The 54,194-nt window shown below is 64.0% G+C and carries 60 protein-coding genes and 2 pseudogenes (2 of these 62 only partly in view); 30 read left to right on the plus strand and 32 right to left on the minus strand.

The annotated features are described in order from the left end of the window. A protein-coding gene (locus OVA00_RS26405; RefSeq protein ID WP_268089894.1) for an NAD(P)/FAD-dependent oxidoreductase crosses the window boundary here: on the plus strand, positions 1–159 show its final stretch. 1,110 nt of this gene lie to the left of the window's left edge; only the last 159 of its 1,269 coding nucleotides appear in the window; its start codon lies beyond the left edge, outside the window; its stop codon occupies positions 157–159. Between the two features lie 38 nt (positions 160–197). On the opposite strand, the gene OVA00_RS26410 is transcribed toward OVA00_RS26405, so the two are convergent. Then, positions 198–923: a class I SAM-dependent methyltransferase gene (locus tag OVA00_RS26410; RefSeq protein WP_218685284.1), complete on the minus strand. Its 726-nt coding sequence runs from the start codon at positions 921–923 to the stop codon at positions 198–200. A gap of 286 nt (positions 924–1,209) precedes the next feature. On the opposite strand from OVA00_RS26410, the gene OVA00_RS26415 reads away from it, so the two are divergent. Further along, positions 1,210–1,683: a hypothetical protein gene (locus tag OVA00_RS26415; RefSeq protein WP_051659258.1), complete on the plus strand. Its 474-nt coding sequence runs from the start codon at positions 1,210–1,212 to the stop codon at positions 1,681–1,683. A gap of 3 nt (positions 1,684–1,686) precedes the next feature. Beyond that, complete coding sequence (locus OVA00_RS26420; RefSeq protein WP_034792791.1) at positions 1,687–2,919, plus strand: HlyD family secretion protein; 1,233 nt, start codon at positions 1,687–1,689, stop codon at positions 2,917–2,919. A gap of 732 nt (positions 2,920–3,651) precedes the next feature. Here OVA00_RS26420 and OVA00_RS26425 read toward each other — a convergent pair. Both OVA00_RS26425 and OVA00_RS26430 read right to left on the minus strand, forming a co-directional pair. After that, complete coding sequence (locus OVA00_RS26425) at positions 3,652–4,128, minus strand: GNAT family N-acetyltransferase (RefSeq protein ID WP_268089895.1); 477 nt, start codon at positions 4,126–4,128, stop codon at positions 3,652–3,654. A 188-nt stretch (positions 4,129–4,316) separates the two neighbouring features. Continuing rightward, positions 4,317–4,748: a rhodanese-like domain-containing protein gene (locus OVA00_RS26430; RefSeq protein ID WP_060582746.1), complete on the minus strand. Its 432-nt coding sequence runs from the start codon at positions 4,746–4,748 to the stop codon at positions 4,317–4,319. A gap of 86 nt (positions 4,749–4,834) precedes the next feature. Here OVA00_RS26430 and ftrA point away from each other — a divergent pair, with 86 nt between their 5' ends. After that, entirely contained in the window at positions 4,835–5,872 is a 1,038-nt protein-coding gene (gene ftrA / locus OVA00_RS26435; protein ID WP_268089897.1) for a transcriptional regulator FtrA, read from the plus strand. A gap of 100 nt (positions 5,873–5,972) precedes the next feature. Here ftrA and OVA00_RS26440 read toward each other — a convergent pair whose 3' ends face one another. Together OVA00_RS26440 and OVA00_RS26445 are read right to left on the minus strand one after the other, a co-directional pair. Continuing rightward, entirely contained in the window at positions 5,973–7,595 is a 1,623-nt protein-coding gene (locus tag OVA00_RS26440; protein WP_268089898.1) for an arylsulfatase, read from the minus strand. Positions 7,596–7,966: 371 nt separating this feature from the next. Continuing rightward, positions 7,967–8,962, minus strand: coding sequence for a nucleoside recognition domain-containing protein (locus tag OVA00_RS26445; RefSeq protein ID WP_268089899.1), 996 nt, complete (start codon positions 8,960–8,962; stop codon positions 7,967–7,969). 119 nt (positions 8,963–9,081) lie between these two features. Between OVA00_RS26445 and OVA00_RS26450 the strand changes: the two genes are divergently transcribed. Beyond that, positions 9,082–9,534 (plus strand): Lrp/AsnC family transcriptional regulator, encoded by a 453-nt coding sequence (locus OVA00_RS26450; protein WP_034792802.1) that lies wholly within the window; start codon positions 9,082–9,084, stop codon positions 9,532–9,534. Between the two features lie 111 nt (positions 9,535–9,645). On the opposite strand, the gene OVA00_RS26455 is transcribed toward OVA00_RS26450, so the two are convergent. Together OVA00_RS26455 and OVA00_RS26460 are read right to left on the minus strand one after the other, a co-directional pair. Then, positions 9,646–10,026 (minus strand): NUDIX hydrolase, encoded by a 381-nt coding sequence (locus OVA00_RS26455; RefSeq protein ID WP_268089900.1) that lies wholly within the window; start codon positions 10,024–10,026, stop codon positions 9,646–9,648. Positions 10,027–10,260: 234 nt separating this feature from the next. Further along, positions 10,261–11,010, minus strand: a complete 750-nt coding sequence (locus tag OVA00_RS26460; protein WP_034792821.1) for an SDR family oxidoreductase — start codon at positions 11,008–11,010, stop codon at positions 10,261–10,263. 251 nt (positions 11,011–11,261) lie between these two features. On the opposite strand from OVA00_RS26460, the gene OVA00_RS26465 reads away from it, so the two are divergent. Next, positions 11,262–11,537, plus strand: a complete 276-nt coding sequence (locus OVA00_RS26465) for a hypothetical protein (protein WP_268089902.1) — start codon at positions 11,262–11,264, stop codon at positions 11,535–11,537. Here the strand turns inward: OVA00_RS26465 and OVA00_RS26470 are convergent. Beyond that, the gene (locus tag OVA00_RS26470) at positions 11,534–11,725 is read right to left on the minus strand and encodes a hypothetical protein (RefSeq protein ID WP_060582751.1); all 192 of its coding nucleotides are present in this window, start codon (positions 11,723–11,725) and stop codon (positions 11,534–11,536) included. The two genes, OVA00_RS26465 and OVA00_RS26470, sit on opposite strands and share 4 nt — an antisense overlap. 33 nt (positions 11,726–11,758) lie before the next feature. Here OVA00_RS26470 and OVA00_RS26475 point away from each other — a divergent pair. Continuing rightward, positions 11,759–11,848, plus strand: a pseudogene (locus OVA00_RS26475) (DUF2280 domain-containing protein); the annotation flags it as partial. A 3-nt stretch (positions 11,849–11,851) separates the two neighbouring features. Here OVA00_RS26475 and OVA00_RS26480 read toward each other — a convergent pair. Further along, entirely contained in the window at positions 11,852–12,769 is a 918-nt protein-coding gene (locus tag OVA00_RS26480; RefSeq protein ID WP_268089904.1) for a LysR family transcriptional regulator, read from the minus strand. Positions 12,770–12,882: 113 nt separating this feature from the next. Between OVA00_RS26480 and OVA00_RS26485 the strand changes: the two genes are divergently transcribed. After that, positions 12,883–13,107, plus strand: a complete 225-nt coding sequence (locus tag OVA00_RS26485; protein WP_060582753.1) for a DUF1127 domain-containing protein — start codon at positions 12,883–12,885, stop codon at positions 13,105–13,107. 65 nt (positions 13,108–13,172) lie between these two features. Here the strand turns inward: OVA00_RS26485 and OVA00_RS26490 are convergent, their stop codons facing one another. The 8 genes from OVA00_RS26490 to OVA00_RS26525 form a co-directional block, all read right to left on the minus strand. Continuing rightward, positions 13,173–13,745, minus strand: coding sequence for a nucleotidyltransferase family protein (locus tag OVA00_RS26490; RefSeq protein WP_268089905.1), 573 nt, complete (start codon positions 13,743–13,745; stop codon positions 13,173–13,175). After that, positions 13,745–14,443 carry a Type 1 glutamine amidotransferase-like domain-containing protein gene (locus OVA00_RS26495; RefSeq protein ID WP_268089906.1) on the minus strand — a complete coding sequence of 233 codons (699 nt, stop codon included), beginning with the start codon at positions 14,441–14,443 and terminating at the stop codon, positions 13,745–13,747. Before OVA00_RS26495 ends, OVA00_RS26490 begins: the two co-directional genes overlap by 1 nt. A 44-nt stretch (positions 14,444–14,487) precedes the next feature. Continuing rightward, entirely contained in the window at positions 14,488–14,886 is a 399-nt protein-coding gene (locus OVA00_RS26500) for a hypothetical protein (RefSeq protein ID WP_034792862.1), read from the minus strand. Between the two features lie 166 nt (positions 14,887–15,052). Then, positions 15,053–15,478 (minus strand): hypothetical protein, encoded by a 426-nt coding sequence (locus tag OVA00_RS26505; protein ID WP_112974886.1) that lies wholly within the window; start codon positions 15,476–15,478, stop codon positions 15,053–15,055. A gap of 39 nt (positions 15,479–15,517) precedes the next feature. Next, a complete protein-coding gene (locus OVA00_RS26510) occupies positions 15,518–16,006 on the minus strand; it encodes a hypothetical protein (RefSeq protein WP_268089907.1) in 489 nt (162 codons plus the stop codon). Between the two features lie 92 nt (positions 16,007–16,098). Then, positions 16,099–18,042, minus strand: coding sequence for a MacB family efflux pump subunit (locus OVA00_RS26515; protein ID WP_060605348.1), 1,944 nt, complete (start codon positions 18,040–18,042; stop codon positions 16,099–16,101). A 19-nt stretch (positions 18,043–18,061) separates the two neighbouring features. Beyond that, on the minus strand, positions 18,062–19,399 hold the full coding sequence (locus OVA00_RS26520) for an efflux RND transporter periplasmic adaptor subunit (RefSeq protein ID WP_268089908.1): 1,338 nt from the start codon (positions 19,397–19,399) through the stop codon (positions 18,062–18,064). Positions 19,400–19,575: 176 nt separating this feature from the next. Further along, entirely contained in the window at positions 19,576–20,184 is a 609-nt protein-coding gene (locus tag OVA00_RS26525) for a cysteine hydrolase family protein (protein ID WP_060516024.1), read from the minus strand. A gap of 179 nt (positions 20,185–20,363) precedes the next feature. Here OVA00_RS26525 and OVA00_RS26530 point away from each other — a divergent pair, with 179 nt between their 5' ends. Further along, the gene (locus OVA00_RS26530) at positions 20,364–21,212 is read left to right on the plus strand and encodes a LysR family transcriptional regulator (protein WP_134886375.1); all 849 of its coding nucleotides are present in this window, start codon (positions 20,364–20,366) and stop codon (positions 21,210–21,212) included. Positions 21,213–21,598: 386 nt separating this feature from the next. Continuing rightward, entirely contained in the window at positions 21,599–23,302 is a 1,704-nt protein-coding gene (gene argS / locus OVA00_RS26535; RefSeq protein ID WP_268089910.1) for an arginine--tRNA ligase, read from the plus strand. 24 nt (positions 23,303–23,326) lie between these two features. Here argS and OVA00_RS26540 read toward each other — a convergent pair whose 3' ends face one another. Then, entirely contained in the window at positions 23,327–23,905 is a 579-nt protein-coding gene (locus tag OVA00_RS26540) for an AAA family ATPase (protein WP_268089911.1), read from the minus strand. Between the two features lie 230 nt (positions 23,906–24,135). Between OVA00_RS26540 and OVA00_RS26545 the strand changes: the two genes are divergently transcribed. The 4 genes from OVA00_RS26545 (at position 24,136) to OVA00_RS26560 (ending at position 27,541) form a co-directional block, all read left to right on the plus strand. Next, the gene (locus OVA00_RS26545; protein ID WP_034792897.1) at positions 24,136–24,783 is read left to right on the plus strand and encodes a TetR/AcrR family transcriptional regulator C-terminal domain-containing protein; all 648 of its coding nucleotides are present in this window, start codon (positions 24,136–24,138) and stop codon (positions 24,781–24,783) included. Between the two features lie 179 nt (positions 24,784–24,962). Further along, a complete protein-coding gene (gene ilvC / locus OVA00_RS26550; protein WP_034792899.1) occupies positions 24,963–25,982 on the plus strand; it encodes a ketol-acid reductoisomerase in 1,020 nt (339 codons plus the stop codon). A 284-nt stretch (positions 25,983–26,266) separates the two neighbouring features. Next, positions 26,267–26,875, plus strand: coding sequence for a hypothetical protein (locus OVA00_RS26555; protein WP_127889175.1), 609 nt, complete (start codon positions 26,267–26,269; stop codon positions 26,873–26,875). A gap of 75 nt (positions 26,876–26,950) precedes the next feature. Further along, positions 26,951–27,541, plus strand: coding sequence for a hypothetical protein (locus OVA00_RS26560; RefSeq protein ID WP_143556316.1), 591 nt, complete (start codon positions 26,951–26,953; stop codon positions 27,539–27,541). A 51-nt stretch (positions 27,542–27,592) separates the two neighbouring features. On the opposite strand, the gene OVA00_RS26565 is transcribed toward OVA00_RS26560, so the two are convergent. The 11 genes from OVA00_RS26565 to OVA00_RS26615 all read right to left on the minus strand — a co-directional run bounded on the left by OVA00_RS26565 (position 27,593) and on the right by OVA00_RS26615 (position 35,007). After that, positions 27,593–28,507 carry a pyridoxal-phosphate dependent enzyme gene (locus OVA00_RS26565; protein WP_268089912.1) on the minus strand — a complete coding sequence of 305 codons (915 nt, stop codon included), beginning with the start codon at positions 28,505–28,507 and terminating at the stop codon, positions 27,593–27,595. Between the two features lie 170 nt (positions 28,508–28,677). Then, a complete protein-coding gene (locus OVA00_RS26570) occupies positions 28,678–28,800 on the minus strand; it encodes a hypothetical protein (protein ID WP_255380515.1) in 123 nt (40 codons plus the stop codon). 304 nt (positions 28,801–29,104) lie between these two features. Beyond that, on the minus strand, positions 29,105–29,488 hold the full coding sequence (locus OVA00_RS26575) for a hypothetical protein (protein ID WP_060516030.1): 384 nt from the start codon (positions 29,486–29,488) through the stop codon (positions 29,105–29,107). Between the two features lie 177 nt (positions 29,489–29,665). Continuing rightward, positions 29,666–29,887 (minus strand): hypothetical protein, encoded by a 222-nt coding sequence (locus OVA00_RS26580; RefSeq protein WP_060516031.1) that lies wholly within the window; start codon positions 29,885–29,887, stop codon positions 29,666–29,668. 43 nt (positions 29,888–29,930) lie between these two features. Beyond that, positions 29,931–30,167 (minus strand): 30S ribosomal protein S21, encoded by a 237-nt coding sequence (rpsU, locus tag OVA00_RS26585; RefSeq protein WP_034792958.1) that lies wholly within the window; start codon positions 30,165–30,167, stop codon positions 29,931–29,933. 47 nt (positions 30,168–30,214) lie between these two features. Beyond that, on the minus strand, positions 30,215–30,490 hold the full coding sequence (locus OVA00_RS26590; protein WP_060605329.1) for a hypothetical protein: 276 nt from the start codon (positions 30,488–30,490) through the stop codon (positions 30,215–30,217). 126 nt (positions 30,491–30,616) lie between these two features. Then, on the minus strand, positions 30,617–30,826 hold the full coding sequence (locus tag OVA00_RS26595; protein ID WP_034792962.1) for a cold-shock protein: 210 nt from the start codon (positions 30,824–30,826) through the stop codon (positions 30,617–30,619). A gap of 546 nt (positions 30,827–31,372) precedes the next feature. Continuing rightward, positions 31,373–31,609, minus strand: a complete 237-nt coding sequence (locus OVA00_RS26600) for a helix-turn-helix domain-containing protein (RefSeq protein WP_034792964.1) — start codon at positions 31,607–31,609, stop codon at positions 31,373–31,375. Between the two features lie 284 nt (positions 31,610–31,893). Further along, on the minus strand, positions 31,894–33,480 hold the full coding sequence (locus OVA00_RS26605; protein WP_112974877.1) for an acetolactate synthase large subunit: 1,587 nt from the start codon (positions 33,478–33,480) through the stop codon (positions 31,894–31,896). A gap of 139 nt (positions 33,481–33,619) precedes the next feature. Further along, on the minus strand, positions 33,620–34,252 hold the full coding sequence (locus tag OVA00_RS26610) for a LysE family translocator (RefSeq protein ID WP_113294004.1): 633 nt from the start codon (positions 34,250–34,252) through the stop codon (positions 33,620–33,622). A 131-nt stretch (positions 34,253–34,383) separates the two neighbouring features. Next, positions 34,384–35,007 carry an FMN-binding negative transcriptional regulator gene (locus OVA00_RS26615; RefSeq protein ID WP_089043521.1) on the minus strand — a complete coding sequence of 208 codons (624 nt, stop codon included), beginning with the start codon at positions 35,005–35,007 and terminating at the stop codon, positions 34,384–34,386. Positions 35,008–35,082: 75 nt separating this feature from the next. Between OVA00_RS26615 and pdxR the strand changes: the two genes are divergently transcribed. From pdxR to OVA00_RS26675, 12 genes and pseudogenes are all read left to right on the plus strand, one after another. Continuing rightward, positions 35,083–36,612, plus strand: a complete 1,530-nt coding sequence (gene pdxR, locus OVA00_RS26620; RefSeq protein WP_326494140.1) for a MocR-like pyridoxine biosynthesis transcription factor PdxR — start codon at positions 35,083–35,085, stop codon at positions 36,610–36,612. A gap of 128 nt (positions 36,613–36,740) precedes the next feature. Beyond that, positions 36,741–37,328, plus strand: coding sequence for a hypothetical protein (locus tag OVA00_RS26625; protein WP_113294005.1), 588 nt, complete (start codon positions 36,741–36,743; stop codon positions 37,326–37,328). A 63-nt stretch (positions 37,329–37,391) separates the two neighbouring features. Continuing rightward, a complete protein-coding gene (locus OVA00_RS26630; protein ID WP_268089913.1) occupies positions 37,392–38,381 on the plus strand; it encodes a threo-3-hydroxy-L-aspartate ammonia-lyase in 990 nt (329 codons plus the stop codon). A gap of 115 nt (positions 38,382–38,496) precedes the next feature. Continuing rightward, positions 38,497–39,055, plus strand: a pseudogene (locus tag OVA00_RS26635) (DsbA family protein). A gap of 361 nt (positions 39,056–39,416) precedes the next feature. Further along, positions 39,417–40,079 (plus strand): peroxiredoxin, encoded by a 663-nt coding sequence (locus OVA00_RS26640; protein WP_034793680.1) that lies wholly within the window; start codon positions 39,417–39,419, stop codon positions 40,077–40,079. A gap of 407 nt (positions 40,080–40,486) precedes the next feature. Next, the gene (gene ubiA / locus OVA00_RS26645; RefSeq protein ID WP_268090373.1) at positions 40,487–41,401 is read left to right on the plus strand and encodes a 4-hydroxybenzoate octaprenyltransferase; all 915 of its coding nucleotides are present in this window, start codon (positions 40,487–40,489) and stop codon (positions 41,399–41,401) included. Between the two features lie 139 nt (positions 41,402–41,540). Continuing rightward, positions 41,541–41,756 (plus strand): hypothetical protein, encoded by a 216-nt coding sequence (locus OVA00_RS26650; protein WP_060516039.1) that lies wholly within the window; start codon positions 41,541–41,543, stop codon positions 41,754–41,756. Between the two features lie 129 nt (positions 41,757–41,885). Then, positions 41,886–42,389, plus strand: a complete 504-nt coding sequence (locus OVA00_RS26655; protein ID WP_268089914.1) for a metal-dependent hydrolase — start codon at positions 41,886–41,888, stop codon at positions 42,387–42,389. A gap of 160 nt (positions 42,390–42,549) precedes the next feature. Next, positions 42,550–44,241 carry a methyl-accepting chemotaxis protein gene (locus tag OVA00_RS26660; protein ID WP_268089916.1) on the plus strand — a complete coding sequence of 564 codons (1,692 nt, stop codon included), beginning with the start codon at positions 42,550–42,552 and terminating at the stop codon, positions 44,239–44,241. A gap of 544 nt (positions 44,242–44,785) precedes the next feature. Beyond that, positions 44,786–45,700: an ABC transporter substrate-binding protein gene (locus OVA00_RS26665; protein ID WP_268090374.1), complete on the plus strand. Its 915-nt coding sequence runs from the start codon at positions 44,786–44,788 to the stop codon at positions 45,698–45,700. 44 nt (positions 45,701–45,744) lie between these two features. Beyond that, the gene (locus OVA00_RS26670; RefSeq protein WP_060605718.1) at positions 45,745–46,404 is read left to right on the plus strand and encodes a L,D-transpeptidase; all 660 of its coding nucleotides are present in this window, start codon (positions 45,745–45,747) and stop codon (positions 46,402–46,404) included. 170 nt (positions 46,405–46,574) lie between these two features. Further along, a complete protein-coding gene (locus tag OVA00_RS26675) occupies positions 46,575–46,868 on the plus strand; it encodes a hypothetical protein (RefSeq protein WP_226020593.1) in 294 nt (97 codons plus the stop codon). A gap of 33 nt (positions 46,869–46,901) precedes the next feature. Here the strand turns inward: OVA00_RS26675 and OVA00_RS26680 are convergent, their stop codons facing one another. Continuing rightward, a complete protein-coding gene (locus tag OVA00_RS26680; RefSeq protein WP_268089917.1) occupies positions 46,902–48,422 on the minus strand; it encodes an arylsulfatase B in 1,521 nt (506 codons plus the stop codon). Positions 48,423–49,009: 587 nt separating this feature from the next. Beyond that, positions 49,010–49,609, minus strand: a complete 600-nt coding sequence (locus tag OVA00_RS26685) for a class I SAM-dependent methyltransferase (RefSeq protein WP_090294452.1) — start codon at positions 49,607–49,609, stop codon at positions 49,010–49,012. Positions 49,610–49,848: 239 nt separating this feature from the next. On the opposite strand from OVA00_RS26685, the gene OVA00_RS26690 reads away from it, so the two are divergent. After that, on the plus strand, positions 49,849–50,511 hold the full coding sequence (locus OVA00_RS26690) for a LysE family translocator (protein WP_268089919.1): 663 nt from the start codon (positions 49,849–49,851) through the stop codon (positions 50,509–50,511). A 122-nt stretch (positions 50,512–50,633) separates the two neighbouring features. Here the strand turns inward: OVA00_RS26690 and OVA00_RS26695 are convergent, their stop codons facing one another. After that, the gene (locus OVA00_RS26695; protein WP_268089922.1) at positions 50,634–51,083 is read right to left on the minus strand and encodes a hypothetical protein; all 450 of its coding nucleotides are present in this window, start codon (positions 51,081–51,083) and stop codon (positions 50,634–50,636) included. Positions 51,084–51,580: 497 nt separating this feature from the next. On the opposite strand from OVA00_RS26695, the gene OVA00_RS26700 reads away from it, so the two are divergent. From OVA00_RS26700 to recX, 3 genes are all read left to right on the plus strand, one after another. After that, positions 51,581–52,810, plus strand: coding sequence for an aminotransferase-like domain-containing protein (locus OVA00_RS26700; RefSeq protein ID WP_268089923.1), 1,230 nt, complete (start codon positions 51,581–51,583; stop codon positions 52,808–52,810). A gap of 271 nt (positions 52,811–53,081) precedes the next feature. Beyond that, the gene (locus OVA00_RS26705) at positions 53,082–53,852 is read left to right on the plus strand and encodes a siderophore-interacting protein (protein ID WP_268089924.1); all 771 of its coding nucleotides are present in this window, start codon (positions 53,082–53,084) and stop codon (positions 53,850–53,852) included. Between the two features lie 260 nt (positions 53,853–54,112). Continuing rightward, positions 54,113–54,194, plus strand: the beginning of a protein-coding gene (gene recX, locus OVA00_RS26710) for a recombination regulator RecX (RefSeq protein WP_113189696.1). Its footprint extends 506 nt past the window's final position; only the first 82 of its 588 coding nucleotides appear in the window; its start codon is at positions 54,113–54,115; its stop codon lies beyond the right edge, outside the window.

Here is a 54,194-nt window from a genome sequence, read left to right on the forward strand (position 1 = left end):
GCGCTTGCCTGGTGGATCTGGGGCATCGCCCACATCTACTTCCTGATCGGCACGCGCAGCCGCTTCGCCGTCGCCTGGAGCTGGTTCTGGACGTATCTGAGCGGACAGCACAGTGCCCGGCTGATCACCCAGAAGGAGACGCTGAAGGAGAAGGGGTAAGGGCGAGAGGCGGCCAATGTAACGGCCGTCGTCGTCGCTTACTTCTGCACCTTCACGATCAGGATCATCGGCCGGTCCATCTCTTCGGCCAGAGCCGGGATCTCGGCGATCTGCTCTTGCGTCGGCCGCCATTCCTCGACGTGGCGGATGGCGAAGCCTGCGCCAATCAGCGTGTTCAGCGTCGTGCCGATGGTGCGGTGGTGCTTGATCACGCCCTTGGCCAGCCAGTTCGTCGTGCGCGGGCCTTCGGCTGAGTAGTGATCAACGGGCCAGGTGCGCTCGCCATCGGTGATGCGCCAGCCGGGATTGTGCGAGGCCATGTAGATCGGGTGCTCGATGGTGAACACGAAATGGGCGCCGGGTACCAGCGCCTTGTGGATGGTCGCGACCAGCCGGCCGAAATCCTCGATATAGTGGAAGGCCAGCGAGCTGTAGGCGAAGTCGAAGCTCGTTTCGGGCAGGTCGAGCTGGTCGAGATCGGCAATCTTGTAGTCGATTGCTGGATCTGATGTGTCGGCCTTGGCGCGGGCGATCATCTTCTCGGAGAGATCGAGCCCGAGCACATGGGCGGCACCGGCCGCGCGGGCGTGGCGCGAAAACCACCCATAGCCGCAGCCGAGATCGACGACGCGGCTTCCGGAAAGATCCGGTAGGAGCGCGCGAATCGCCGGCCATTCCGCGGCCCCGGCAAGACCATGCACCGAGCGCCCGAGCTGGCTGTAGCCCTCGAAAAACTCCTGACGATCATAGATGTTCTGGGCCATGGCGGTCTCTCCTTCTGGCTGTGCTTGTGCCGGCACGCGCCGCGCGAGAGGCGCGGGCGTCTGCGCGCGTTAGGGCGAGTGGGCATCCGGTGCCGTTACCGCGGGAACAGCATGTGCCTTTCGATCCTGCTCGAAACCGGCGGCGCTCGAAGTGCCGGCGCGTCGATTGATAGGGCGCGTGGCGCCGCAAGGTCAAGTTGCGGCTGAAGTGCAAGCTTCTATTTCGTTTTTTTTGAGGGGTGCTAATGTTCGATTCTCGTGGTCCAGTCCGATTTGCGGAGGCGTAATGTCCGAAGCCATCCATCCTGCAGCCATCCATCACCTGCCGGGCTTTATTACAGCCCCGGGCCAGTCCGACTGGCTTTTGAACGCGGTTGCCGTTTTCCTGATCGTGGCGATTTTCGCGCTCGGTACACTCTATCTCAGGCTGCATTCGCTGCCGGAGGTCATGGCGCACAAGACCAACAAGATCCAGCTGGAGCTGGTGGCGGTCCTGGCGCTCCTGTCGCTGCTCACCCACAACAACCTCCTGTGGGGCGCAGCTCTGCTTTTGGCCCTGATCGACCTTCCCGATTTCTCCTCGCCGCTTTCATCGATCGCCGGTTCGCTGGAGCGGATTGCCGGTAAGGTGGACCAGCCGACCGTGCCGGAGGCGAGGGACGTGGAGGCCGAGCCTGCAGCAAGCCACCCACAACCGCACGCGTTGCCCGGCCACGGCCACGCATCGCCCGCTCAGCCATCGACGGAAGGGAAGGCATAAGCCATGTTCGAGTTTATCCTTTGCTCGATGCTGACCATCCTGCCCGACTATCTCTTCCGCCGTTACGGCCAGGGAAAACGCATAGGGCGCGAGATCACCATCTATTCGGTCTGGTTCGAACTGCGCTGGGGCATCACCGCCTGCATCGTGCTGACGATCTCGCTGATCACGCTGATCTTCTACTTCCATCCGTCGACGAAGAACGTGACGGCCGCGTTCCGCACCGTGGCCGTGCTGCCGGAGACCAATGGGCGCGTCACGGAGATTTATGCCACGCGCTTTGAGAAGGTGAAGGCCGGCCAGCCGCTGTTCAAGCTCGACAGTTCGGAGGAGGAAGCGGCCGCCGAAGTCGCCCGCCGCCAGATCGCCGAGGTTGACGCCGAATTGGCTGTCGGTCGCACCGAGCTTGTTGCCGCTGATGGCGCGATCGTCCAGGCACAGGCCGACGTGAAGCAGGCCGAGGACGAATACAACACACAGGTGGAGCTTAACCGGCTCAACCCGAACGTCGTTGCCCGCCGCGAAATCGAGCGCAAGCAGGTGCTTCTCGAAGGGCGCAAGGGCGCGCTGACCGCTGTACTTTCCAACAAGCAGACGCTGGAGACGAAGCTGCAATCGCTGCTGCCGTCGCAGAAGGCCAGCGCCGAAGCGGCGCTGAAGCAGGCGGAGGTCGATATTACCAAGACCACCGTGCGCGCCGGCGTGTCCGGCACGCTGCAGCAGTTCACGCTTCGGGTCGGCGAAATCGTCAACCCGCTGCTGAGGCCAGCGGGCGTGCTCGTGCCGGAAGACGCGGGCCGGGCGCGGCTGGTGGCCGGCTTCGGGCAGATCGAGGCTCAGGTGATGAAGCCCGGCATGATCGGCGAGGCGACCTGCGTCGGCAAGCCGTTCACCATCATTCCGCTCGTCGTCACAGAGGTGCAGGACGTGATTGCCTCCGGCCAAGTGCGCGCCAGCGACCAGCTGATCGACGTTACGCAGATCTCGCAACCCGGCACGCTGACCGTGGTCATGGAGCCGCTTTATCCCGGCGTGCTCGACGACGTTCCGCCCGGCAGCAGTTGCATCGCCAATGCCTACACCAGCAACCACGACGAACTGGACAAGCCGGGGATCAGCACGCTGCAGTGGGCCTATCTGCACGGTGTCGATGCCGTTGGCCTCGTGCATGCGGCGATCCTGCGCATTCAGGCGCTGATGCTGCCGGTGCAGACGCTGGTGCTCGGCGGGCATTAAGCACGAAGACATGCGGCCGGGGTTTCCGATCCCGGCCGGCGCCTGCCGCCTGCAGATATTCCCCTTCAGGCGGGCCACCGCTTCCTTCAGCCTCGTCCGATCGGCCTGCAAACGTTGAACGCCCTCCTTGCAGGCGGGTCCCATCTTCCAGCGCCAAAGCCCGCGCGGGGTCCTCGCGGTTGAAGCGGTCGCGTGTGCCGTCGAATTGCGATGCGAGACAGCGCATCTTCGCCCGGCAAGATCGCCTCGGCTGCATCGTCGATCTTGCCGGGATCGATGGTTTCAAGGGCGTGGAATTCAACGGACAGCTTCCCACCTGAAAGGCCGCAATGTTTGCGGGAGCGATCTATGCGGCGCTATCTTCCGTTGCGTCTATGCCTTGCCTCCATCTCTGAAAGGTCCCGAGAGCGCCGGGCCGTCACGGAGGGAAAAGGGGTGTCCAAAAATGATTGAGCCCCCGTGGGGACGGAGGCTCAAGCGCGCAATAAAATTAATAAAGCAACTGCACTGCAATATAACCACAAGCATGCATACTCTTCCGGGGATTGCATACTTCTGGGGCGCAATCGCAAGTACAGTGTGGCAAAAGCGTGATCTGAAAGCAATGGATTTTAAGGGGATTTTAATAGTCAATTTGGGTTACGGGAAAATCCCCAGCTTTTTCACCCAATCGGGTCAGGATTTTCCTGACGGTAGCCCGCATGGACAAAGACAAATCCCCCACACTCCCTTTTAGGTCTCGTCGGTCCCGATCGGCAGCGTCCAGGGCTCCCATATCGCATCGTGTATCGCGCCCTGGCGCAGGTAGAAGCGCTTGGCATTTTCGTTGCTCGCAAGCACCGACCATTCGATGCGCGGTGCGCCGATCGCTGCGGCATGACGTTTCAAGGCGTCGATCAGCGCCGCGCCGGCCCCCAGGGAACGTGCTGTTTCATCGACGAAAAGTTCCTTCAGCACCAGCGTCGGGTTCAGATCGTAGGTCCAGGGGATGACGTAATGCACAGCGATGCCGATGACACGGCCGCCAAACTCCGCGACCAGCACGCCAAAGCGTGGGTTGTCGCCAAGCCCATGCTCGATCAGATCGCTCTCGGTCACGCGGAACGCGTCAATATAAGCTTCGAAGACTGCAAGGCCGCGCATCAGCCGCAGCACGCAGGCGACGTCATCTCGTTTAAATGGGCGGACGATAACGGGTGACGCGGGCATCGCGATATCTCGTGCAAAGGGGTTAGCTGTCCGGGGCGGGTTACCGAGGGCCGGTGGAAGGCCGAACTTGCGGCATCATTTGCCGCAATCGCGATCGATTTCAGGCTGAAATCGATCGCGATCCAAAATGCTGCAGTGCCGCGCATCCGGCAAGGCGTGCGGCGCTGCAAAGGGCGTTTGGCGCCGGCTTAAGCGGCGAGCAGAGCCTGCGCTTCGCCGGGGGTAGCGCCGGTCGCAAAGGCGAGGCCTTCGTCTTCCCAGCCGGTGATGCCGCCGATCATGATCTTCACCGGCCGGCCGAGCCTGGCGAGCTTGAGTGCGGCCTGGTCGGCGCCGTTGCAATGGGGGCCGGCGCAATAGGCGACGAAGAGGGTATCGGCCGGCCACTCGGCCAAACGCTCCGCAGTGATCTGCCGGTGGGGCAGGTGGATCGCGCCCGGCACGTGGCGGCGCGCATAGGCCGCATCCGAGCCGACGACGTGCAGCAGCACGAAGTCCTGCTCGCCGCTCTTCAGCGCCTGGGCGACGTCGGAGCAATCGGTCTCGACGCTGAGCCGCCCGGCAAAATGGGCAATGGCGATCTCAGGCGATGCGGCGGGAATTTCGGTGACGGTGCTCATCGGGGTTCTCCTTGGCTCGGTGCGCGTTGACGAGGATATGTGTAGCAGCGCTGGATCAGGGCTGGCAGTTGGCAACATTGCCATATATGCTCAAGATCATGCCAAAGTCGTTTTCCGTTGCCGCACCACTCACAAACCCGCTCGTCGTGGCGCTCGCCTATGACGGGCTCTGTACCTTCGAGTTCGGCGTCGCCGTCGAGATGTTCGGCCTGCCGCGGCCGGAAATGGGCGAGGGCTGGTACCGTTTTGCCGTCGCCTCGGTCGATCCGGGTGAGCTTAGGGCGACCGGCGGCGTTCGCTTTGTCGCCGACGGCGGCATCGAGCTTTTGGGCCACGCCGGCACGATCATCGTGCCCGGCTGGCGCGGCGCCGATCAGCCCGTGCCGGAGGCGGTGTGCCAGGCGCTGAGGGACGCCTGCGCGCGGGGCGCGCGCGTGCTTTCCATCTGCTCCGGCGTCTTCGTGCTGGCGGCTGCCGGGCTGCTATCGGGCCGGCGGGCGACGACCCACTGGCGCTATACCGACAAGCTGAAAGCGCTTTATCCAGACATCGAGGTGGTGCCGGATGTGCTCTATGTCGATGGCGGCGAGGTTCTGACCTCGGCTGGCAGTGCGGCCGGCATCGATCTCTGCCTGCACCTGATCCGCCGCGATTTCGGCAGCGAGGCGGCCAACCGCGTCGCCCGCCGTCTCGTCGTGCCGCCGCATCGCGATGGCGGCCAGGCGCAGTTCATCGAGCGGGCGGTGCCCGACGTGCATGAGAGCGCCCGGCTCGGGCCGCTGCTTGACCGTATGCGCGAACGGCTCGGTGAGGACTTTTCGATTGCGGCGCTGGCAAAGGCTGCGGGCATGAGCGAGCGCACCTTCCTGCGCCGCTTCGAGGCGGCGACCGGCACGACGCCGGCGCGCTGGCTTTTGTCCGAGCGGCTGTCGCGCGCCCGGCAATTGCTGGAGGAGACCGCGCTCGGCATGGAGCAGGTGGCGGAAGCCTCCGGCTTCGGCTCCACCCAGACGCTGCGTCATCACTTCCGCCAGCAGCTTTCGACGACACCCGCCGCCTACCGTGCCGCCTTCGGACGGATGGCGATTTCTGAAGGCGGGCTTGGGCGGGTCGCTGCGGAATAGGCCGCATCGTCGGTGCCGCATCCCACCTCAAACAACGGCCCCCACCGATTTCGATGGGGGCCGCCAGTCACGGTCTAGAATGTCAGCCGGGTATGCTAGCCTACTTGGGATCGCCGCCGCCGCCGATCCCGAGGCCGATGTCCTTCTTCGGATATTTGACGAAGGTCGCTGCGTGCTGGGTCTGCAGCTGCAGGATGGGGCCGTAGAGCCATTCATAGTCGCCATTGCTGCGGGTGATGCGCTCCTTGGGATCACGATAGATATCGAAGATCCAGGGGGCGACGCCGACCGGCGAGAATGTCGACATGCTGATGTTGGAAAATGGCTGGTCGTACTGCATGACCTTGAAATAGCCCTTGAAGTTTTCCCAGCGGATGGCCGAGAACTCGGCCTGGTTATAGGAGAAGACCGCCTGGCGGGACGTCTGACCGTCGTCGGCCAGCAGGAAGCTGCTCTGGTCGACACCGTCGATATAGCGCTCGGTCGGGATCTTGTCCTTGATGCCGGCAAGCGCCAGCGACGTGTTGAACAGGTCCATGAGGTCAAACAGGCCGTCGCTGATGCGCCCCGCCTTGATCATGCCGGGCCAGTAGGCGATGCCCGGCACGCGCACGCCACCTTCCCAGGTCGTGCCCTTGCCGGAGCGGAACGGGGTGAAGCCGGAGTCCGGGTAGCTGTCTTCCTCCGGGCCGTTGTCGGAGGTGAAGAACACGAAGGTGTTGTCGGCCTGGCCGGCGTCTTGAAGGGTCTTCGTCAGCCGCCCGACGATGTCGTCGACCTCGACCACGGCGTCGCGGTAGGGCAGCTTGGCGGGGCTGCGCCCCTCGTAGCCATCAGCGGCATAGTTGTCGAAATGGACCTTGGCAAAGGCGTGGATCAGGTAGAACGGCTTGTTGTCCTTGGCCGCGCGCTTGATGAAATCCACCGACCAGTTGGCAAAATCCTGGTCGACATTTCCCATCTGCTTCTGCGTCTCCAGCGGATAGACGATCTTCAGGTCGCCGCCCTTCTTGCCTTCGACCACGCCGTTATACTCGCTGAGGCTCTTGAACGTCTCCAGCCGCTGCGGATCGAGCATAAGCTGCGAATATTTCCGGCTGTCCATGTACTGCGTGTATTCGCTGACGACCGACAGGAAACCATGGAATTCGTCATAGCCGACGTCCTGGGGCTGCATGCCCTTGGCTTCGCCGATGTGCCACTTGCCCGAGAGGCCGGTGACATAGCCGTTGTCGCTCAGGAGCTTTGCCGCCGAGACCTCGTCGGCCCAGGGGTTCTTGGTGGGGTGGTCGCTCGCAAGCAGGGGACGCGTAAGGCCGCTTCGCGCCGGAATACGACCCGTCATCAGGGCCGCGCGCGAGGGCGTGCACACCGGCGTCGCATAGGCCGATGTCAGCTTCAGGCCCTCGGTTGCCAGCTTGTCGATGTTCGGTGTCGGAGCCCCGAGCATCGCGCCGCCGCCGAACGCACCCAGGTCGCCATATCCAAGGTCATCGACGAGCAGGATCAGGATGTTGGGTTTGCGACCGGTCCTCGTCTCAAACTCGCGAAGCCGGTCCGCGGCCGTCTGCTCCTGAGCGGGGCGCGGAATGGCCGGCTCCAGATAGTCCGCGGTTCTGACCGTACGGTCCCACCCCTTTGCCTCCTGGGCGTGCGACGTGGTGGCGAGCAACGTGAACGAAGCTGCAAGGGAACAAGAGAGAAGATAGTTGAAGGCCTCCATCAATCGCACTCCTCATTGGGGTATGGGATTGTCGATGATCTTTCAGTCGGTCTGGATCCGTCTCTGGCTCCAGCCACGTGCAGTCCTGAAAGCAATGGCCGAACTGGTGCGCACCTGCCGGTCCTTGCGACCGGACTTGGCGGCTCTGGTTTCAGGCATGGCCGAACTGCATTTCCGACACTGCGTTGTGCGTGCCGGAGCAAGACAGAAAAGCGGCAAGCCCGTAAGTACGTAACAGTTAAAAAATCCAGGGGCATGCTAGAACGATGGGTGCTCGCCCCAAGGCGTGCGCCCGGTAGCGCACGCCCAATTTCGTCGGGTGAACCAGGGCTACAATGTGACAGGGCGGCGTTCACCGCCCTGTCACACGGTCATCCGTTGAGCTCGGCCTGAGGGGACGCAAGGTTGAAGTCGTCCTTGCGGAAGAACGACCGGAAGAACACGGCGTCGGGCGCGGAGGCGACAATCCGGGCGACGATGGCCGTGGCGACGATGGCAAAGACCAGCCGGCCGAAGAAGACGCTGGTGAAATCCGCCCCCAGCGCCACGACCACCAGCGTGTCCTCGATGAGGCTATGGCCAAAGCCCATGAAGACGCAGGCGAGGAACACCTGGCGCGGCTCGACCTTGGCCTCGCGCGCCTCGCGGATCAGAAGCGCGCCACCATAGGAAATGCCAAGCAGCACGCCGACGGCGGCAAAGGGCACGGTCTCGGTCTTGACGCCCGCAAGGCGAAAGAGCGGCGCCATGCCCCGGTTCAGCCATGCGAGGATGCCGACGAGCTTGAGGATCTCGATCGTCCAACTGAGCACGAGCAGCACGACGAGCATGGTCAGAAGCGTCTTCAGCGTGCCGAAGGCGAAGGCGACCCAGCCGGAGCCCTCGTTGGCCGGGATCCAGGTGGGGGCGAGCGGGGTTGCAAGCCATCCGGTGACGGCGAAGAGCTGATGCAGGAGGGCTGCGAAGATGAGGCCGCCGCCGATCCTTATCGCGGCGGTGACGAGGAAGTTTGGGCCCGCCTTCTGGATGATGCGCTGTTCGATCGGGATGGCATGGGCCACCAGCATCAGCGCCGAAAACACCGTCATGTCGGCAGTCGTCAGTTCCGAGACCGGCACCAGCGCGAAGACCACAACGACGGCGCCCCAGATGCCGACGAGCAGGCCGGTGAGCCACGCGAAGGCAAACTCGGGCGGCAGGCCGATCACCGTCATTACCGGCTCGAAGGCGGGTGCGACCGCGCGGATCACGCCGAGTTCCTGCAGCACATGGGTGACGATGGTGACGGGCACGATGATGCGCACCAGATCGAAGTAGACTTCGAGGGTAGCAAGGGTCTTGCGGTAGAGGATGATCAGGACGGTCATGGCTGTCTCTCCTTGGGATGTTGTCCAAGGACTAACGCCAGGCCGTTCGCAGTTGTGGTCAAAATATGCACCTTTGTGCAATAAAATTGCAAATGACCGCAACAGGGGGACGGACGGGGATGGACAAGATCGACAGCAAGCTCTTGAGGCTCTTGCAGGTGGATGCCTCGCGCACCAATGCCGAGCTTGCGGAAGAGGTCGGCCTTTCGCCATCGAGCTGCCTGCGCCGCATCAGGCGGCTACACGAGACCGGCGTCATCGACCGGATCGTCGCGGTGCTTAATCCCGCAAAGGCTGGTCGCACCATGAAGGCGATCATCACAGTCGAGCTCGAGCGCCACGGCGAGCAATATATCCGCCGCTTCCTCGACATGGCGGAAAAGGAGCCGGCAGTGATCCAGGCCTACAGCGTCAGCGGCGAGACCGACGCCATTTTGATGCTGCGGCTGAAAGACATGGACGAGCTCGACGCGCTGACCGAGCGGCTGTTTCGCGAGGAAACCAATGTCGCGCGCTACTACACCGCCTTCGTGATCCGTACCGGCAAGGAGACGACGGAGATACCGGTGTGAGAAGACGCCGAACCACGGGGGACGACCCGAAACGACAGGCGCTGGCGGGCCGGCGGTCCCGACGGGATCCCGATCAAGTGTTTTCGACGAGATAATCGCGCAATCTGCTCTTCAAACTCTCGACGACTTCAGGGTGGTTAGGAAGTCAGCGATCGATGTCATTGCCCACTGCTGGCCTTCGTCGCCAAACCTTACGGGCCCGAAACCCTCTTCGAGCTTGCCAACAAGGAAGTAACTTCCGGGGGCGGTCGTATTCTGTGCCGGATAATACCGCGTCCACACGATCCACGCCGGATCGACTGCCATATCGAACTCCTCGCGGGTCTCCCTGATTGCGCACTCGACCGGGCTCTCATCATCCTCTCGTCCGCCCCCCGGAAGATCCCACATGCCGGGGAAGGGGATTTCCGGCTTTTGATCACGCTGGTAGGCAATCAAAAGCCCCTGAAAGAGCAATGCGATTTTTGCGCCCTTGAAGGGGATGAAGGCCATTTGCGAAACCCTGCGCTTGCTGAGCGAAGCTCAACTCTCGTCTTCGATGAATCCCGATTTTTTGCAAAGCCGAAGATCTTGCAATTTGGCAACGCTCGCAATGATTGTTTCTGGTGTGACACAACCCGGCGTTTTCGGGTTATACCATCCTGACAGGCGTCGTCTTATCTGGACCGGAAAAGCCGGTTGACCGGGAGCATGACTGGAAATCTGCCCCCGGCGCTTGAGCTGCCGTTACTTCACCGCAGCGTTCCCTCCATCGGCAAAGAGCGCCGCACCGGAGACGAAGCTTGCCATCGGGCCTGAGAGGAAGAGGGCGGCCTGCGCGATTTCTTCCGGCTGGGCGATGCGCTTCATGGCGTGCAGGCCGGCCGCCCATTCCTTGTTTTCCTTGCTGCCGGCCGCCGGCGTGTCGACGCCGCCGGGCAGGAGCGCATTGGCGCGGATGCCCTTTGCGCCATAGTCGGCAGTGATGCCCTTGACGAGGCCCATCAGGCCGGCCTTTGCCGCGCCATAGGCGGCCATGCCGGGAATACCGACGCTGGTGCCGACGAAGGTGGAGGTGAAGACCAGCGAGCCGCCGTCACGCGCGAGCATTGCCGGGATCTGGTGGCGGGCGCCGAGGAAGGCGGAGGTGAGGTTGGTGGCAAGCGATTGCTGCCATTCCTTGAACGTGATCTCGGCGACCGGCTTCATGACGTTGACCGCGCCGGCGTTGTTGACGGCGATGTCGAGGCCGCCGAAATGCTTGAGCGCCGCTTCCACCAGCCGGATATGGGTTTCTTCCGCGGTGACGTCGCCGCCAACCGCGATCGCTTCGCCGCCGTCCTCGCGGATCGCTTCGACGACGGCGTCGAGCTGCTCTTCGCCGCGGGCGTTGGCGACGATCTTCGCACCCTCGGCGGCAAAGAGCCTGGCGACCGCACGGCCGATGCCGGAGGAGGCGCCGGTGACGATCACGATCTTGTCTTGCAGCATGGTCATGGACTTTTCCCTTCTCTTGATTGAGGCGCCCTGACTACTGCCGGCGGGCATCAGCGCCCACCCGATTTCCGATCGGTGATTGTGACGGCGCAGATTCTCAATCGCCCCGGTGGCATAGTCCGGGCCGACAACGAGGGCAGGGAAGAAGGGATGCTGAAGACCTATGGCGGCAGCCGCCATTGCGGCGCGGCGCGGATCGAGGCGGACCTCGACATCAGCGCCGGCACGGAGAATGCAACTGCACGGCCTGCATGAAGAGGCGGCTCTGGTCGATGGTGGCGAAGCCTGACGCCTTCCGGCTGATCGCCGCGGAGGCGGCACTGACCGACTATCGCGGCCGCAACCCGGCCGCCCAGTCTTCGTCATCCGTGCACACGACGTCCGAGGCGTTCGCCGGCGTGGTCAGACATAATGGTGCAGATGCTGCCGGCGTCCGGGCCTTGGTCGATACAGCCAACCAGAAACCCGAGATCGCCAGAGTGCAGATCGCCCATGCCTGCGGCACCTGCCAGCTTCTATTCGCTTAGTCTTTATCCGGCGCAGTTGACATATCGCGCAACACTGCCTCAGCCGCGACTTCGGCATTGCGTCTTGAGCCCGAGATGGTTCCGGATTTTATGAGCTGCTTGCCATCAAGCAGTAGCTGCCAGTTCCATGTGTTCAGGCCGCGTCCCTGGATGCGGAGTTTCAATCTGTCGGGATCGTACTTCGTCACTGCTTGCTCCTTTGACTGCACTTTGACAGATCAATGGCCAAACCAAAACTAAGCGATGAGGTCAAGACCTACATCCTAAAGGCTCTGGCATGCTTCGACAGCCCGCCCGTCGTCGCTGCGGCGCCTTTAGCGGCCCTGCGTCCGGCCCTCGGGCGTATCTAGTCCAGTCGCCGTTGTCTTCAGCGCAGCGAGCGTTTTGCGCAGCGCCCGGTCCAGCCGCTTGTCGCTTCGAAGCACCAGGGCGAAGCGGCGGAAGAGCGTTGGGGTGACGGGCCGCACCACCAGCCGCTCCCGGTCGCCGGGGCGAAGGGCGATTTCCGGAACGAGGGCTGAGCCGAGGCCGACGGCGACCATCTCCTTGATCGCGTCGACGCTGCCGAGCGCCATCACCGGCTTGACGGTCGTGCCTGTGGTGGCCAGCCATTCGTCGGTGATCCTTCGCGTGTTGGCGCCGGGCTCGTAGAGGATCAGCGGCCGTTCAGCCAGGATCGCGGGCGTGACGGTATCGGGCAGGGCGGTCCCGAGCGGCGCAATCGCCACGAAGCGCTCGTCGAAGAGCGGCGTGATATCGAAGATGCGGCCGGAAACGGGCAGGCTGACGAGGCCGATGTCGATGAGGTTCTCGTCGACCGCGCGGACGATGTCGGCGCTGTTGCCGGTTGTCACGGTGATGTCGAGATCGGGAAAGCGGCGCTTGAGGTCGGCCAGAAGCGGCGGCAGCAGGAAGGCGCACGGGGTGGCGCCGGTGCCGAGCCGGACGCGCCCGAGAACGCCTTTGGCGTGGCGGGCGACGGCCTCGATCGCCCGGCTGGTGGCAGCCTCGATGCTGCCGGCATGGGCCAGCAGCTCCTCGCCGGCCGCACTCGGCCGCGCCCTGCGGCCGACCCGCTCGACCAGGCGCACGCCGAGCTGCTTCTCCAGCACCCGCACCTGCAGGCTGACCGCCGGCTGGGTCAGGCCCAGGCGCTCGGCGGCGGCCGAGAAGCTGCCGAGTTCGGCGACCAGCGCGAAGGTTTTGAGATAATCGAGGTCAAGCGCACTCATGCCCAGGTATCTCTTATTTCCAAAGTTTCTCTTATGCGTGGAATAGGAATGCTAAGCTTCTTTTAGGAGATGTCGAGGCGCAGACTGTGTCCATGGTTGGAAAAGAAACATGGATGTTCGACATGATCCGGGAACTCGGTCTTTATCTCGTCGCTTCGCCGCGCTCGCGGTACTGGCAATTGCAGCAACTGCGCGAACTGGATGCTGAGCATCTGGCCGATATCGGCCTGACGGAGGCGGAAGCTCAGCTTGGAAGGCGCAAGGTTGCGCCGGTTCCGGCGCGCGAAGGGGCCGTCGTCGTTCGGCATGCGGAGGCCGCACGGGCGGGCGCGATGTGATGTTTCAGCGCGCGTGCCGTTCCCGACCACAACTGGTGGGGCGGCAGTGACAGGAGCGTCTCGTCTCAAGCCGGCCTCACGTCCCAGCTTTCAATCGCAAGGCTCGGCCAAAGGGCGCGCCACCGTTCCACTTTGCGCTCGTAGATGGCGCGGGTGATCTGGCTCTTGTTGGCGCGCACGATCGGTGCGAGCAGGTCCTCAAGGCCGAAAGGGGCGCAGGTCTCCAGTCCGCCCCGGGACGGGCGAAGTCCGACGGCGGTTGCAGTCGTCGGAAATGTCGCGATCGCGTCTCGCGTCGATAGATAGGGCCTGATCGGCGTGCCGAACTTGTCCTCGTACCAGAGGTGAACGCGCGCCTCGTTCTTGACGTCGATCCGCACGGGCAGATCCGCAAACAGGCCTTCGATCCGCTTCGCATGCGTGGCCTCCGCCTCTTGCGAGAGGTCGTCACCGTCGAAATAGACGATGTCGATATCGCTGATGCCGTGCGTCGGCGGCAGATCGAAGGCATGGTTCCAGACGGTCTGCGCTATCGCGCCGGCTGCCAGCCAGCCATCGGGCAGGGCAATCCGGTCCCAGCGATCGAGGATCGGAGCCAAGAGCGGGCTCTTCAGGATGATAGTCTGCAGGTCCGTCATCAAATCTGCATCGGCATGAAGCCTTGAAGCATGCTTTCCGCCGGTGCTCGCGCGGCTCCCGCCGAGATCCATAGAGGATCTCCAAGACACTCGATCCGCCCGTCTGCAACGACGATGCCGTCGCCGTCGTTGCAGGCAAGGATCGGTCGCGGCGTCGACAGGCTGTAGCGCAACAGCGCGGGCAGGTAGCTGTCGTCGTCACCGAGATGCGGGAAGAACTCGAAGGGCGTGAGATCGAGTGCAGCGCCGTCCTCGATGTCCTCGGGCCGCTCACCGATGAAGAGCGCATCGGTCGCGATCGTCGGCGCCATGAGAATGGCGCCGGCGCTGACGCCGATGAGGATACCGCCGGACTGTGCCCAGTCGCGAAGCGGCCCGAGCATGCCGCTTCGCTTCAGCCGTTCGAGAAAGCCGCCGGTGTGACCGCCTGCAAGGTGAATGGCGTCTGAGGCGAAGAGCGCTGCAATGTCGTCTGCCGAATGCGGTTCGTCGAGATCGAAGAACAGCGCGAGATCGAGACCCAGCCTGCCGTAATAGGCCTGCCCGGCAAGGAAGAAGCCGCGGTCCCGTTCCGGACCGGAGGCGACATAGGCGATGCGTTTTCCAGCGCCGCCTGCCGCCAACATCTCCACAAGCCTGAGGTCGATCGCCGAGCAGGCGGAGACGATCTGGTCGCTGTAGAGGACGAGGTTGAGCATGTCTTTCCTGTCGTGACGAAGGGCTATAGCCCGGTTCGCTCGGGCTAGCCCGCGATCGCCTTCACCCGGCGGCCGTAACGCCAGATCCCGAGCCAGCTGAAATAGTTGACGAGAAGCGACAGGCAAAGCCAGAGCAGAGTGGTGAGGTCGTCACCGCCTTCGAACTGACCGGCAAATCGCACGACGCTGATCAGCGACAGGCCGCCGAGAAGGATGCCGAGCAGCCAGCTGTAGGGCCGCCAGAACCCGAACGGCGGGACCTGCAGATTAAAGGCGTAAGCGACGAGACCGATCGCCGTTGCCAGCGCCATGACCAGGCTGACGCCGCCGAGGATCTTGATCCCGTATGCCATCTCGTCCCAAAAGCTCAGGAGCAGCGTCGCTCCTATGACCAGGCCGAAAGCAAGGCTGAGCACGTAGAAAATTGCAAATGCCTTCCACATCGCGAATCATCCTGTATCTGCGTTGGTGGCAGCTTCGGCGGTGATGGGCGCCTTGTCTATCGTTCGGCGGGCGAGGTTGTCGCAAGGCCTTACGCCTCAAACGGCCTGCATGCCGCCCGCTCTCTCATTCTTTCACCGGAGTGCTTGGCGCGCTGACGTTCCGCTGTCAGCCCATGGCGGCCGGCTGCTGCTCTATGCGGCGGCCATAGCGCCAGACGCCGAGCCAGCCGAAATAGCTGAGAAGGAGCAGGAACAGCAAACCGAGGGAGGCCGACAGCAGGCCTTCGTCTCCGGGCTGGGGGCTGGAAATGAGCGTGACGAGATCCCAGGCATCGGCCATCAACGTATAGAGACACCAGCAGGCGAGAACCCAGCTGAATGGCCGCCAAAATGGCAAGGGCGGGACCCTCAGGCCGAAGGCATAGGCAAAGACGCCTATCATGGCAGCAAATTCCACGGCCAGGCCCGCATAGAACAGGGCTCGGTCGGCGGACGACAGCTGCACCGCGATTTCAGGGGGTAGCGTGACGAAAGCCGATGACAGCATGAAAATGAAAAGCAGCCCATAGAGAACTGCAAACGCCTTCCACATCGCGACGCCTATCTCCCAACCAGAATGCTTCGTCCGTCCTCAGAAGGAACGGGGTTTTGCCGCAGGATCCGCACCAGCCTGGAATAGATCCTGCAACGCTTGCCTCCACCGCGCTTGCGCCGGTTGCTGCGCCATGCGCCGTCCATAGCGCCAGACGCCGAGCCAGCTGAAATAGTTGAGAGCCAGGCCGAGCACCAGCCAGATGAGGTTCGTGACGCCCACGTCGCTTCCGGCCGGGATGGTGGCGAACATCTGTGCGAACCGCACGACGCTGAGCAGCGACACCAGCAACTGATAGACGCCGATGAGCCAGCTCAGCGGCCGCCAGAGCCCATAGGGTGGGGCATTCAGGTTGAAGGCGTAGGCGACGAGCCCGACGGGGGTCAAAAACGCCATCACGAAGGCCACGGAAGCCAGGCCAAGGCCGATAGTCGACATCGGCACTGACCGGCCCGCCATGATGTAGCCGCCAAGCAGGACGCCGAACGTCGCCAACAGGCAGTAAAAAACAGCAAACGCCTTCCACATCGCGAATTATCCCCCAAGCATGCAATGCCTGCCATCTTGGGTCGTGTCGCGACACTTGTCTATCGTCTGGCGGGCAGGAGCGTGGCTTTTGCCTAATCCGCGCTCAGCGCCACCGCCGGCTGCAGGCGCGAGGCGTTGCGGGCGGGCAGGAAGCCGAAGACGAGGCCGGTCAGGAAGGCGCAGGCAAAGGCGAGCGCCACCGGGCCGAGGGTGAAGGAAACGGGCATGCCGAACTGGCCGGCAAGCGCGCCGGTGCCGAGCCCGAGCGCCACACCGAGCGTGCCGCCGATCAAGGAGACGACCAGCGCCTCGATGATGAACTGCAGCAGGATATCGCGCTGGCGGGCGCCGGTCGCCATGCGCACGCCGATTTCGCGGGTGCGCTCGCTGACCGAGACGAGCATGATGTTCATGACCCCGATGCCGCCGACGAGCAGCGAGATCGCGGCCACCGAGGCGAGGAACAGCTTCAATGTGTTCGAGGTCTCGGTGAAGGCTTCGCGCACGGAGGACATGTTGGTGATCTGCGTGTCCTGGCGCTTGTGGCGCTGGTCGAGCAGCGCCTGGATCGTCTGCTGCGTGATGTCGATCGCCGAACCGTCCTTCACCTGAACGGTGATGGTGCGGATGTTGCGTTGGCCGAAGAGGCGGATGCTGCCGGTCGAAAGCGGCACCAGCACCACGTCGTCCTGGTCGTTGCCGAAGGAGGTGGCGCCCATTTCCGCCATCACGCCGATCACCTGGAAGGGGATCTTGTTGACCAGCACATACTGCCCGATCGGGTTGTCGCCGTCTGGAAAGAGCGTTTTCACGACCGTCTGGCCGAGTACGGCCACAGGTGCGTAGGTGTCCATGTCGTTCTGGTTGATGAACTCGCCCTTGGCCATCTTCCAGGATTTGGCGGTGGTAAACTGCGGTACGGTGCCGTTGGCGGTGGTCTGATAGTCGACATTGCCGCGGCGAAGCGTGACGGAGCTGGTCATCTCCGGCACGGCGAAGGCGACATTCGGCACCTCCAGGATCGCGTCCGCATCCGCGGGCACCAGCGTCACGTTGCTGCCGCCCGCGCTGCCGCGGAAATTCGCCATGCTCGGCCGCACCACCAGCAGGTCCGAGCCCATCGACGAGATGCGGCTCAGAACAGAATCCTGCGCGCCGGTGCCGATCGCGAGCATCGCGACCACCGAGCCGACGCCGATGACGATGCCGAGCAGGGTCAGGATGGTGCGGAACAGATTGGCCTTCAGCGCCCGGAACGCCATCTTGACGGCTTCGGTGACATCGGCGATCGCGGCCGAGCCTTCGCTGACATGGCGGGCGAGGGCGGCCGCCCCTTCGGCGTTGACGCGGGCTTTCTTGGCGCGGTCGGCGACGATGCGGCCGTCATGGATCTCGATCAGCCGGTCGGCCTGTTCGGCGACCTCGCGCGAATGGGTGATGACGATGACCGTATGGCCCTGCTCGTTCATGTCGCGCAACAGCGCCATCACGTCGGAGCCGCTCTGGCTGTCGAGCGCGCCGGTCGGCTCGTCGGCCAGGATCACCCGGCCGCCGTTCATCAGCGCGCGGGCGATGGAGACGCGTTGCTGCTGGCCGCCCGACAGCTGGCCCGGCCGGTGGTCGAGGCGCTCGCCGAGCTTCAGCGCTTCAAGCAGCGCCTCGGCGCGGTCGTGCCGGTCGCGGGCGGACATGCCGGCGTAGACGGCCGGTACCTCGACATTTTCCTTGGCGCTTGCTGTCGGGATGAGGTTGTAGCTTTGGAAGACGAAGCCGAAGGTGCGGCGGCGAAGGGCCGCGAGCTCGTCACTGTCGAGGGTAGCGACGCTCTCGCCATCGATCAGGTAGTCGCCGCCGGTCGGCTGGTCGAGGCAGCCGAGTATGTTCATCAGCGTCGACTTGCCGGAACCCGACTGGCCGACGATCGCCACGAACTCGCCCGCCTCGATATCGAGCGACAGGCCGTGCAGGACCTCGACGGCGAGGTCGCCGTTGAAATAGGTCTTGCTGACGTGCCTGAGTGAGAGAAGCGGGGTCATGGCCACTATCGAGCTTGGATCAGAACATCGGCGGCATGCGCATGCCGCGCTGGTTTCGGTTGTCGCGGGCGTTGCCGCTCGCTGTCGATCCGGTGCTGACGACCACCTTCTCGCCCTCCTGGAGGCCGCTTCTGATCTCGGCGCTGACGCGGTTGCGAATGCCGACTTCGACGTCGCGGGTTTCGAGCGCGCCGGAAGCCGCAACCACGGTCACCTGCGCCTTGTGGGGCCCGCTTCCGGTTCCGTTTCTCTGGCCGTCGCGCCGGCCGTTACCTTGGCCGGCGGCATCGCCGCTGCCCTTACCCGGATGGCTCAAGGCGCCGCTCGGCACGATCAGTACATTCTTGGCGGCGGCTTGCACGAAGAACACCTGGGCGCTCATCGACATCATCAGTTCGCCTTCGGGATTGGGCACGTCAAACAGTGCGTAATAGAGCACGACGTTGTTGGCCGTGTCCGGCATCGGCTGGATCTGACGAAGCTTGCCGGCAAAATGTTTGCCGGGCTGGCCGAGCAGGGTGAAATAGGCATCCATGCCGACCTTCAGCCGGGTGACGTCTGCTTCCGACACCTGCGCCTTGACGGTCATGGTCGAGAGGTCAGCGATGGTGACGATGGTCGGCGTCGTCTGGTTGGCGTTCAGCGTCTGGCCGGCCTTGGCCGGGTTGGCGACGATGGTGCCCGAGATCGGCGCGTAGATCTTGGTGTAGCCGAGATCGACCTTGTCGCCGGCAAGGGTCGCCTGCTGCTTGCGGATCTGCGCCTCGATGGCGTTGACGTCGGCCTCGGCGGCGGCGAGATCGGCAATCGCCTGGTCGAGCGTCGATTGCGCCACGCTCCGGGTTTCGACGAGATTGCGCTGGCGGTCGATATTGGCCTGCTTGAGGACGAGCTGCGCCCTCTTGGAAATGAGCTGGGCCTGAAGGTTGGCAAGCTCCGCCTGGTCGATCTCTATGCGGTTCTCGATGGTGGCCGGATCGATCTCGGCGACGAGCTGGTCTTGCGTGACCGTGTCGCCGATCGCCACATGCAGCGCCTTCAACTGGCCAGAGACCTGGGCGCCGGCATCGACGGAATTGACCGCGTCGAGCGTACCGACGGCGGTCACGCTGTTTTCGATGTCGCCGCGGGTCACCACCTCGGTCACCATTGCGGTCGAGGCCGGGTTCTCTCCATAGCGCGTCCAGCCGTAATAGCCGGCGCCGGCGACGGCGAGGATGACCGGCAGCCACAGCCAGGCTCGCGAGCGGCGCCTGCGCTTCACCGTCTTCACCGCACCGGGAATGAAGGTGACGTTGGGCGCCGCATCGTCTCGGGGCGTGGTGTCGGCTCGCGCCGTCTTGGCTGTCTTGTTCATCGCTTGCGCCTAACCGGCATCGCCGATGCCAAAATGGATAGGTTCAAAAATAGAAGCGAATGGACCCGGCGAAAAGCATTGAGATCATTATATTTTCGTAATCTTCGCCATCTGCATGGCAAGAGAAAGGCGCCCGCAGCTGCGGACGCCCGTTTTCGAAGGGAACGACGGGTCTCTCAGCTGCGTGCCGCAATCAGCGCGGCGACATTGACGACCGCGCCGTGGTGGTCTGCAAGGCCGGCAAGTTCGGCCTCATGCAGGGCACGGGCGGAGATGGTGCCGCTTGCCGATGGCAGGTCGCGTGTGGTGCAGGCATCGGCTGCGATGGTGATGCCGTAGCCGAGGTCCTTGGCCGCGCGGGCCGTCGACGACACGCAATTGTGGGTCATGAAGCCGGCGAAGATCACCGGCGTGCCGGCCGGCCCAATGATTTCGGCAAGGTTGGTGTCCGAAAAGCCGTTGGGCCGGATCTTCTCGACCACCGCTTCGCCCGCGATTGGCGTCAGCGCATCGACGATCGCGCCGCGGTGCGCCCCCCGGTCGAACATGCCGCCGGCGGCCCCCTTATGAGCGACGTGGATGATCTTCGCGCCGGCGGCGCGAGCGGCGACCAGCAACTGCCGCGCCTTTTCGATCGCCGCTTCCGGCTCGACCAGGCGCACGGGGCCGGCCAGATATTCGTTCTGGTAGTCGATCAGCACCAGCGTCGCTTCGCCAAGCGGCGGCGGGGCGAGCGTGACGCCGGCAAGTGTGAAAAGGGTTGCTGCGGGCGCGGAATCGGACATGGGAAGGCTCCTTGTTTGTGCGGACGGTGCAGGGTGTTTGGTGGAAGGCAGCCCTGGCCGGGCGGTGGTTTTCGGGGCCGTAGCCCTGGCGTTGGTTCGTCGAAGCGGTCGGTCTATGGGCTTGATCTTAGCGGCTGCGTTGGCGCAGAGTGATCCGAATTTTTCGGAGGACTATCTGCATGAATGCAGGGGGATGGGGGGATCTCGAACTGCTCGATCATCTGGTGCGCGGTGCGACGCTCAGCCAGGCGGCGCGCTCGCTTGGTGTCGACCAGACCACGGTGTCGCGCCGGCTTGCGGCGCTGGAGCGGCGGGTGGGGGCGGCGCTCTTCGACCGCATCGACGGCCGGCTGACGCCGACGCCGGTGCTTTCCCCCGTCGTCGAGCGGCTTCGGACGATCTCGGAGGAGGCGTCGCTGTCGCTGGCGACGCTGCTGCGGCGCACGGCGGAACTGCAGGGCCAGGTACGGGTGACCAGCATCGGCTTCGTCTTGAGCGCCATCCTGGCGCCGGCGCTTGCCCGCCTCGAACAGCGCCATCCGGGCCTCACCCTCGATCTCGTTGCCGACAACCAGATGCTGAGCATCGAGCGGCGCGAGGCCGACATCGCCATCCGCATGGCCCGCACCGGCGAAGACAGTGTGCGGGTGAAGAGCCTCGGCACGCTGCGTTTCCGCCTGTTCCGGCCGAGGGGGCAGGGAGAAGGCCCATGCCCGGTCGTGCGCTACGGCCCGGCACTCGCCCATGTGCCGGAGATGCAGGCGCTTGACCGGCTCAGACCGGATGCCCGCGTGGCGCTGACGGCCGACAAGCTGGAGATCCTGATGGAGGCGGCCCTTTCGCTCGGCGCCGAACTGATGCTGCCGGAGGTTTCGGCCTCACGCGATCCGCGTTTCGAGGCGGTGGACGAACCGGGGGCGGCCGCCGAGCGCCCGGTCTATCTGATGATGCACCCGGAACGGGCGCGCGTGCCGAGCGTGGCGGCGGTCGCGGCTTTCATCGAAGAGGCGGTTCGGGGGTGGAAGTAGGTGTTGGTTGAGGCGCGGTGTTCGCGTGTCCAGAGGCATTGCCCCGCTCATCGGGTTTAACCCGAGGAATAACCCTCTCCCCGCGGGCGGGGATAGGTGACGTGCCATGCTGCCGGCACCGCGAACGGGGTCCGCGATTAGCGGGAAATCGGGCGGGCCTTGTTGGGCGAGTGGGTGCCGCCAGGCGGAAGAAGGGCCCCTTCTGAGCCACACCATCGTAGTGACGGCGCAGGCGATCATAACATTGCCAGCGGTCACCGAACGGACTATTGAAGGGCTCCAATCTCGAGGTTTGCCATGAACATGGTTCCGAAAATTGCAGAACGACGACGCTGAAGCTCTCAACGCTTTTGCGCTCCTTTTCATGCAATTTCAGGAAATGATCCATGTCCGTCAAATCGGCAGCACTCGCAGCCCTTGCTCGCGCCTATGAACTGAACGGCCTTAAAGCCGAACCCTCCATCGCCCGGTCGACACGGCCCGAGTTCGGCGATCTCCAATGCAACGACATGATGCGGTTGGCAAAATCCGCCGGCCGGAATCCGCGCGAACTTGCCGCTGAGGTTGCCGAGGCGGCGCGCGGCGAAGAATTCGCGGAGGTGTCCGTCGCCGGGCCGGGTTTCATCAACGTCCGGCTGACGGATGCGGCGGTTGCCGCGGAGGCGACGGCGATGCTGGCCGATGGGTCGCTTGCCGCCGAGAAGGTGCAGCCGCTGCGCACCATGATCGATTTCGGCGGACCCAACGTCGCCAAGGCGTTGCATGTCGGGCACCTGCGTTCCTTCGTCATCGGCGAAAGCCTGCGGCGCATCCTGCTTGAGATCGGCCACGACGTGCTGTCCGATATCCATCTCGGCGACTGGGGCCTGCAGATGGGCAAGCTTCTGTTGGGTGCGGCCCTGGCCGCCGGATGGAAAGTCGGCGATCCCGCGCCCTTCATCGATCCCCGCGCATTCGATGCCATGACCGTCGATGAACTTGGCATTCTCTACAGGTCGGGCAATGCGGCCTGCGAGGACGAAACGTCGCTTGCGCAGGCGCGGATGCTGACCACGAGACTGCAGGACGGAGATCCACTCCTGACCGCGGCCTGGGGGCGCATGCGGGCCATTTCCCTGGTCGCGATCTCGGCTACAGCACAAGTGCTAGGGGCGCATTTCGACCTGTTCAAAGGGGAAAGCGATGCGCATGCAGAAGTCGCGCCCATGCTTGCCGACCTCGTTGCCCGCAAGCTCGCTCGAGAGAGCGACGGTGCTCTTGTCATCGATGTCGCCGGTGACGGACTTCCAAACAATGCACCACCTCTGCTTCTTCAGAAGAGCGACGGCGCTGCGCTTTACGGCACGACGGATCTCGCGACGCTGCGCCAGCGGGTGCGCGATCTCGGTGCAGAGCAGATCGTCTATTGCACCGACGACCGGCAGGCGCTGCATATTGCCAGCGTGTTTTCGGCGGCGCGGACGGCAGGTTATGCCGATGGCGTCGAACTGCGGCACGCGACCTTCGGCACCGTTCGTGGCAGCGACGGCAAGCCCTTCAAGACCCGCGACGGGTCGGCCGCATCGCTCGGCGACATGATCGATCTGGCGCTTGCCAAGTCGTCGGAAAAGGTGACTGACGGCGAGGCGGCCACGGCCGTCGGTCTCGGCGCCCTGAAGTTTACCGACCTCTCCACGCCCCGAAACACAGGTTATGTTTTTGACATCGACAGGATGACCTCCTTCGAGGGGCGGACGGGTCCGTATCTTCAATATGCCTACGCCCGGATCTCATCGATCCTGGACAAGGCCGAGGAGGCGGGCATGGTTCCAGCCGAGATGGTCTCGATCAGCCATCCGTCCGAGCGGGCCGTGCTGATGGAATGTCTCTGGTATCCGCATGCGCTTTCGCAGGCGGCGCAACAGCTCGAATCCTTCGAGATCGCCGACCGGGCCTACCAGGTGGCAGATGCGTTCAGCCGCTTCTACGCGGATTGCCCGGTGCTGAAGGCAGACGATCCGTTGGGTCGGCTTGCCACATGCAGGCTGGTCGCAAGGGTCATCGGGAAATGTCTGGAGCTTCTTGGAATGGAGCCGGTGCGGCGCATGTAACGTTCGGTTGGCCGACCTCGGTGATCAGGCCGCCGAAAACTCTTTCACCAAGGCGTCGAGCGTCCCGGGCGCCGCGCCATCGATACACCGGATGTCGGCGGCTCCGGCAGCCTCCAGCATCTCTCTGTTTTCGCGGATCGAGCGCTCGATGAACTTGTCGATGATCGCGGCCTTCGTCTCGTCAGCATCTGCGCGCCGAGATTCTTCCAGCATGCGCCGGCGTAGGAAAGCGTCATCCGCGTAGAGAAACAGGGGGAGGATGTCCTCTTGTTCGAGTTGAGCCATATATTCCGGCCGGAGCGCGGCACCTTCAAGCACGAAGGGTTGAGCGTGTTCCAGGCGGCTTTCGATGATCTGGCGGATGCGCGGCCACATGTTTTCGTGGTGCACCTTCAGGAACCAATGGATGGTCTCGTCGGTCAGGCTTGCATAGTACTCGGCGACCTGAGGACGAACCGACGGCCAGGGCCTGCCGGGATGGCGGCCCAGATCGTCCGTCGAGATCAGCTCCCGCCCGAGCGAACTTGCGAGAGCCCTGGCGAGTGTCGACTTCCCGACATGCGAGCTTCCTCCAATCAGGATACCGAGGGCCGGCTGCTGCATGCGTTGGACTCCATTCCATCGATCGCGTGGTCGACCGCGCCACGATCAAACACCTGCGTCTGACGAGGGCAGGTCGACCTCCATTCCGTCGGTTCGCACCCTATGGCGCTGCTTCTGCGCCGTCACCGTCGAAATTTCGCCCCTTTGCAAGAATCGTCTTGACGCTCTGGAGAGGCTTCACTAGAAGAATGCGAACCGTACCGTACGGTACTGATCGAGGGCGAGGCAGCGTGCAGATGACTGTGGCGATGAGAGAGGCGAATGCCGGGGAGGGGCTGACGGAACGTCAGGGCGCCGTTCTCGAGCAGGCATTGCGACTTCTCGTCGACGGCGGCGAAAAGGCGCTGACGACGGCCGGCATCGCGCGTGCTGCCAATTGCTCCAAGGAAAGCCTCTACAAGTGGTTCGGCGATCGCGACGGGCTGATTTCGGCGATGATCGGCTTCCAGGCGAGCAAGGTGCGCACGCAGGACGTTGCCGCCCGCGCGCTCGATGCCGAGAGCCTGCAGCGGCATCTGATCGTTTTTGCCAAGGATCTGCTTGAGGTTCTCGCCGGTGACGTGTCGCTGGCGCTCAACCGTCTGGCGATCGGCCAGGCGAGCCGCGACGGCTCCAAGCTCGGCCACATGCTGCAGGAACGCGGGCGTCGGCAGATCGGCCGCCGGGCCGCAGCGCTGCTCGAAGCCGGCCGCAAGGCAGGCCTCTTGACGTTCGACGATGCCGACGAGGCCTATGGCGCGCTTTATGGGCTGATCGTCTCCGACTGGCATCTGAAGATGCTGCTCGGCGAAGAGGCCGGCGAGATGAGACAAAGTTTTGGCCGCAAGGCGGAGCAGGCGGTATCCGCCTTCCTTTCGCTTTACGGCACGAAAAGGTAACGGCCCGCAGCGTCGCGCTTCGAAAGAAGCGTAAAGGTCGCTGCGGCAAAGAAAAGTCACAGCGCCGCGCTTCGAAAGAAGCGCAAAGGTCGCTGCGACACCAGGAATTGCTGCAGGGCTCCGGAGCTCCCGGGTAATGCAGCGGAAGCAACTGACAAACAACGGGAAGGACCACAACAATGCGCGTCTATTACGATCGTGATGCCGATATCAACCTGATCAAGTCGAAGAAGGTCGCCATCGTCGGCTACGGCAGCCAGGGCCGCGCCCATGCGCTGAACCTCAAGGATTCCGGCGCCAAGGAAATCCGCATCGCTCTGAAGCCGGGTTCGGCAACGGCTGCCAAGGTCGAGGCCGACGGTCTCCAGGTTCTCTCGGTAGCAGAAGCCGCCAAGTGGGCCGACCTCATCATGATGGCGACCCCGGACGAACTCCAGGCCGAAATCTACAAGGCCGAAATCGCCGGCAACATCCGTGACGGCGCTGCGATCGCTTTCGCCCACGGCCTCAACGTTCACTTCGGCCTGATCGAGCCGAAGGCTTCGCTCGACGTCGTCATGATCGCGCCGAAGGGCCCCGGCCACACGGTTCGCGGCGAATACCAGAAGGGCGGCGGCGTTCCCTGCCTCGTTGCCGTTCACCAGGACGCTTCGGGCAACGCCCTTGACCTCGCTCTCTCCTACGCCTGCGGCGTCGGCGGCGGCCGTTCGGGCATCATCGAGACCAACTTCAAGGAAGAGTGCGAAACCGACCTCTTCGGTGAACAGGTCGTTCTGTGCGGCGGTCTCGTCGAGCTCATCCGCGCCGGTTTCGAAACGCTGGTCGAAGGCGGCTACGCCCCGGAAATGGCCTATTTCGAGTGCCTGCACGAAGTAAAGCTGATCGTCGACCTGATCTATGAAGGCGGCATCGCCAACATGAACTACTCGATCTCGAACACGGCCGAGTGGGGCGAATACGTCACGGGTCCGCGCATCATCACCGAAGAAACCAAGGCCGAAATGAAGCGCGTCCTCAAGGACATCCAGACCGGCAAGTTCACCTCCGAGTGGATGCAGGAATACAAGTCGGGTGCGGCTCGCTTCAAGGGCATCCGCCGCGTCAACGACAGCCACCAGATCGAAGAAGTCGGCGCCAAGCTCCGCGGCATGATGCCCTGGATCGGCAAGAACAAGCTGGTCGACAAGGCGAAGAACTAAGCCTTATCGAACGGTTGAATGAGGAAAGCCGGGGCGCAAGCTCCGGCTTTTTTCGTTTGGTGAAGCAAGGGTCCCCTCGCAGCCGACTGCGCCTCCTGGGGCAGTCGACCATGACGATCCTTGGTCCATCGACGCTACGGCCGTTCACGTGCAGGGCGCGCGCACCATGGCCCCGTTCCTGCCTGCGGCGTGCAAAATCAGCAGAAGTCAATTAGGAATTGTGAATATTCGGTAGTGCTGATATGTTGGGTGGGGTGATTTGCTACATCCTGGGGGCAGGGCAGATGCCACGCGTACCGATCAGGGAATACGCGGCAACTCGCGTTGAAGGCGAGGTCAGGGCGCTTGTTGCCAAGTACAAACTGGATGTCCAGCCGAGCGCGGCAGGCGAAACGGTTGCGGCCGACACGCTCGATCAATTGTTCGCTGCGGAAGACGAGCTGAAGCAGCTGGGCCCGCTCCGTTCCCAGCTGAGCGCCACCCAAGCCGAGCTGGCCGAGGCCAAGCCATCCATGTGGCATGTGAAGGCGGCGACCGTGACTGCCGCCATATCCGCGGTTGCCGCCTGCCTCGCGACGGGATTGACGATGTGCTCCACCAAAGTGGCAGGCGATCAACTGGATGCGAAGAACCGGTATGAGGTCCAGATTCTGGTGGCAAACAAGCTTACAGAGACCGCATCGGCGCCCGCGGGCGAAGTGACAAACAGATTGTTTGATTTCAACAGCGCATTTGTGATCGCCAACGACCTCCATGAGGACGGCGGCTTTGTGAAGGGATGGCAGGAGTTCATCGACAGATATTGCGGACCGTTGAAGGACAAGAACTTCTATAAAGGCGACGACGATCCGCTCGCGGACACACGAAGCATTTGTCAGAAAAACACCCAGTAATTCCGTCCAGCTTCTTGAGGGAGAGGAATGATGTCGAGGACTCGTAGCTCCAGAAGAGCGTGGTCGCTGTGCTGCGTGACGTTCTTGCTCTCTATGACCTTAAACGCGTTGCCGGATCCTCGGTTTGCCCTCGCACAGGAAGCCACGCAGGACGCCGCCAAAGAGGAGCCGGCGAAGGACCAGTTTGACCTGATCGGGTTCAAGCGCGAAAAGTTCCAGGAGGAAGCGCGGAAGGTCGACGAAGGAAATGAGATCGGGAAAGCGACCAGCGGCCTTGCGGAAGGCAATTGCCAGGTAGGCAAAGCACTGGTGGCGATCGTCTCGGGCGGAAACGAGCAGCTGCTTGAGGCAATGAAATCAGCGGCTTCCAGCTACAAAACCGCTATCGACTCGCTGACACTGCTGACGAAAAACAAGCGCTTTTCGAAAAAGATCAGCGCCAAGACGCTCGCCTGGCTGGTTCAAACGCAGTTGTTCACCGATCCGCTCCTCACGCAGAACGATCTTCTGGTGCAGCTACTGGCGCTCACGGTAGAGGCGAAGGAGGCTGCGGACCGCATCGCGGCCGGCAAGGGAAGCGACGCCGACTTGTCGTTCTTGATCGATGCCTCATCCAGGATTCCTCGCATGCTGATGGCATTTATCGACGCTGCCGTTACCTCTTGAGGTTGCCGCCAGCGGCTTGGTCGACGGTCTCCGCGATGGCGGCCAGGAGGTTCAAAACTCCTGCCAGGCCTGCAGCCGCTCGACTGTGGTCGTCGCGCCGCCGCAGACGATCATCAGGATGCGCTCGAAGCGCGCCAGCCGGTCGGCGTGGGCGTAGGCGACGGCGAGGGCGGCGCCGCAGGCGGGCTCGACCAGCACGCGGTGGTCGTCGAGGAAGCGGATGCAGGCTTGCGCGGCGTCCGTGTCGCTGACGACGACGCTCTCGACCGGGCGCGTCTGGCTCAGCTCGAAGGCGCGCTCGCTGACCTTGCGGGCGGCGAGCGACGTTGCGATGCCGCTGACGGAGGGGAGTTCCGTCAGCGTGCCCGCGTCCATCGAGGCGGCCAGCGAAGCGGTGCCTTCGGTCTCGACGGCAAGGATCGGCACGTGGCCAAGCCCGTTGCGCGCGAGCCCCTCGGCAACGCCGGCAAACAGTCCGCCGCCGCCGACCGACAGCACCACGGCATCGAAGGCGAGGCCGGATCGCGCGACCTCGTCGATCATCGTCGCGTGACCGGTCCACAGCAGCGGGTCGTCGAAGGGATGGATGAAGGCGGTGTCGGCATCGAGGGAGGCGAGGGCGGCTGCATTCGCCTCATCCCAGCCGGCGCCGTGCACGATGACGTCGGCGCCCTGCTGGCGGATCAGGCCCTTCGCGCGCTCGGTCGTCGTTTCGGGAACGAAGACGGATACAGGGATCGAAAGCATGCGCCCGGCATAGGCGACCGCCATGCCGGCATTGCCGCCGGAGGAGGAGACGAAGCGCCGCTTGCCGGCGCGCGCGTGGTGCTCGCAGGCAGCGCCGACGCCGCGGATCTTGAACGAACCCGGTGGCTGCAGCGCGTCCATCTTCAGAAAGATTGAGCGGCCCGAGGCAAGACCCAGCGGCAGGGATTCGATCAGCGGAGTTTCGAGGTGAAGTGGCATGAGATGTTCCGTTGCGGGCGCGATGCCGATGGGTGCCCCGGTGTGACGGAGCTCAGGGAGAATCGTGAGGCAATTTGCCCCCGATCGCCACGTCGGCGCAATATGGGGAAGCACTCCGTCGCGGATGGCTGCGTGTCATCTCACGGAACATCATGGATTTGCGGCGGCCGTCACCACAAGAGGCCGCTTAGCGTCACGAACGCGACGAAGAGCAGGGACAGGACGAGTGACGCCTTGATTGCCGCCAGGGTATAGTCGTATCGGCGAAGTCTGTGTGTCAGCGTGTGGAACATGGGTTCGTCCAATCGTGAGTAAGCGGCGGCTCGTCGCCGTTCGTTCGAGCGAAATGCGGTGCCCGCAATTCGGCAGTGACGACAATGGCTACCCAGCCCGCGAAATTGGCCAGACGGCGGCTCGCCTTGGCGCGAACGCGCGCATGCGCTGCTGTCGATAAAGGAGGATATGGCGGCTCGAGAGCCCCTCACACCGCGATAAGCCAAGTCGGCCCGTGTCGATCGTCAAACCATGCGCCTCAAAAGTGTCCGGCACAAGGAAGATCCCCTTGGCGGCACCCTTTTGCGTTCCAGCACACAAGCCTCATCCCGATTTGGGGCCTTTGCGAGCAAACGAGGCAAGGTCCCGGGGCGGCATGGCCTCCGGCCAGGGGAGGCGTCGGGCGCCGGTGTAGCGGGTAACGGCGCTGCGCCTTTGCGGCGCGCCGCCATCGTTCTCCCACTGTTCGAGATTTGCGGTTTCAATCTGACGCGGAGTGCGCTGCCCGCTCCGGCCCTGAAGCTCGCAAAGCAGGGCATCGGCGGTGATAACGCCCGCCTGGAACCTGCCGATCAGAAAGACGGCGGCAAGACGGAGGCTTTCCTGGTCATCAAGGTCGACATGTTGGTGAAAGCCCGCGCGCCGCAGCACGCCGTCGAGCATGGCAAGGTCCGAGGGAATCAGTGGATGCTGCTCTGCGGATGACATAGGCCCCTCCTGTTGATGGGAACTGTCGTTTGCGTGGCGCATGCGTGCGAGCGCGCAAGGCGCTCTTCCAGGAATTCTACCCCCGGAGCGTCTTTCCGTCTCGGGTGGACCGTGCTGGGATGACCTCAGGGTGACGCCCGTTGCCGGCGGCCAGGAGGGTGTGTGTTTCTGTGTCAGTCAGGACCGGCGCGATTTCCGGGTCGGCTTGCTTGCGGACACCTCCGCGGCCGGTTCGGCGGCGGCGCGCTCAAGGCGTTGCGCCTTGAGCTTTTCGGTCTTCTTGTCGCGGGCGATCTTTTCAGCCGCAACGATGGCTCTCGCCGTATGATCGGTTGCGGCCGCCTTGTCGCTCGCGGAGGTCTTGGCCGGCTTGAATGCTGCGTTAGCGTTGGGCGTCATGACCTGTCTCCTGAAACGGGCGGGTGCTGCCGACCCAGAGGGGTCAGCGCGTGCGCGCCGCCTTCTTGGGGCTGGGCAGCAGGCCTTCGCGCTGCAGCTTCTTGCGCGCCAGCTTGCGCTGGCGTCGGACGGCTTCCGCCTTTTCCCGCACGCGCTTTTCCGACGGCTTTTCATAGCTGCTGCGGGCCTTGAACTCGCGGAAAAGCCCTTCGCGCTGCATCTTCTTCTTCAGAATGCGCAAAGCCTGGTCGATGTTGTTGTCTCTAACGAGTACCTGCAAAACATGTTCTCCTGTTGTCGATTGCAGCGCGGGCGAGGCGCATGCGCCTATCTGCCGCGCTTGGCGCTCAGTTTCTTGAGCCAGGGGCCGGTAGCTTCCGCCTGAGCGGGGTCCGGTGTGGCGGTCTCGGCGTGTTCTATGTCGGTCGCAAGGACCGAGCGTTCAAATGTCTCACCGTCGACCCGTACGCGAAAGCGGGGCTCGCCGCGATCTTCCGTGGGCAAAAGGCCGACGATGACGCCGAAGGGGCTGATCAAGGCCGACTGTGTGGCGGATGCCCTCAGTTTGACCCTGTCGCCGATCTCGCAGGCCGTGCGGCTCATGACGAGCTCCATATCGGAAGTGAAGGGGCCAAAGATGCAAAAAGGCCGGGTTGTTCCCCGACCTCTTCCCGTCATTCAAGCCTTTCCTGCCAGTACATCCGTGGTCAGAGAAGGGCGAATGACAAATTATTCGGCGCGCAGATTGTCGGCCGAGCTCTTGCCCGACTTGCGGTCGGCGACGACGTCGAAGGTCACCTTCTGACCGTCGGCGAGCGAGCGCAGACCAGCGCGTTCTACTGCGGAGATATGGACGAACACGTCGGTGCTGCCATCATCCGGTTGAATAAAGCCGAAGCCCTTGGTGCTGTTGAACCACTTTACAGTGCCCGAAGCCATGACGATTTCCTTTCAATCGTGGAGTTTGCCAGAAAATATTTCTCTGGCGGTGATCGATATTTGAGAGGAGATCTGGCCGCGCATGAGCGCTGTGTCAAAGGTCACAAGCAATATTCGATGAGTTGATATATAGACGATACTTTTTGAAACTCAATGAAAATATTAAATTATCTATTTTCCCGTCCTTGTATAAGCCTTGTCAAAGGCCTGAAAATGCGGGTTTTCGTGCCGCTATTTTTCTTTCTATTGAACGCTCGGTCCCTGCCAATGGAGACTGAATATGGCGCATGGGTCAGCCGACAGCGCAACCGCTTTGGCGGCCGTGCATTTGTGTGATTGCTGTCGGGAGAAGTCTGGCTTGGCCTCCCGCATCGCGCCCGACAGCGCCGGGCGTCTTGTCAGACGGGCGAAGGTCGCTGCAGAACTTTGAAATCCTGCATGCTTTTGTCCTTTAATCGGCTACGGGGTAAAGGAAACACGCCAGACAGCGGTGGCAGGGGAGGTCAGGCGGCGGTACGCGTATCTGTCGCGCACCGCCCCCGCTTTTCAGGTGAAGGTCTGCGGCGAGACCTGCAGTGCGGCGGCGATGCGCTGCAGCTTGGCGGGATCGGTATCGGCGCCGAGCTCGATCTTGGATATTTCAATTTCCGTCAGGCCTGTCGTGACCGACAGATCGTCAACCGAATAACCGGCGGTTTCACGCGAACGCTTGATGGCGGCTCCGATTTTGACGCGGGACAGAGATGCGCCTGGAGCCTTGGTTAGGTCTTTCTTAAAGGACATGAAGTGTCTCCTTCGTTGGTCCACCGGCAAAGAACGCTGCCGGTTGAAGGGGGCCCAAAACTGAAATGCGACTCAAGGCAGATGAGTGCGAACCTAGGGCGTCGCTAATATAAGCGAGAAGTCCGCAGGCGCAAGTTTGCGCCCGAATCTTTGTAAAAATCATATTTATATCAATATCTTACCCTGTGATTATCGGGTGCTGGACGGTCCTTTTCCAGGCGATCTGGGGTACCGCGGCTGCTCGCCAATCGCCGTCCCAAGGACTGCGAAAACGGCGCCGAAACTCACGCCAGGCGCGCCTCGATCAGGAACGGTCCGCGCCGCGACAGCGCTGCGGAAAAGAGCGCGGCGAAGGCCTCGCAGGAAGTGGCAACGGCAGCTTCGACGCCAAGGCCGCGGGCAAGCGACACCCAGTCGAGCGCGGGGTTGTCGAGGTTCAGCATCTGCCGCGCATTGGTGCCGATCTCCCCGACGCCGACATTGCGCATCTCGGCATGCAGGATGGCATAGGTGCGGTTGGAGAAGATGACGGTGACGATGTCGAGGTTTTCGCGCGCCTGGGTCCACAAGCCTTGAATGTTGTACATTGCGCTGCCGTCGGCCTGCAGGCAGATCACTTTCCGATCGGGGCAGGCGATGGCCGCGCCGGTCGCAAGCGGGATACCGTCGCCGATCGCGCCGCCGGTTTGCATGATGAGGTCGTGCGGTGCGGAGAAGGCGGACAGGGCAAAGAAGCGCCGCGCCGAGGTGACCCCTTCGTCGCAGACGATTGCGTCCTCCGGCACCTTGTGCGCGACGATGACGGCGATCGCGTCTTCGGTGAGCGGGCCCGAGGGCTCGCCGGTGTCGGTGGGGGTGCCTGCCGTTGGCAGCGGCCCGGTCGGGCTGACGCCGAGTTCGTCACCAAGCGCCTCCAGTGTCGCCTTCAGGTCTTCGCCATGGCGGGCAAGGGTTGCGACCGTGCAGCCCTCCGGCACCAGCCGGCCCGGCATGCCGGGATAGGCGAAGAAGGCGACCGGCTCGGGCGCGCCGACAAGGATGAGAACGCGGACGTCCTTGAGCGTGGCGAGCGCCATGTCGATCGGGTAGGGGATGCGCGCCGGCGCGACCCGTCCGCGGCCGCGCTGGGTGTGGGCGACCAGAACCTCGTTGAAAAGCTGGATGCCGCACGCAGCCGCGATCCGCCCGGCAACGGCAAGGCCATCGGCCTGCGCCGCAGCGCCGCTGACGACCATGGCGACCCCTTGAGGATTCGAACGTATCAGGCGGGCCACTTCGCGCACCGTCTCGGCGCTGGCCGGCCGCGGCGCTTCGATGGGCGCCTTTTGTGGCGCGGTGGCAAGGGCAAGCGTTCCCCAGGCGGCGTCGGCGGGCAGGATCATGGTGGCGACACCCGGCGGCGTCAGCGCGGCCTGAACGGCGGCGGCAACGGTGGGGCCGACGTCAGCCGGATCCTTCACGCGCCGGACCCAGTTCGACATCGGCGCGGCCAAGCTCTCGATGTCGGTCGTCAGCGGTGCGTCGAGCGGGAGGTGATGGGAGGCGTGGTCGCCAACGATGTTGACGACAGCCGCCCGGGCGCGGCGGGCGTTGTGCAGGTTGGCAAGGCCGTTGGAAAGGCCAGGGCCGGTGTGCAGAAGGGTCGCTGCCGGGCGCCCGGCCATGCGCGCATAGCCATCGGCGGCGCCGGTCACGAGGCCTTCGCTGAGGCCGAGGATGCAGCGCAGTTCCGGCTTGCGGTCGAGTGCCGCGACGAAGTGCATTTCCGAGGTGCCGGGATTGGCGAAGCAGACGTCGACGCCGTTTGCAAGCAGCGTATCGACAAGCACATCCGCGCCGGTGGTGCGAATTCCCTGGCCGCCTTCTCCCATGCGCGTATCCCTCGATGGCCCTCAAGGGCATGATAGCGGCAACTTGCGCCGGTGCAACCGGGGCATGGCGAGCCACCCGGCGCAGCACCAGTCGGCCAGCGCCAATCGGCTGGCGCTGCGCCGGCTCAACGGACGGGCATCAGGTCCGCTGCCAGGCGAGGTGGGCGCCAAGCCCGATCAGCACTGTGCCGCCGGCGCGCTGCATCAGGCGCTGCGCCCTGCCGGAGCGGCGCATCCGTGAGACGACGGCGCCGGCGAGGAACACGCAGACGATATCGGCCGAGGAGAACATCAGATTGGCGAGGGCGCCGAGCAGCAGGAACTGCACCCAGATCGGGAAGGCGGCAGACGCATCGGTGAACTGCGGCAGGAAGGCGACGAAGAAGATCGCGGTCTTCGGGTTCAGTACTTCGACAGTGATGCTCTCGAAGAAGGCGCGGCGTGCCGATTTCGCCTCGGTCAGGGGCAGGCTGCCGTCGCCCGTCGCCTTGGTACGGATCAGCGTGAAGCCGAGCCAGACGAGATAGGCGGCCCCGGCAAGCTTCACTGCCAGATACAGCGTCGGCACCGCATGAAACAGGATCGAAAGGCCGGCAGCCGCGGCAATGACGTGCACGTAACAGCCGAGATGAATGCCAAGCGAGGCCATCATTCCGGCAGAGCGGCCGCGGGCCACGGTTTGCGCGGCGGCGTAGAGCATGGCCGGGCCCGGGATATAGGCGAAGATCGCCGTGGTGACGAAGAAGGTGAGGAGAATGTCGAGCGATGGCATGCGGTTATACCTCGTCTGCTGCTGCGTGGCCTCTTGCGGGAGTCGTTGTAAGGGCTTGCGCGGGAAAGTTGAAGGAAAATCACAAGTGCTCGGGCCGGCGGGTCAGCCGCCGGCGGTCCCTTCGTCCGTGGTCAGACCGGTATTTCCTCAGCGACGAGGCGATCCTCGCGGCGGGCGCTGGCGGCAAGCCCTGCCGCGACGCCGGTGCGGTCCTCGGCGCTGCGGTTCTGGCTCATCTTGCGCTTGCCGTCGAGACGCTCGATCGGCAGCCTGAGGCCGATGATGCCGCGAAGCTGCGCCTTGACGAAGGCGGCGGGCGCGTCGCTGACCTGCCAGGGCTCGGCTCGTCCGGCCTCATGCCGGTTGGTCAGCCGCGTGACGATGTCGAGCAGCCGGTCCTCGTCGGTGAAGAATTCGGCCGCGCCATAGGCGTGCACGGCGACATAGTTCCAGGTCGGCACGACCTTGCCGTGTTCGCGCTTGGAGGCATACCAGGAGGGCGTGACATAGGCGTCCGGCCCCATGAAGGTCGCCATAGCCGCGCCGATGACCGGCGTCGTTCCTTGCGGGTTGGCGCGGGCGACGTGGCCGTAGAGCGTGCCGTTCGGCCCCTCGTTGCGATCAAGCAGCAGCGGCAGCGGGGTCGCAAGCAGCCCATCGGCCGTGGCGGTGACGAGGGTCGAAAGCGAAGCCGCCTCGATGATGTCGTGCAACACGCTCAGCGTTTCTTCCTTGAAGGCAGGCGGTGTGTACATGATCTCGCTCCTTGTGCTCGTCCCGTCATAGAGGCAAACTGGACGGCCAAGAATATCCAGTTTCCGTATAAATGCGTGGGCCAGTTTGTGACGATGAAAGAAGAGGCGAGGGTCGGGACCGCCCGGCGGATCTATGAGGCGCTGAAGGCACAGGTCCTTGACGGCACCTATGGCGCCGAGGCGCTGCTGCCGTCGACGCGGGCGCTCGCCGCCGAGCTTGGCGTTTCGCGCACGACGGTGACGGCCGCCTATGAGCAGCTTCTGTCCGAGGGGTATCTGGAAAGCCGGCAGGGCGCACGCTCGCGGGTCGCGTTGCTTGCGGCCCGGCAGGGTCCCGGCTCGGTGGCCGCGCCCGGGCGTCCAGCGAGCCAGAAGCATCGGGACAAGGGTGCGGCGGCGGTTCGCCTGTCACGCCTGGGGGCTGCCCTTTGCGACGGGCCGATCTGGATGCCGCCGGTTTCTGCTCGACTGATTGCCGACTTTCGTTACGGCGACCTGTCGGCCGCGGATTTTCCGGAGGAGGCGTGGCGGCAGTCGGTCAACGCGGCGCTCCGCCGGCGAAGGCCGCGGCTTGCCTATGATCACCCCGCCGGTTCGTCTGCCCTGCGCATGGCCCTGCAGGCCTATCTCTGGCGCGCGCGAGGGCTCAGTTGCGATCCGGATCAGATCGTCGTCGTCAACGGCTCGCAGCAGGGGCTGGACCTTGCGGCGCGCGTGCTCGTCGATGCTGGCGACCGGGTGGCGATGGAGGATCCGGGCTATGTGATGGCGCGCCGGGTCTTTGCCGCCGCCGGCGCCGCGGTGGTTCCCCTCGCGGTCGACGCGGAAGGGCTGAGGACCGACATCCTCGAACAATTGGAGGATGCCAGGCTCGCCTATGTCACGCCCTCGCATCAGTTCCCGCTCGGCAGCGTGCTTTCGGCCCGGCGGCGGCAGGCGCTTCTGGCCTGGTCCAGGCGAACCGGGGCCTATGTGCTCGAAGATGATTACGACGGCGAATATCGATACGACATCCGGCCGATCCCGCCGCTCCAGACCATGGGGCAGGCGGAAAACGTGCTTTATCTCGGCACGATTTCCAAGAGCCTCTCGCCGATGCTCCGGCTCGGCTATCTCGTCGTGCCGCCGCCGCTTGTCCCGGCCTTTGCCGCCGCCAAGCAACTGATCGACCGCCATTCGCCGAGCCTCGAGCAGGAAGCACTGGCGGCGATGATTGCAAGCGGCGCCTATGAGCGCCACATCCGCCGCAGCCGGCGCAACAATGGCCGCCGGCGGGAGGCCCTGTTGACGGCGCTCAAGGCGGAGCTCGGCGACGCGGCGACCATATCCGGCGCCGATGCCGGCCTGCATGTGGTCGTCTGGTTCGAGCAGTTGGAAAAGGCGCAGGAAGACGCGCTGATCGCGCGAGCGCGGGCGGCTGGCGTCGGCCTATATCCGGTTTCGCCGCTCTATGCGGCAGGTGATGCCGGCCATCGGCCGGACCGGGCCGGCATCGTCATGGGCTATGCGAGCCTCGAGGCGGCCGAGATCGGCAAGGGCGTGGCAGCACTTGCGCAGGTGTTGCGGTCCTGGGGCGACGAGAAGGCGGAGGCGAAGCCGTCTTAGGTCGGGAGCGGGCGGAGCGGAGCCCGTGCGCGGCTGGGCATCCCGGCAGCTCGTTACGGTTAGCCGCTTGCGCCCGGCCAACGTCCCTTCATAGTGGCGGCCATTCCGCGTTTGCCCAGGCGACCTCCATGAGATCTCTTCGCATCCATCCCCACCTGCACGACGTTTTCGGGGAAGAGCAACCACTCGCCTATCTCGCCGCCATACTCCTGTTCGGAGCCGGCGTTGCCGTCGTCTTCGCGCTGTCTGCGGGGTCGATGCTTGCCGATCTTGCCTGGTGGCGGGCGGCGCTGGCGCTTGTTCTCGTGCTCGACATCGCCGCCGGCTGCGTCGCCAATTTCACGCCGTCGACCAATGATTTCTACGCAGCCCGGCCGCGCAACCGCTGGATATTCATCGCCATCCATTTCCACATCGTCCTCGTCGCGCTGCTTCTTGGCAGCGGGATCGCGGCCGCGGTTGTCGTCTGGGCCTATACGATCGCAGCGGCCGCGCTCGTCAACCGGCTGGCGGGGCGGGAGGCGCAGACCTTCGTCGGCGGGCTGCTCACTGCGATCGGCCTTGCCGGCCTGCCGCTTCTGCCCGGTTTGACGCCGGCGATGATGGCGGTCTCAGGCCTCTTCATGCTCAAGGTGCTCTTCAGCTTCGCCGTCGACCATTACCGCACGGTCCCGCCCCAAGATGGGCAGGTGTCCAAAAATGGGGGACACGGCTGACGTCCTTGCCTTGCATGGCGGTCTTTACTAGCCTCCGGAAAGCAGGCTCAGGGGAGAGACTCGATGGCAGTTTCAGCGGCGGACGAGGCATTGCGCATTCCGACATTCGACGACGTGCAGATGGCCCGAAACCGGATCGCCGGGATCGCGCACCGAACGCCGGTCCTGACCTCGCGCACGGCCGATGCCGCCACCGGCGCCCGGCTGTTCTTCAAGGCGGAAAACTTCCAGCGCGGCGGCGCCTTTAAGTTCCGCGGCGCCTATAACGCCATCGCCGCGCTCAGGGAAAAGGGATCGAGGCAGGGCGTCGTCGCCTTTTCCTCCGGCAATCATGCCCAGGCGATCGCCTATGCCGCGCGCCTGCAGGGCGTCGCAGCGACGATCGTCATGCCCGCCGATGCGCCCGACATGAAGGTGGCGGCAACGCGCGGCTATGGCGCCGACGTCGTGTTCTACGACCGCTACAAGGAAGACCGCTCGGCCATCAGCGCCCGGTTGGCGGCCGAGCGCGGCGCTGTGCTGATCCCTCCCTTCGACCATGCGGACGTGATCGCGGGCCAGGGGACGGCAATTCTCGAACTGATCGAGGAGGTGGGTGAGCTCGACCTGATCGTCACGCCGCTCGGCGGCGGCGGGCTGCTTGGCGGCACCGCGCTCGCCGCCAGGGAGCGCTCGCCCGGCGCGGCCATCGTCGGCGTCGAGCCCGAGGCCGGCAATGACGGCCAGCAGTCGCTGCGCCAGGGCCGGATCGTCGAAATCGCCATCCCGAAGTCGATCGCCGACGGCGCGCTCACCCCCAGCATCGGCGCCCACAATTTTCCGATCATCCAGCGCGCGGTCGCCGACATCGTCACGGTGAGCGACGCACAGCTGGTCGAAACCATGCGTTTCTTCGGCGAGCGCATGAAGATCGTGGTCGAGCCGACCGGCTGCCTTGCGGCGGCCGCCGTGCTCGAGGGGGTGCTTGCCTGCGCCGGCAAGCGCGTCGGCATCGTCCTGAGCGGCGGCAATGTCGATCTGGCGACCTACGGCGCGCTGCTGCAGGCGACGTGAACTTTACCCGGACCGCCGTCCTGGTGCCCGCCATTTCGTCGAAGCCTTGCAGACCGGGCGCATGGCTCTCGACGTTCATCGAACAGACCAGGCGGCTTGAAGAAGGGGACATCACATGACAGACGCACCTTGGCACGCCGATCCACTTACCTGGGGCACCGGTCCGCACCTCTTCGAGGTCTTTCTGGAACCGACGGATCCTTACTCGGCCAAGGCATTCGGCAAGCTCGATGCCCTTCTCGCCCCGCGCCGGCGCGGACAGGATCACCATCAAGATCCGGCTGCAGTCGCAGCCCTGGCACATGTATTCCGGCGTCGTCGTTCGCTGTATTCTTGCGGCCTCGACGCTGGCGGGCGGCAAGGAGACCGCAAAGACCGTCATCGCGGCCGTCGCTGCGCATCGGGACGAGTTCGAGTTCACCCACCACGCCGGCGGGCCCAACATGGACGTGACCCCCAACACGATCATCGAGCGACTGGAAGGTTATAGCGGCGTGCAACTGAAGGCGGCCTTTGCGATCCCCGATCTCGATCGGGAGATCAAATGGCATTGCCGGTACGCCCGCCAGAACGGCATCCACGTCTCCCCGACCTTCATGATCGACGGGATCGTGCGGCCGGACGTGAGCAGCGGCGATGATGTTTCGGCCTGGGCGGCGAAGTTGCTCGCCTGACGAAGGTTGCAAGGGACGCTTCCGGCGGGCAGCGGCCGGGCCCCCGTTGCGGGCATTTTCCCGGGGCTCGACCGGGCCGTTGGCGACGCCCGTCTTTCCGGTTGCCTTAACCGGCAAAAGTGGCACACTGAGCCTCGCGCGACGGCGCCAAGCGTCTGAATGACAGGGCGGAGGCCACTGTAATATTTTGTTTTTCTAAATGGATTTCTCTCCGGCCGATTTCCGTCGGAAAACACGTGTTGGAAAAAGCCAGAGGAATACAGCGGGCTTTTTGAGCGCCTTTTCGGACGCCGCGTTGCCAAAAATCTAAGCGCTGCCACCGCTCCGGATGGGCGCGGTGCATACACAACTGGAGGGTATCGTGACGCTTGCAATCAATGACCTCGCACCGGACTTCGAGGTCGGGACGACCGACGGCACGATCCGGTTTCACGACTGGATCGGCGACTCCTGGGCGGTGCTGTTTTCGCACCCGAAGGACTTTACGCCCGTCTGCACCACCGAGCTCGGCTACATGGCGCGCATCAAGCCGGAATTCGACCGGCGCGGCGTCAAGATCATTGGCCTTTCGGTCGATCCGCTCGACCGCCATGCCGGCTGGGCCGCCGATATCGAGGAGACACAGGGCCATGCGCCGAACTTCCCGATGATCGCCGATGTCGACTACACCGTCTCGAAGCTCTACGGCATGCTGCCGGCGCCGGTTTCCGGCGATCCGACCAAGCGCACGCCCGCTGACAACCAGACGGTGCGCAACGTCTTCGTCGTCGGCCCGGACAAGAAGATCAAGCTGATCCTCATCTATCCGATGACGACAGGCCGCAACTTCGACGAGGTGCTGCGTGTCATCGACTCGCTGCAGCTGACGGCCAAGCACAAGGTGGCAACGCCGGTGAACTGGCAGCAGGGCGACGACGTGATCATCGCCGGCTCCGTCACGGATGAGGATGCCCGCAAGGTCTATCCGGAGGGCTGGCGCGCGCCGAAGCCCTATATCCGCATCGTGCCGCAGCCGAAGGGCTGAGGCGGGGCTGACATTTCGCCAGGGCGCGGAAGCGCCCGCGTTACGGGTTCGTCCTTCGTTGCTGGTGGTGAGGGTTTATCCGCATTCCGTGACGAGGGGGCTGCCCCTCATCTCGCGGTGAGGGAGCTGACCCTCACCCGCCTGCCGGCGCCTTCTCCCCGCATGCGGGGAGAAGGGACGTTGGCGTGCTTTCCGCGGTTCCTTTTCCCCGCCTCTGGGGGGGCGGCGGAGAGGCCGTTTAGCTTCCATTCCCACGACCCATGGTTGCCGGAGCGGCGAACCCCGCGCCGGAAGCCTGCTTCCTCTGCGACAGAATCCCTCCTTTATCTGAGCACGCCCGCGCCTATAGTGCCGCTGTTTGCGGCCGCCGCCGGAGCGCGCCGCACGCTGACTGGATGACCCGCCCCATGACCACAGCAAGCCGCCCCGACCTGACAGACATTCACCGCGGCGACTGGGTGGATCGCCGGTTGCCGCGGGCGGTGCGGCCCTATACCCGTCTTGCGCGGCTCGACAGGCCGGTCGGTATCTGGCTGACGCTCTTTCCCTGTTGGGCGGCGCTTTTCCAGGCGGCGCATGGCCTTCCCGAGATCCGGGATACTCTGGTGTTCACGCTCGGCGCATTTTTGATGCGCAGTGCCGGCTCCACCATCAATGACATGGCCGACCGCAATTTCGACGGGCATGTCGAGCGCACGCGGTTTCGTCCGCTTGCAAATGGTGAGATCGGCATGTCCCGGGCCGTTGTCTTCCTGATTGCGCAACTTGCGCTCGCCGCTTCGCTCCTTGTCTTCCTGAGTCCCGCGACCCGTGTGCTCGCGGTGTGCGTCGTGCCGCTCGTGTTCCTCTACCCCTTCTGCAAGAGGTTCACCCATTGGCCGCAAGCGGTCTTGGGCGCTGCCTTCAACTGGGGCATGCTGATGGCCTGGTCGCAGGTTGCCGGACATGTTCCGGCGGGCGCTGTGCTGATGTGGGCCGGCGCCGTTGCGTGGCAGATCGGCTATGATACGGCCTACGCCTATGTCGATGTGCGAGACGACACGCGTCTCGGTCTCAAGTCGACGGCGATCCTGTTCGGCTTCCGCGGCAAGGCCTGCATCGCCCTGTTCTACGGCCTGACGCTGGCCGCCTGGTCTGTCGGCGGCTGGATGCTCGGCATGTCGAGCCTGTATGCCATCGGCATGGTGGTGATCGCGGCCCATCTCGCGTGGCAGGCCCGGCGCTTCGACCTCGATCGCCCCGAAATCAGCTATCGACTGTTTCTGACGAATATCCTGACCGGCGTGCTGCTGGCTGCCGCGGCTCTCGCCGGAAGTTTTTGAGGGACGCCGAACGTCCGGCCTGCCGCCTGGAATACGGCCGACAGGCGGGCGACGCATTGACGCCCGGCGCGAGCGCTCCATGTCATATCCAGATGTCATATCCAGGCGTTCAGCGCAGTCAAACGGGCAGGGGCAGGCCATGCAAAGGTTCTTCGTCAGCGTCGCCAAGGAATTCGAGGCCGATAGCGCCGAGGAGGCGGCCCTTTTGATGTACCAGTATCTGACCCGCGAGCCGGCGCCGCTTTCCTACGCCATCACCGACGAGGCGAAGAACATCACCAGGCTGACGCTCGAGCGCGACAAGGCGGACGAATTCGCGAGCGTCGACCACACGGCAGATCCGGGCAACTGGTAACGTCCGCTGGCAGCGATGCCTGTGGGTGGAAGCCATCAAAGCGACAAGTTCGGTTGCAAATCCTCGGCGTTCGCGTCAAGACTGCGCCTGTTGGGCGCGGGTTTCGCCGCGCTTCGGGAGGAAACCTGCTTGTTCATTGCCGGGTATCTGCTGTGCCGCCCGTTTGCGCGCCGCAACCCGTCGCAGGCCCGCGCCATCTTCGGTGTCGGGCTTGTCTGTTCCGTCCTGCCGGATTTCGATCTCGCCTATTTCTACCTGATCGACCAGCGCCGCACGCCGCATCACGACTACTGGGTGCACACGCCGATCTTCTGGCTGGTGCTGGCGGCGACGGTTGCGCTTGTTCTCATCGCCACCGGGCGGCGCAAACAGCTCGTCCTTGTCGGTGTCGGGCTTTCGAGCGTGCTCCTGCATCTGGTGATGGATTCTGTCGCGGCTGATATCCGCTGGTTCTTTCCTTTTGTGGATCTCAGGGTGAACCTTGTGCATGTGCAGGCGGTCTACAAACCCTGGTACCTGAACTTCCTCTTGCACTGGACCTTTGCGCTCGAAGTTTTGATCTGGCTGCTTGCCGGCCATTTCGCTTTGCACGATTTGAGAGCGCGGCGCACGATCGGGACCGAGGCCGCATGAGAGCAAAAGCAGGGCAATTCTAGGGGGCGCGAAAAGAATCGCTTAAGAAATTTATCATACGAATAGCTACAATTCGCATGTATCCCTTTTCGATTTGTTAGCTATAGGTCCCGCCCTCATGACTGGCCTGCCGTTTCTTTTTTCGTCCGATGCCAAAGCCATGCTCGATGCGATCAACCGGTCGCAGGCGATCATCGAATTCGATCTTTCCGGCACGATCCTGACCGCCAACGGGAATTTCTGCCGCGCGATGGGTTACGATCTCCACGAGATTGTCGGCCGGCATCACCGCATGTTCGTGCAGCCGGAGGAGGCGGCGTCCGCTGCCTATGCCGACTTTTGGGCACGCCTTGCCCGCGGCGAATATGACAGCCAGCAGTACCGGCGCATCGGTAAGGGCGGGCGGGAGATCTGGATCGAGGCCTCCTATAATCCGGTGTTTCGCGGCCGCAAGCCCTACAAGGTGGTGAAGTTCGCGACGGACATCACCGCGTCGAAGGCAAAGAGCACCGACGATCAGGGCAAGATCGACGCCCTGTCGCGGGCCCAGGCGATCATCGAATTCACGCCTTCGGGCGAGATCATCACCGCCAACGAAAACTTCCTTTCGGCGATGGGCTACGCGCTTCCCGAGATCGTCGGCCGGCACCATTCCATGTTCTGCGAGCCGGACGATGTCCATTCGCCCGCCTATGCCGGCTTCTGGCGCGACCTTGCGGCCGGGCGCTTCGTCACCGACCAGTTCAAGCGTATCGGCAAGGGTGGCAAGACGGTCTTCATCCAGGCGTCCTACAATCCGATCCTCGACGATGCCGGTCGCGTGTCGAAGGTGGTGAAATTCGCCGTCGACGTTTCCGACCGCGTGCTTGCGGTCCAGGAGATCGGCGCCGGGCTCGGCCGCCTAGCCGAGTGCAACATCCGCATGACGCTGGACGAGCCCTTCGTCGGTGAGCTCGAAATCCTACGGCGCGACTTCAACACCTCGATCGGCATGTTCCAGGAAACGCTGTCGGCCGTGCTCCGCCAGACCCGCGACCTCAACAGCAACAGCCACGAGATGAAGGATGCCGCCGAGCATCTTGCCGACCGCACGCGCCAGCAGGCGGCAGCCCTGGAGCAGACCTCGGCGGCGCTGGAACAGGCGACGGCGACGGTGCGCACCTCAACCGAGAACACCCAGCAGACCCGCGCACTGGTGCAAAATGCGCGGCAATCGGCGCACAGCTCTTCCGGCGTCGTGCGCGATGCGGTGACGGCGATGCAACGCATCAAGGCGGCCTCCGAGGAGATCAGCCAGATCATCGGCGTGATCGACGAGATCGCTTTCCAGACCAACCTTTTGGCGCTCAACGCCGGGGTCGAGGCGGCGCGCGCCGGCGATGCCGGCAAGGGCTTTGCGGTCGTTGCCTCGGAGGTGCGCGAGCTCGCCCAGCGCTCGGCCAAGGCCGCCAAGGAGATCAAGGCGCTGATCCAGAATTCGGTCGCCGAAGTCGCCGAAGGCGTGCGCCTCGTCGGCGATACCGGCAGCGCGCTGAAGGAAATCGAGGACTTCGTCGCGGCGATCGACACGCGGATCGCGGCGATCGCGACGGCTGCGACCGAGCAGACGGCGGGCCTCGGCGAAATCAATGCTGCGGTCAACGACATCGACGTCATGACGCAGAAGAATGCGGGCATGGTGGAGCGCACCGCCGACGTCAGCGTCCGGCTGGCCGAAGGCGCGCGGCGGCTGACGGAACTGGTCAACCGCTTCCAGCTCAACCGCCGTGCCGAGCGGCGCGAGGCGGGCACGGCAGCGGCAACGGGCGGCATGGGTGACCGTCGCCGCGCGGCCGACGCGCGGGCCGCCTGAGGAAACAAAGCGGGACGTGCGGGGCGATCATGCCCTGCCGTTCGCGGGCGGGCGGGCCGGGGGTGCGGCCCGCCTCATCCCCTCCAAGGCAACCATACGAGTGTTCGAGAGCCCGAACGCAGCAACGAAATTGCGACTGCGCTGTCTCCGAGGTCTCCCGTGGCATTGCCGCGTGATAGACGATCGGCAGACGTGTCCGTGCAACGTGTGGTATCGCTGATACGTTGACGAAGCCCACGGTTCTATGCATCCTGCCGGCCAACGAACGAAGATGCCGGATACGGCACGGGAAGAGCAGGGCCAAAGGCCCAAGGCATTGATAAGCTTCGCATTCGCCAACGGCGCCCGTGCGTCTCGCCAGGTCGCCATGGCATTCTGAAGAGCTGCAGGGGCTCGCGATCAAGGGAAACCTGCAGAGTTGCGACGCGTTTCAGCGTCGCTTGAGCACGACATACGCATTCACGACGTCATTCGCATCGATTGCTCGAGGCCGGAGGGGATTGTGAAGGAAAAGTCGAGGTTTCTGCCAGCGGTGCTGGCTGCCATGCTGGCCGCATCCGTGGCGCTGCCTGCCACTGCCGCCGATCTGGTGATCGCCATGCCGAACTGGCCGTCGGGCCAGGCGACGGCCAATATCCTGAAAGTGGGCATCGCCAAGAAGTTCGGGCTCGATGCCGAGGTCAAGGAACTCGGTACGCTCAATGCCTTCGTCGGTTTCGAGGCGGGCACGGTCGACATTCAGCCTGAGGTCTGGCGACCGAACTTCGAAGACGTCGTGCGCAAATACGTGACCGAAAAGGGGGTCGGCCAGCTGACCGAACGCAGCGTGCCGGCCTGGCAGGGCCTTTGCGCCACGCCGGAAGCGGCCAAGACGATCAAGTCGGCCGCCGATCTCAGCGACCCCGAAAAGACCAAGGTCCTCGACACCGACGGCGACGGCAAGGGCGAGATGTGGATCGGTGCTGCTACCTGGCTTTCGACCGGCATCGAGCGGGCGCGGGCGGCCGGCTACGGCTACGACAAGACGCTGACGCTGTTCGAGGCGGAAGAGGAGGTGGCGATGGCTGCCGTCGATGCGGCCGTCGCGACCGAGAGGCCGATGGTGTTCTACTGCTACGCGCCGCATCACGTGTTCGAGCTGCACCCGATCGCACGGCTCGAAGAGCCGCCGCACGATGCCGCCAAGTGGAAGATCCTGCCGCCGAGCGACCCGCTCTGGGTGTCGAAATCCAGCGCCTCGACCGCCTGGGAAGCGGCACATTTCCAGATTGCCTATGGCACTGCCTTCGGCAAGAAACACCCCGATGTCGCGAAGTTCCTGGAGAAGGTGGATTTCTCGCCGGAGGAAGTGACGAAGATGAGCTACGCGCTGGAGGTCGAGCGGCAGGCGCCGGCCGACTACGCGAAGAAATGGGCCGAGGACAACGCGGCGCGCATCGACGGGTGGGCCAAGCCATGAGCGGACGTTCTGACGACAATCGCCTTGCCGGCAAGGACCGGCCCATGTGGACGCGGCGCAGGTTCAGTGTCGCGGTGCTTGCCGCTGCCCTTAGCCTCGGGCCGCTTGCCGCCTGGGCGCAGACCCAGATCTACGACGCCCGCACCAAGAAATGGGTGAACTACGACAAGAAGAAAGCGCGGCAGTATTTCGCCCGCAACAATCAGCTGCCAGAGGCGTTCCGCCGCCAGGTGGTGACCTTCCGAACGGCGGAACAGCCGGGCACGATCATCATCGACGGCAATCAGCACTTCCTCTACTTGGTGCAACCCGGCGGCCAGGCGATCCGCTACGGTATCGGCGTCGGGCGGGAGGGCTTCGGCTGGGCCGGCATCGTGCGCGTCGGGCGCACGGCCGAATGGCCGACCTGGACGCCGCCGGCCGAGATGGTGGCGCGCGACCCGAATGCGGCGAAATGGGCGGCCGGCATGCCCGGCGGGCCGGACAATCCGCTCGGCGCGCGCGCGCTCTATCTCTACGAGGGCGACCAGGACACGATCTACCGCATCCACGGCACGGTGGAGCCCTGGACGATCGGGCTCGACGTTTCCTCCGGCTGCATCCGCATGAACAATGACGACGTCATCGACCTGCATTCGCGCATCGAGATCGGCGCCAAGGTGATCGTGCTGATGCAGGGGGCAGCGCTCTACAAGGGCGTTTGAGGCGGTATAGGCAAGACGGGTCGCTTGAGAGCGGCGCGTCGGCGCAGGCACCTTGCGGGCGCCAGGAAAGAACCGATCGGCCGCCGGGGACACGGGTGGTCGATCGCGCGAAGAAACAGGGACAGAAGATGCGAAGGGGAGGATACGTGGTGAGCGAGGGGATATTGCGTATGAAAGGCCTTGTTCTGGCGCTGGCGGCCACGGCCGCGATCAGCGGTTGCCAGTCCGCGCCCAAGCCCGAGGATATGGCGCGCACCAGCCTGCAGACGGCGCCGGCTGATCTGCAGCTTCTGTGTGCCCATGCGGCCGCCGGTGCTGCCCAGGTCGACAGCGCCAAGGTCTTGCCGACCAGTTCACGGGCGCTCGATGCCGCCTCCTACAGCGTCGACCTCGACGCCGCCGGCCGCAAGTTCACCTGCATCGTCGACACCGCCGGCAGCGTGAAGTCGGTCACGCCGGTCTAGCAGACAACCCGGCCGCGGCCATGCTGCCGGCCGTCAATCACCAATATTGAACAGCGTCGAAGGATCGGCAACGACGGGCGCTGCGTAGAAGGTCAGGCGCGCCGCGTCCATCAGCAGCAGCGGCTGGTCCATCTCGACCGAGAGACTGGTGATCCAGTCCTGGAAGTCGCGCACGCGGTCGGCGTAATCGGCCGAAACATCGTGTGCCTCGGACGGGTCGGCGCCAAGATCGAAGAGTTCGACCTTTTGCGGCAACGTCGCCTTCCAGACGAGCTTCCAGTTGTCCCGGCGCACGGCGCCGCCCATGGGGTCGACGTTGTAGACGACCTCGGTGCGCGGCGTCGGCTTGCCCTCGCTCAAAGAGGGCCAGAGGTTGATGCCGTCGAGCGGCTGGTTCTTGTCGAGCGTCGCGCCGACGATCGCTGCCAGCGTCGGATACATGTCGACCACATGGACCATGCCTGCGACCTTGCCGGGCTTGATCTTCTTCGGCCAGTTGGCAAGCGCGACCACGCGGGTGCCGCCCTCGTAGAGCGTGCCCTTGCCGTCGCGATAGGGGCCGTTGTCGGCCGGCAGCCCGCCGCTCACCTTGCTGTCGCCGGCAAAGAGCGAACTCGTCACACCGCCATTGTCGCTGTGAAAGACGATCATCGTGTTGTCGCGCATGCCGCGTTTTTCGAGCGACGCCAGCAGCTTGCCGATACCGTCGTCGAGCACGGAGATCATCGCCGCATAGGCACGGCGGTTCTTGTCGGCGATGTGCTTGTAGCGCTCGAGATAGTCATCGGGCGCCTGGAAGGGCGTGTGCGGCGCGGTGAAGGCGAGGTAGAGGAAGAGTGGGCTTGCGGGATCGTGGCTTTCGACCACCCGGGCTGCCTCGTCGCCGATCAGCGTGTTGTCGAAGCCGGTCTCTTCGAGCGGCCTGTTGCCACGGTACCAGTCCTTCACCCCATGGGAGGCGTGCTTGAAGTGGTCGATCTCGCCGACCAGCGCGCCATAGAAGGTGTCGAAGCCGCGCTGCTTGGGCCAATATTCCGGCTTGGCATGGCCGAGATGCCACTTGCCGACCAGCGCGGTTCTGTACCCGGCATCCTTCATGACCTGGGAAAGCAGGTATTCGTCGAGCGCCAGACCGTAGGTACCGGGCGAGGGGATCACGCCCGTCTGCAGGCCATAGCGCAGCGGGTAGCGGCCGGTGAGGAAGGCTGCGCGCGTCGGCGTGCACATCGGCTGGGTGTAGAACTGGTCGAAGGTTACGCCGGTCGCCGCCAGCCTGTCGAGATTGGGTGTGCTGATGTCCGAGCCGCGGAAGCCGACATCGCCCCAACCGAGATCGTCGGCGATGATGTAGACGATGTTCGGCGCCGTCGCGCCGGCTGCTTGTGCCGCATTCGGGGCAAGAGCCGCAAGGCTCGCCGGCAGCCCGGCAGCAACGGCGATCGCCGCACTGCTCATGAGAATGTCGCGCCGGGTCAGGCCGGCTTCCGGATCCGCCTCAGCCGTCTTGCCGCCGCATGCGTTTGCACGGGCGTTGTTCGCTTGCAGTTCAGACATGCGCACCCCCTGGAAATGCGACCCGACCGGACGGCGGATCTTTTATTCGATTTTTCTAATATCTGCACCTTCCGGTAGCGCCGTCAATTAACATTGTCGTGGTGGCAAAGGGGCGAAATGGCGCGTCGTTGACGGCCTATCGACGGCTGTATCGTTGAGCTGTCGCGGCACTGTCACCGATAATTTTCATGGAATTAAGCTTTGTGCGGTGCAAATAATGCTGCAGTGCAAATAGTATTTGGAGAATTGCGTTGTTTGGTCAGTATATTTTCCAGAACTTCTTCCAAGTTTGGAAAATCTGTGCTCTCATAGGTTTAGTTGGAAGGAGGACATGCCATGCTCTCGTTCTTCGAGCACTTTGCACTTTTCGACGCCTTGATCGTTGCGGCGATCTGCACGCTTCTGATCCTGAGTTACTTCAGCCGCGAGGCCTGAGGGCGCGGGGAAGCAAAACGGGGTCCGTGGACGACCCGGAGGGGTTCCGCAATGGCGGCGGGCGCTTCAAGCTTGCCGTCGCTGAACCGCGACAACACGTGGCGTCGTGCACTTCGATCGGCATCGCTTTACTGTCGTAGCGCTGAACCGGCTCAAGCCGTGCGCCGTGCCGAAACATGCAGCCAGCGGGTCGGTTCGCCGTCGTAGCCGCTTCCATCGGCCTCGCTGATGTCAGGCTCGGGCCAGCCGGCGTCTTCGAAGCAGGCGCGCAGCCAGTCGGCTGAGGGGTAGTTGAAGTAGCGGCCGAAGCGGTCGTGGCCTTCCGTCTCGCCGGCCTTGAAACTCGCCTGCAGAAGACCGCCCGGCTTCAGCGTCCGGCGAATGCGTGTGAGCACGTCGGCAAGCTCCGTGCGCGGCACATGCAGAAGCGAGGCCTCGGCCCAGATGCCGTCGAACCGTCCTTCCCAAACGATCTCCTGAAACGTGATGACTTCGACCTTGCGGCCGATGCGCACTTCGGCTTCCCGCGCCAGTTCCGCCGAACCGTCGCAGGCGCTGACGTCGAAGCCATGGTCCAGCAGAACAAGGCTGTCATGCCCGCCGCCGCAGCCGAGATCGAGCACCGAGGCGCCGGGGGCGAGACGGGCCATGAAGGCCGCGAGACGGGTTGCCGGCGGCTTGCGTTCGCGCGCCGCATAGGTGGCGGCATTGTCGCGATAGAAGGCGAGGGTGTCGTCGTCGGGTTTTGTCATCGATGCTTTCTGGGCGTTGGCGCCGGCGTGGGAAGGGCGATTGCCTTGGGCTGCGAAATCCGTTCCGTCAGCGTTTCGCCATGGGTCGTTTTTCTCCGTTCGAAGCCCGAGAGCAGATTAGACGAAGATGGCGGCAGGCGGAGCAAAAAATATCGGCATGCTGCGGTTAAAGCGGGCTGATCGACAGGCCTGACGCTTCCGGATAAGCATGTGGCAGTTGTCCTCAGCCGGAACCTTCAATGGCCGATCTCCCCATTCTCCTGACCTTCGTTGCTGCACTCTTCGTTCTGGAGATCACGCCCGGTCCGGACATGATGCTGGTGCTCGCCCGCGGGATCGGGCAGGGGCGCCGGGTGGCGCTGCTAACGGTGGTCGGCATGATCTTCGTCGCCGGCGTCGTGCAGGTAGGCCTGCTGGTCCTCGGCGTCGCCTCGCTGCTGAAGGCCTATCCCGCCGGGCTCATGCTTCTGCAGTGGGTGGGGGCCGCCTACATGCTCTATCTCGGCGCGCGCATGGTCTGGTCGAGTTTCGGCGATGCGGCCGAAAGCAAGCGGCTGGCGGCGACCGAGGTGTCCGACTGGCGCGCGGTCCGCGAGGGAACGATCAACAGCCTGACGAACCCGAAGTCGCTGCTCTTCATGTTCGCCTTCCTGCCGCAGTTCGTGGACCCGACCGCCGGCCCCGTTTGGCTGCAGCTTGCCGTGCTCGGCACCGTGCAGAAGCTTGCCGGCATCCTTTCGCTCGGTTCGGTAGCGCTTGCTTCGGGAACGGTCGGGCAGGCGCTTTATCGTTTTCCGCGGCTGCTCGTCTGGCAGCAGCGTTTTACCGGCGCCGTCATGCTGGGGCTCGGCCTCCGGCTCCTGTTTGCAGGCAACGCCAGCGCGCCGGCGGTCAAAACGTAAGGCGGTGCTGTCCCCGCTGGGCGGGGACAGCACTTGAATGACGTTGCTTGATGGCAGAGTGCCTAGGTATTCTGCCGCGTCGTGTCGATTGGCCGGGTGTGGAGCCGGCAATGCCTACGGTCTCACTTGGCCGCCTGGGTCGTGCCGAGCACGTAGTCTCCGTCCCAGTGCCAGATCTGCTTGTCGTCAACCGTGACCTTCACGATCGCCTGGAAGCCAGCGAGCGTGCCGCTGCCGGCGTGGAACGCACAGGTGCCGAGCGGCGGCTTGGCCGTATCGTAGACGACGCAGTATCCGAGCGCCGAGTCGCCGTTTCCGACAGCGATGACGGCGGTGCTGCTGGAGAAGAGGGGATTGGCGACCACCGGTCCATAGTAGAGGATTTTGCTGCCAGCCGGGATCGCTTCGAGGTTCGATTCCGTAATGGTGCAGAAGCTCGGGGTGTCGCCGGTGAACTGGCTGCACTCCTTGGCGATCTTGAGGGGTTGCGTCTCCGGCGCTGCGGGTGCCGCCGACGCCGCTTGTGTCAGCGCCAGGGCGGCGCCAGCCGACAGGATAAACAGTCTGCTCATGGCCTAGTCCCTCCGGTCGAATTGAGGGGAGAAATTTTACGCTTCGCCTCCTTCTCCGGCAATTTGCCACTTTGGGTTATCAGGCGCCGGGTGCCGCTGGCGGCGCAAGGACAAGCGGACGACGGGCGTCTGTGCGATTGGGGCCAAGCGACGCGAGCGTAGCGGTTGAGCGGATGGCTTGCTTTACCTCATGGCGCGTGGCATCCGGCTCAAGCTGACGTGACGTCAGGTCCTGGACGTAGCGTGCGCGGAGCCCCAAAAGCCCGAAAAGCGCACGGAATTAGGTCAATAATATTGACATAAATTGGTCGTCATGGTCCTGTCGCTTCACCGTCCAGAGCATCCTTCCTTCCAGGGGGATCGCCCGAAGCGGGAAGATGCTCTAAACAAAAAACCAGAGCGTGCTTTGTGCGTTCATGCGAACGCACGGCGCTCTAGAATGACGCGGGAGGAAGCGGAGAACCGCTTTCCGCTTATAATCTCTGAGGAAACACCCCATGCTGGATTGGGAACATATCTTCGCGACGCGCTCGAACCGGATGCGCGCTTCGGAAATCCGCGAACTGTTGAAGCTGCTCGATCGCCCCGACATCATCTCGTTTGCCGGCGGCATTCCCGATCCCGCGCTGTTTCCGGATGCGGAATTCAAGGACGCCTATGCGGAGATCTTTTCCGGCCCGGTCGTGAGTGCCGCACTGCAGTATTCGGTCAGCGAAGGCTACAAGCCGCTGCGCGAATGGCTTGCCAAGCAGATGGCCGATCTCGGCATTCCCGCCGGCGCCGACAACATCTTCATCACGTCCGGTTCGCAGCAGGGCCTCGACTATCTCGGCAAGCTGTTCCTGTCGCCGAACGATACCGCACTTGTCACCTGGCCGACCTATCTCGGCGCGCTGCAGGCCTTCAACGCCTATGAGCCGACCTACGACCAGCTGAACCCCAACGGCAACCGCACGCCGGAAGCCTACCGTCAGGCGGCGGGCGAGGCGGGCGGCCGCGTTAAGTTTGCCTATCTCTCGGCCGACTTCGCCAACCCGACCGGCGAGACCGTCGACCGGGCCGGCCGCGAGCGCGTGCTGACGCTAGCCGAAGAGCTCGACATTGCCGTCATCGAAGACGCGGCCTACCAGTCGCTGCGCTATGACGGCGAGCCGGTGCCGCCGATCCTGGCGCTCGAAATCGCCAAGAAGGGCGACATCAACAACACCCGCACGATCTATTGCGGCTCGTTCTCGAAGACGCTCGCTCCCGGCCTTCGCGTCGGCTGGGTCTGCGCCTCGGAAAAGGTGATCCGCAAGCTCGTGCTCTTGAAGCAGGCAGCCGATCTGCATTCCTCGACCATCAACCAGATGGCGATCTGCACCGTTGCCGAGCGCGGCTTCGATGAGCAGGTGGCGAAGATCCACCGGGTCTACAAGCAGCGCCGCAACGCCATGCTCGCAGCGCTTGAAAAGTACATGCCCGAGGGCGTGTCCTGGACGAAGCCGGAAGGCGGCATGTTCGTCTGGGTGACGCTGCCAAAGGGCATGGACGGCGCCGCACTGCTTGCAAAATCGATCGAGACCGCCAAGGTCGCCTTCGTTCCCGGTCGCGCCTTCTTTGCCGATGGCTCGGGCGAAAACACCCTGCGCGTTTCCTTCTCCTGCGCCAACGATCAGATGATCGACGAGGGCATCCGCCGGCTCGGCGACCTCATCCGTGGCGAAGTTGCGGCTCTGGCGGCTTAAGGCTTCGTCAGACCTTCTTCATTTTGAGAAACGCGCTTGCTCCTGCGGGCGCGTTTTTCTTTTGGCTGGTAAAACCTTCGTGTTTTAGTCAAGATGACGCATTGATCGAAGCGGGGCCTTCCGATAGTTAGAACGTGACATGACCGGGCCACCCCCGGCCACGTAAGCGTTAACGTCACTCAACGCGTATGATCGAACGGCCAGAAGCGGCTTCGATCTGCGCGACTGTGTCCTGCGGATCGAGCTTTTCGAGGCCCTCCAAAGGATGCAAATGGACAATTCTCCCAACTATTCCCATCTCCCGACGCCGCGCATCGAGCGTGTTCGCCATGAGCTGAAGCGCCGCTCGCTCGTCGTTTCCGGCATTGAGCGGGTGACGCCGAGCATGCTCCGGATCACGCTCTCCGGTGAGGATCTCGCCGACTTCGTCAGCCTCGGGGCGGATGACCACATCAAGATCTTCGTGCCCGGCGCAAACGGCACCGAAGAGCGCCGGGACTATACGCCACGGCGCTACGACACAGACGCGCGCGTTCTGGCGCTCGATTTCGCGTTGCACGAGGCTGGCCCCGTGACCGCCTGGGCAATGGCGGCCTCCGTGGGCGACAAGCTCGAGATCGGCGGGCCGCGCGGTTCGGCGGTCGTGTCTGGAGATTTCACGCGATGGCTGCTGATCGGCGACGAGACGGCGCTGCCGGCGATCGGGCGGCGGATCGAGGAGACGCCGGCGGGGCATCAGATCACCAGCGTCGCCACCGTCACCGGGCTGGACGAGCGGCAGAAGTTCCGCACCAAGGCGGCGCTCACCACCCATTGGGCCTATCGCCCGCTCGATCAAGCGCACGATCCCGCAGCGCTGCTTGCCGTCGTGCGTCAAGTGGCGCTCGAGCCCGGCACCTTCGTCTGGATCGCGGCCGAAGCCGCAGTCACCCGGGCGATCCGCACCCATCTCGTCGAGGAGCGCGGCTTGCCGCTCAGCTGGCTGAAAGCCTCCGGCTACTGGGTGAAGGGCAAGGCCGACAGTACCGAGAAGTTCGAATAGACATCACGCTTTCCGGCGCCTTTGCTCGGGCATCACGACGGGAACGCTCGGCCGGCGGATCAAAAGATCCGCGCAGGCCCTGCTGCGGTTACCTCCGGCGCGCCTCTCTCGAGCGGCGCCTGCCGCCCTCATGCCGGCGGAACAAGGCCGGGAAAACATGTCGTGGGCTCGGGTGCGCAATTGCCTTGTCGCGGAGAGTCAGGTCATTTCGCATCTTTGGGCGACGTCGATCCGATCACGCGGATCGACTGGTGCCATCAATGGTTCACTTCGAGGGCAGGGCAGGCTTGGACCTCATCGACGATCAAGCGCAATCCGATCAACCGACGCCGCGCATGTATG

The sequence above is a fragment of the Ensifer sp. SL37 genome (assembly GCF_026672675.1).
Classification (GTDB): Bacteria; Pseudomonadota; Alphaproteobacteria; order Rhizobiales; family Rhizobiaceae; genus Ensifer; species Ensifer adhaerens.

Excerpts from the sequence above, each read along its gene's own strand:
- OVA00_RS26410 (WP_218685284.1), bottom strand. The coding sequence starts at position 923 with ATGGCCCAGAACATCTATGATCGTCAGGAGTTTTTCGAGGGCTACAGC.
- OVA00_RS26415 (WP_051659258.1), top strand. The coding sequence starts at position 1,210 with ATGTCCGAAGCCATCCATCCTGCAGCCATCCATCACCTGCCGGGCTTT.
- OVA00_RS26420 (WP_034792791.1), top strand. The coding sequence starts at position 1,687 with ATGTTCGAGTTTATCCTTTGCTCGATGCTGACCATCCTGCCCGACTAT.
- OVA00_RS26425 (WP_268089895.1), bottom strand. The coding sequence starts at position 4,128 with ATGCCCGCGTCACCCGTTATCGTCCGCCCATTTAAACGAGATGACGTC.
- OVA00_RS26430 (WP_060582746.1), bottom strand. The coding sequence starts at position 4,748 with ATGAGCACCGTCACCGAAATTCCCGCCGCATCGCCTGAGATCGCCATT.
- ftrA (WP_268089897.1), top strand. The coding sequence starts at position 4,835 with ATGCTCAAGATCATGCCAAAGTCGTTTTCCGTTGCCGCACCACTCACA.
- OVA00_RS26440 (WP_268089898.1), bottom strand. The coding sequence starts at position 7,595 with ATGGAGGCCTTCAACTATCTTCTCTCTTGTTCCCTTGCAGCTTCGTTC.
- OVA00_RS26445 (WP_268089899.1), bottom strand. The coding sequence starts at position 8,962 with ATGACCGTCCTGATCATCCTCTACCGCAAGACCCTTGCTACCCTCGAA.
- OVA00_RS26450 (WP_034792802.1), top strand. The coding sequence starts at position 9,082 with ATGGACAAGATCGACAGCAAGCTCTTGAGGCTCTTGCAGGTGGATGCC.
- OVA00_RS26455 (WP_268089900.1), bottom strand. The coding sequence starts at position 10,026 with ATGGCCTTCATCCCCTTCAAGGGCGCAAAAATCGCATTGCTCTTTCAG.
- OVA00_RS26460 (WP_034792821.1), bottom strand. The coding sequence starts at position 11,010 with ATGACCATGCTGCAAGACAAGATCGTGATCGTCACCGGCGCCTCCTCC.
- OVA00_RS26465 (WP_268089902.1), top strand. The coding sequence starts at position 11,262 with ATGAAGAGGCGGCTCTGGTCGATGGTGGCGAAGCCTGACGCCTTCCGG.
- OVA00_RS26480 (WP_268089904.1), bottom strand. The coding sequence starts at position 12,769 with ATGAGTGCGCTTGACCTCGATTATCTCAAAACCTTCGCGCTGGTCGCC.
- OVA00_RS26485 (WP_060582753.1), top strand. The coding sequence starts at position 12,883 with ATGTTCGACATGATCCGGGAACTCGGTCTTTATCTCGTCGCTTCGCCG.
- OVA00_RS26490 (WP_268089905.1), bottom strand. The coding sequence starts at position 13,745 with ATGACGGACCTGCAGACTATCATCCTGAAGAGCCCGCTCTTGGCTCCG.
- OVA00_RS26495 (WP_268089906.1), bottom strand. The coding sequence starts at position 14,443 with ATGCTCAACCTCGTCCTCTACAGCGACCAGATCGTCTCCGCCTGCTCG.
- OVA00_RS26500 (WP_034792862.1), bottom strand. The coding sequence starts at position 14,886 with ATGTGGAAGGCATTTGCAATTTTCTACGTGCTCAGCCTTGCTTTCGGC.
- OVA00_RS26505 (WP_112974886.1), bottom strand. The coding sequence starts at position 15,478 with ATGTGGAAGGCGTTTGCAGTTCTCTATGGGCTGCTTTTCATTTTCATG.
- OVA00_RS26510 (WP_268089907.1), bottom strand. The coding sequence starts at position 16,006 with ATGTGGAAGGCGTTTGCTGTTTTTTACTGCCTGTTGGCGACGTTCGGC.
- OVA00_RS26515 (WP_060605348.1), bottom strand. The coding sequence starts at position 18,042 with ATGACCCCGCTTCTCTCACTCAGGCACGTCAGCAAGACCTATTTCAAC.
- OVA00_RS26520 (WP_268089908.1), bottom strand. The coding sequence starts at position 19,399 with ATGAACAAGACAGCCAAGACGGCGCGAGCCGACACCACGCCCCGAGAC.
- OVA00_RS26525 (WP_060516024.1), bottom strand. The coding sequence starts at position 20,184 with ATGTCCGATTCCGCGCCCGCAGCAACCCTTTTCACACTTGCCGGCGTC.
- OVA00_RS26530 (WP_134886375.1), top strand. The coding sequence starts at position 20,364 with ATGAATGCAGGGGGATGGGGGGATCTCGAACTGCTCGATCATCTGGTG.
- argS (WP_268089910.1), top strand. The coding sequence starts at position 21,599 with ATGTCCGTCAAATCGGCAGCACTCGCAGCCCTTGCTCGCGCCTATGAA.
- OVA00_RS26540 (WP_268089911.1), bottom strand. The coding sequence starts at position 23,905 with ATGCAGCAGCCGGCCCTCGGTATCCTGATTGGAGGAAGCTCGCATGTC.
- ilvC (WP_034792899.1), top strand. The coding sequence starts at position 24,963 with ATGCGCGTCTATTACGATCGTGATGCCGATATCAACCTGATCAAGTCG.
- OVA00_RS26555 (WP_127889175.1), top strand. The coding sequence starts at position 26,267 with ATGCCACGCGTACCGATCAGGGAATACGCGGCAACTCGCGTTGAAGGC.
- OVA00_RS26565 (WP_268089912.1), bottom strand. The coding sequence starts at position 28,507 with ATGCCACTTCACCTCGAAACTCCGCTGATCGAATCCCTGCCGCTGGGT.
- OVA00_RS26570 (WP_255380515.1), bottom strand. The coding sequence starts at position 28,800 with ATGTTCCACACGCTGACACACAGACTTCGCCGATACGACTATACCCTG.
- OVA00_RS26575 (WP_060516030.1), bottom strand. The coding sequence starts at position 29,488 with ATGTCATCCGCAGAGCAGCATCCACTGATTCCCTCGGACCTTGCCATG.
- OVA00_RS26580 (WP_060516031.1), bottom strand. The coding sequence starts at position 29,887 with ATGACGCCCAACGCTAACGCAGCATTCAAGCCGGCCAAGACCTCCGCG.
- OVA00_RS26590 (WP_060605329.1), bottom strand. The coding sequence starts at position 30,490 with ATGAGCCGCACGGCCTGCGAGATCGGCGACAGGGTCAAACTGAGGGCA.
- OVA00_RS26595 (WP_034792962.1), bottom strand. The coding sequence starts at position 30,826 with ATGGCTTCGGGCACTGTAAAGTGGTTCAACAGCACCAAGGGCTTCGGC.
- OVA00_RS26600 (WP_034792964.1), bottom strand. The coding sequence starts at position 31,609 with ATGTCCTTTAAGAAAGACCTAACCAAGGCTCCAGGCGCATCTCTGTCC.
- OVA00_RS26605 (WP_112974877.1), bottom strand. The coding sequence starts at position 33,480 with ATGGGAGAAGGCGGCCAGGGAATTCGCACCACCGGCGCGGATGTGCTT.
- OVA00_RS26610 (WP_113294004.1), bottom strand. The coding sequence starts at position 34,252 with ATGCCATCGCTCGACATTCTCCTCACCTTCTTCGTCACCACGGCGATC.
- OVA00_RS26615 (WP_089043521.1), bottom strand. The coding sequence starts at position 35,007 with ATGTACACACCGCCTGCCTTCAAGGAAGAAACGCTGAGCGTGTTGCAC.
- OVA00_RS26625 (WP_113294005.1), top strand. The coding sequence starts at position 36,741 with ATGAGATCTCTTCGCATCCATCCCCACCTGCACGACGTTTTCGGGGAA.
- OVA00_RS26630 (WP_268089913.1), top strand. The coding sequence starts at position 37,392 with ATGGCAGTTTCAGCGGCGGACGAGGCATTGCGCATTCCGACATTCGAC.
- ubiA (WP_268090373.1), top strand. The coding sequence starts at position 40,487 with ATGACCACAGCAAGCCGCCCCGACCTGACAGACATTCACCGCGGCGAC.
- OVA00_RS26650 (WP_060516039.1), top strand. The coding sequence starts at position 41,541 with ATGCAAAGGTTCTTCGTCAGCGTCGCCAAGGAATTCGAGGCCGATAGC.
- OVA00_RS26660 (WP_268089916.1), top strand. The coding sequence starts at position 42,550 with ATGCTCGATGCGATCAACCGGTCGCAGGCGATCATCGAATTCGATCTT.
- OVA00_RS26665 (WP_268090374.1), top strand. The coding sequence starts at position 44,786 with ATGCTGGCCGCATCCGTGGCGCTGCCTGCCACTGCCGCCGATCTGGTG.
- OVA00_RS26670 (WP_060605718.1), top strand. The coding sequence starts at position 45,745 with ATGTGGACGCGGCGCAGGTTCAGTGTCGCGGTGCTTGCCGCTGCCCTT.
- OVA00_RS26675 (WP_226020593.1), top strand. The coding sequence starts at position 46,575 with ATGAAAGGCCTTGTTCTGGCGCTGGCGGCCACGGCCGCGATCAGCGGT.
- OVA00_RS26680 (WP_268089917.1), bottom strand. The coding sequence starts at position 48,422 with ATGTCTGAACTGCAAGCGAACAACGCCCGTGCAAACGCATGCGGCGGC.
- OVA00_RS26685 (WP_090294452.1), bottom strand. The coding sequence starts at position 49,609 with ATGACAAAACCCGACGACGACACCCTCGCCTTCTATCGCGACAATGCC.
- OVA00_RS26690 (WP_268089919.1), top strand. The coding sequence starts at position 49,849 with ATGGCCGATCTCCCCATTCTCCTGACCTTCGTTGCTGCACTCTTCGTT.
- OVA00_RS26695 (WP_268089922.1), bottom strand. The coding sequence starts at position 51,083 with ATGAGCAGACTGTTTATCCTGTCGGCTGGCGCCGCCCTGGCGCTGACA.
- OVA00_RS26700 (WP_268089923.1), top strand. The coding sequence starts at position 51,581 with ATGCTGGATTGGGAACATATCTTCGCGACGCGCTCGAACCGGATGCGC.
- OVA00_RS26705 (WP_268089924.1), top strand. The coding sequence starts at position 53,082 with ATGGACAATTCTCCCAACTATTCCCATCTCCCGACGCCGCGCATCGAG.